Here is a 55286-nt window from a genome sequence, read left to right as displayed (position 1 = left end):
TGATGGCCGTGGTGATGGCGTCCTTGAGGCCCGCGATGTCGTGCGGGTTCACCAGCAGCGCCTGCTTGAGCTGGTCCGCGGCGCCGGCGAACTCGGAGAGCACGAGCGCCCCGGTCCCGTCGCGGCGGGCCGCGACGTACTCCTTGGCCACGAGGTTCATGCCGTCGCGCAGCGCGGTGACGAGCATGACGTCGGCGGCGAGGTAGAGGGCGACCATCTCCTCGACCGGGTAGGAGTGGTGCAGGTAGCGGACGGCCGTGTGCTGCATCGTGTCGAAGGTGCCGTTGATGCGGCCGACGGTGCCTTCGATCTCCTCGCGCAGGATCCTGTACTGCTCGACCCGCTCGCGGCTCGGGCTCGCGACCTGGATGAGGGCGACGTCTCCGACCCGGGCCCGGCCGTCCGTGAGGAGCTCCTCGAACGCCTTGAGGCGGTGGCGGATGCCCTTGGTGTAGTCGAGGCGGTCCACGCCCAGCATGATCGTGGTGGGGTCGCCGAGGTCGTGGCGGATCTGCCGAGCACGCTCGATGATCTCCGGACGCTCGGCGAGCTCGCTGATGCGCGCTGTGTCGATCGAGATGGGGAACGCTTCGGCCCGCACCGTGCGCTCCCGGGGCGACCACTCGCCGTCGTGCGCGGGATCCGTCACCGCGAGGCGGGAGCCCTTGCCTCCAGCGCGGGCGTAGCGGCGGGCGGCGCGCGCGAAGTTCGCGGCGTCGTTGGGCCGCTGGAAGCCGAGCAGGTCCGCGCCGAGGAGGCCCTCGAGGACCTGCCGCCGCCACGGCAGCTGGGCGAAGATCTCCTGCGGCGGGAACGGGATGTGGTTGAAGAAGCCGATCTTCAGGTCCGGGCGGAGCCGGCGCAGCATCGCCGGGACGAGCTGGAGCTGGTAGTCCTGCACCCACACGGTGGCGCCCTCGGCGGCGCGCTCGGCTGCGGCGTCCGCGAAGCGCTGGTTCACGCGCTGGTACGAGTCCCACCAGGCCCGGTGGAACTCCGGCGGCGCGATGACGTCGTGGTAGAGGGGCCACAGGGTCGCGTTGGAGAAGCCCTCGTAGTAGTTCTCGACCTCCTGGGCCGAGAGCGGCACGGGCAGGATGGTGATGCCCTCGTGCTCGAACGGCTCCAGCACCTCGTCGGGGGCGCCGTGCCAGCCCACCCACGCGCCGTCGGACTTCTCCATGACCGGCGCGAGCGCGGTCACGAGCCCTCCGGGGGAGCGCCGCCAGCCGGAGCCGTTCCCCTCCTCGACCCTGTCCACGGGAAGGCGGTTCGAGACCACCAGGAAGTCGTACAGCTCTCCCGGGGTCTCGCCGGCGGCTTCTCCTGCGGTCTTGGTGGCACTGCTCTGGCTCACGCTCAGCCCCCTCAACTATTCCTCATTGTCCTCCAGCGTACCGGTGAGCGGTGCGCAGCACGTCACAGCGGGGTCCGGAACTGCCCGGCGGCGCAGGTCGTTGCGCAGTACGGAAGACCTGCGCGGGCAGGGTGAGGCGCGGGCGCGGCCGGGAGGGCGCGGCGGCGCTGCACTACACTGAGCCCGTCGCCGCCATGCGCGCCGGAAGGTGCCGCGAACCGATCATGAGGAACGATGAGCCCCGCCAATCAGCCACGACAGACCAAGGCAGAGCGCACCGCCGCCGCCCGTGAGAAGGCCCGCCAGATCCGAGAGGCGCAGCAGAAGAGGGAGCGACGCAACAAGCTGCTCATCCGCTGGGGCGTCGTCGTGGCGCTCGTCGCCGTGATCGCCGTGGTCGCGCTCGTCGTCACGACGTCGATGCGGCAGAACGCACCGATCGGGGACACGGGGCCGCGCGCGGCGAACACCAACCAGTACGGCGGCGTGACGCTGGGCAAGGGCAGCGCGGTGACGCCCGTGCCGGCCTCGACCGTGAACGTCGCCGACGTCCCCTCCGCCACCTCCAAGCCCACCCAGGGGCAGCCGGCCAACGCCCCCGCGGTCGAGGCCTCCCCGAAGGGGCAGCCGGTGAAGGTGGTCATGTACATCGACTTCATCTGCCCGATCTGCAAGCAGTTCGAGGACACCTACGGCTCCAAGCTGACGCAGGAGCGCAACGACGGGAAGATCACCCTCGAGTACCGCCCGCTCGGCTTCCTCGACCAGCAGTCGACCACCAACTACTCCTCCCGCGCCGCGGCCGCGGCCGCGGCTGTGGCCAACTCGCACCCGGACAAGTACGCCGACTTCATCAACGCGCTCTATGCGCAGCAGCCCGGTGAAGGCAGCGCCGGGCTCACCGACCAGAAGCTCAAGGACATCGCGAAGGGCCTCGGGGCGGACATCGACCAGGCCGTGGACGACAAGACCTACCGCCCGCAGGTCAAGTACGACACCCAGCTCGCTGCCTCCTCGGGCGTGAGCGGGACGCCCACCGTGTTCGTCGACGGCAAGCAGTGGGGCGTGGGGGCCGCCGCCAACACCCCGTTCGACCAGTTCCTGGACGCGGCGGTCGCCGCGAAGGGCTGATCGCGCCTCGCACTTCTTGCTTCCGTCCCCTTGAGGCTGACGGACGACGGCGGCCCGGTCCCCTCGCGGGGGCCGGGCCGCCGGTGTTTCTGGCTCCCGGGCGGAGCCGGTAGGCTTGTGCGTGCGCGCCGCGTGGGCGCCGCGCCCCCTTAGCTCAGTTGGCCAGAGCATCTGTCTTGTAAACAGAGGGTCGCCGGTTCGAATCCGGCAGGGGGCTCCACGAACCCCTCTCTGACCTGCGGAAACGCAGACGAGAGAGGGGTTCTTTCCATGTGGCACGCGGCTCGCTCCCATGCCGGGGAAGTGGGGAGAAGTCCGTTGCCCACAGATGGTGCGCGGCGGGTCCGACAGCGCCGAGCACACCGCCTGAGCTAGATGCGGGCACGAATACCCTTCTCCGGGGCGCGCAGCCCCCGGTAGCGTCTGCGCACCGGGTCCGCGGACCGCCGGCCCCCGTCGAGAGGACACGCCATGCCCACTGTGATCGGCCACCACGATGTGAAGGACAAGGATCATTGGCTTGCCTCGCCGAAGCGCGAGGAGCTCTTCGGGCCATTGGGCATCACCAACATCCGCACGTTCGTCAACCCGCAGAACCCGACTCAGGTCGCGGTCCTGATGGACGTACCCGACATGGATGCCCTGGTGGCCGCGATGCAGTCCAAGGCGGCTGCCGAGGCTATGGACTACGACGGCGTGCTGCCTGAAACCTTGGTGATCCTCGTCGAGGCGTAGCTTCCTGCCGCGCGAGGGGAGGCCTGGCCGACAGACACCCGGACAGATCGCAGATGATGGGTCTGCGCACTTCCCGATCCGCACCGCGTCCGAGAGTCACGGCGGACCTTCGCCCACGCCCAGTTCCTCGAGCCCCTCGTTTGCCGGTGTCCGGGGGGTTGGGAGGCGAAGTGCGGAAGCTGCTCTCCGCTCCGCGGGCGGCCCTTGGGAAAGCACCTCTTTACCGTCCCCGGCCGGCCGGCCAAGTGCCGGGGACGAAGTCCTCTGGGCCGACGCGGCGCCCGGCCATACCTTGAAGGTGGCCGGCCTGCCGCCTTTCGGGATGGGAAGCCGGCACGCGGCGCCCCGTCTCGGATCCCCCCGGCCGGCGGGGCGACCGCTTGAGGCCTCCAATGTCAGTCGTTGTGCGGCTCACGGCAGCCGGCACAGGGTTCTCCTACCAGCGCGCCGGCCGCGGCATGGATCTCCAGCGGGAGCTCGCACACGGGGAGGGAGTGCTCCTCGTGCGCCATGCCGCGCCGGCGGGCAGCGTGCAGCATCTCAAGCATCGTCTCGTGCAGCGGCAGGGCCGGTTCCGGTGGAAACATGGAGAAGACATTGCCCGAACGGCCGGGAGGGGAAGCCGGGGGTACGGCAGAACCCGTGGGTCAGCCCTCGCAGTCGCGGCAGTACTCGACCCCGCCCAGAACCACCTTCTGCGTGCGGTGGCGGACCAGGAAGCAGGACTGGCACACGAACTCGTCGGCGCCCTGCGGGACCACCATGACGGTGAGCTCGTCGTTGACGATCTCGCCACCGGACAGGCCTTCCTCGGCGGAGTCGTCCCCATCGAGCTCGAGCACCACAGACCGCGGATCGGGCTTGTTGGCCGACTTCACGGCCTCCAGCGACTCATGCTGGGATTCCTTCACATCAGAGCGAAGTTCGTCGTAATCGGCTGCCACTTGGCGCGCTGTTCCTTCCAGAGAGCTGATGAGCGACGTAACTGTACCCCAGCTGGATGCGCCCGTCTTCATAACGTGTGCGGAATCACCGAGAGAGGACCTGCGCCCAGATCCCGCTACGGTGCAGGCCCCGCGAGGTGTTCCGCGGCCGTGCCCCGGGCTCTACTCTGGGCCGGGTGGTGAGCGCGACGGTGCTGCCGCTGCCGGAGATGAGCCGCCATCCATGCCGCCCTACCTCCCGGCCCTGCAACGGAGCGCACCCCTACGCCTGCTGACCAATCGGTCTGCCGTAGACCGTAGCGGCGCCAGCCTGCTCATTCCCATAGTTGCCGGCCGCTATCACCGAGTCGAATGCACATTGCGTACGTTGCTCAGGGCGATGCAATTGTCTGCAACCGGCCGTCGGCCATCCACTCGTCTTTGCACGCATACGGTCGTGCAAGCGTTACCAGGAAGGAGTGGTCGGACTGGTTATCCCCTCGCTCGTGCCAAAAGGGTGAGCGTTACTCACCGGTTACTCCTCATTGACGGGAAAAAACGGCGGGCCTACCTTGCAGCATGAACAAAGCCACATTGCGTGTAGTAACAGGCATCGCTGCGCTCGTCATGACGACGGGGCTTGCCGGGACGGCTCAAGCCGCTCCGCTGCCCGCAACGGTGCAGGCCGCATCCACCCGTTTCGACTACCCGCGTGACTTCGATGGCGACGGCAACCCGGACGTCCTCGCACGCGACAGCTCCGGCACCCTGTGGCTCTACCCCGGCAACGGCTATGGCGGCTTCCTGGCACGGAAGAGGATCAGTGGCGGGTGGAGCCACATGACCGCCATCATCACCGGATACTTCACCCGGAGCGGCCACAACGACATCGTCGCCCGGGGCTATGACGGCAACCTCTGGCTCTACGCGGGCAACGGCAACGGAACGTTCAAGCCCCGGGTGAAGATCGGCTCCGGCTGGAACACCTTCACCACGATCCAGAATTACATAGGGACGCCTACGAGCAGCGGCATCCTAGTCCGCGACAAGTGCGGCGTCCTGTGGAACTACCTGTTCAACACCGCCACCCGCCACTTCAGCCCCAGGAGAGTCGCCGGAGGCTTCGGCCAATACACGAAAGTGCTCTCGGTGGGCGACTGGAGCAATGACGGCAACTATGGGGACGTCGTCGCCATCGACAAGTCCGGCAAGTTCTGGCTCTACGCCCACGACCCCTACGGCACGTTCTACCCGCGCCGCCAGATCAGCCCCACCGGACCCTCGTACACCGCGGTCATCTCCCCTGTGGACTGGGACGGAAAGGACGGCGAACCCGACCTGATGGGCCGTGACAGCCGCGGTGTCCTCTATGTGTTCAGCCCAACAACGGCACCACACAGGGTCAGCCACGGGTGGAACGGCTTCACACTCTTCTGAATCCGGCCGTCGTACCGAACGAGCGACTGGCAGTGGGGCGTCGGAACACGCATCGGCTCGTCACCGAGCCGGCCCCCGGGGGGTCTTGGGGGGGCAACAGACTCCCTCGGCGTCATGATCGAGGACGACGGGGCATGCTCCGCATGGTGCAGGAGCGAGATCAATGGGACTGCCTGTCAGGGCCCCTCGTCAGAGGCCGGGCCTGATCGGGTCGGGCAGGGGGGCAGTGGGTCCTGCTGGGCCGTTGCCGAGGAGTGGGGCCGCGCGTACCTTGGCGGCATGACCGACCGAGACGCCTTCCTGGACTGGATCAGGAGCACGCTGCGCGATGCGGAGGTGGCCCTGCACAACGGGGACGCCGACCCGCGCCGGGCCATCTGGTCACGGGACGAGCCCGTCAGCATCCTGGGCGCATGGCGGAACGCGTACGGGCAGCAGCAGGTCGAGGAGGCGTTCCAATTCCTCGAGCAGAGCTTCTCCGACTGCACATGGTACGAGTTCGAGCTCCAAGCGTTCGATGTGATGGGCGACGCGGCCTACACTGCAGGACTCGAGCACGTCTCCGCCTCGATCGATGGGAAGCCGCGGACCTTCACGCTCCGTTCGACGCAGGTGTACCGGCGCGAGGGCGGGGAGTGGAAGGTCGCCCACCGCCACGCGGACACCGTGACGGAACAGGGCACGCCCGAGGGCCGCTGACGAGCCTCCGGATCAGGGGCCGGGCGCGATGGGGTCGTCCGGGCCGGGCAGGCGGACGGGTTCGCCGTGGACAGTGACGATGTTGCCGGTCTGCTCGGCGTGGAGCTCGAGGAGTTCGACCGGGGCGGTGGCCTGAGCGAGCGCGGCGGCGTGGGCGACGTCGGCCGGGATGTGCTCGGCAGCTACGACGACCCGGTGCGCGACGGGCAGGCGCGTGCGCTCGGCCTCCCAGAGTTCGAGGGCGCGGGCGAGCTGGTCGGTGTCGGCGTCCCCAGTCTGGACTTCGACGATGAAGCGGGTCCCGTCGGCCGGGTCGAAGATGAGCACGGCGAAGTGTTCCGGGTCGTGGCGGGGGACGGTGCGTTCGAACTTGGGCATGCCTTCGGTGATGTCGAGGAGGATGGGGCTCTCCTCGATGCGGGCGGCGAGCCAGGGGCCGTGGAGGCCGAGCGCGTGAAGGGTCCGGCGGTGGTGCGGGGTCGTGCTCACGCCGCCGATCCTATGTGCGGGCCGCGCCCGGGCCGGGGAGGTGCATGGGCGGGGCGCACCGGGCGGGTGGTTTCGCTGTCTGGGGTACCGGATAAGGCAGAGGTGAGCTTCCCTCTCCCAACAAGCTCGGCGGATTGGTAACCCGCACCGTGGAGGGGCCCCGGCAGCTGGGGGCCCCTCCACTTCTGTGTCCGAGTCAGTCGTCGCGTTCGGTGCACGGCGCCGTGGGCTTGGTCGCGGCCCTGGTGGCGTTCCCGGCCTCGGCGAGCTACATCGGCTGGGGCCGCAGGAGCGCGTTGGGGGTCAGGCGCTGTAGGCCGGGGCAGGAGCGGTGGGCCGGTCGAACCGCTGGCCGGCCGGGTTGGACCGCAGCAGGGTGAAGACGAGGACGATGATGTTGCCGACGAACGGGATGAGGCCGAGGAGGACCACCCAGCCGCTCATGTTCACGTCGTGGAGGCGGCGGACGGTCAGCGCCAGGGTCGGGACGGCGATGGCCAGCCCCCACAGGACCAGCAGGATGGAGCTGATGACCGTGAGCGGCCCAGGGGTGGGGGAGGTGTAGGTGTAGCCGTTGGCGGGGCTCGGTGCGCTGAGCGAACCGAGAGTCGTGATGATGTTCAGGACGGCCCAGACCACGACGCTGACCATCGCCCACCACCAGTATTCGGCGCGGCTCGCGCGGCCGGTGAAGGTGGCGTACTTCGTGAAGACGCGCCGGACGGCGGCCTTGAACGGGGCGTCGTACCAGGGGGCCCACAGTGGCGGCTCGCTCTGGTAGCCGGCCGGGTTCGGGTACTGCGGTGGCTGGTACTGCGGGTTCGGGTACGGCGGCTGGGGGGAGTACGGGCCGGTGTGCTGCTCGGACGAGTACGGGCTGGGGCGCTGAGGGTCCGAGGAGTACGGGTTAGGCTGCTGCGGGTTGGACATGGTTCCCCCTGGGTCGGTGACGAGCTGATCCTACGGCCCCTCGGACGGGCACGCCGATCGGACACGAGGACACGGCCGCCGCGGACCATGTGTGCGGAGCCCAGGCCAGGGTGAACGACATGCCGCGACTCGCGCGGCCGGCCCTGTCGCAGGGAGAGGCGCTTTGGTAGAAACGGTGGGAGCGTGCGGACGGGCCGGTGCGGACACCGGGCCCGGCGTGCGTGCGGGAGGCGTCTGGCTGGCGCCCGGTCCAGATCGAGGCCATTGGCCAGTCGGGCGCCTTCCCCGCGCCCTAGGACACTCATGCCCGGCGGCGGTGCAGACGTGGGCGGTGATCGGCGGGAGGGGCGACCCGAGCATCCTGGGCCCGTTTCGGGCAGGTCGAGTTCAGCGGTGGTGGTTGCTGCGGTCGCCAGAGGGAGCCCGCGGCGCAGAGGTGGGATGCAGGCCGCCGAGGATGCCCAGCACGGTCCTGCAGGGCCAAGGCTCCAGACAGGCCTCGCAGGGGTCTCCGGTCACATCGCCTGCTGGCGCATGGATTGCCAGCAGGAGCTGGCAGTCCTGCAGCGAGTGCCTGCTGTGCGACATCCCGCGTCTGCGGGCCTCACGGAGCACCTCGAGCATCGTCTCATGCAGCGGCGAGGCTGGTTCTGGGTGCGGCATGGCGGATGAATTACCCCAGGGGCAGGACCGAGAAACCATCCCTGCCGAATCGAAGGAGCGGCTGGGCCTCCGGAGACGAGCTACCCTGTCGGGGAAACGGAGAGCGTCAGGGGGGTTCTAGCGTGCTCAACGGTGGAAGCGCAGGGATCAGTGCCGGCGCCCTGGTGGCGGTGGCCGTCGCTATCTACGTCGTGCTGGTGGTGCGCCGCAGAAAGTGAGGGCCGCCGCCCCGAGGAAGTCTCAGCCTTCGCAGTCGCTGCAGTAGGCCACGCCGTCGATCTCGGTGGCCTTCTGGGAGCGGTGGCGGACGAGGAAGCAGGACTGGCAGACGAACTCGTCGGCGCCCTGCGGGATGACGTGGACGGTGAGCTCGTCATTGACGAACTCGCCCCCCGGGAGGCCGGTGTCCTCGCCGCTGTCGTCCCCGTCGAGCTCGCGCACCACGCTGCGCGGGTCGGGGGCGCTGGCTGACTTGAGCGCCTCGAGTGATTCGTTCTGGGATTCCTTGACGTCCGAGCGCAGTTCGTCGTAATCGGCGGCCACCGGCTTGATGTTCCTTTCAACGGGAGAATAGCGAAGCAACGGTACACCACCGCGCCGGGCCGGCGTGCACCGATGGCCTCCCGGGGGACCACGCTGTCTCCACGGACTTGACAATTCCTGCGCACCTGCCTGTCATGCTGCCCCGAGATCACGTCCCGCTGCGCTGGATCTGCCGCGCATTCGCGGCCGTCGGTGATGCGGGGACGGTGTGACAAGGCCGGAAGGGGCGGCCATGGACCCGTCCCAAGGGCCCTTGTCGGCATCACGGATGCGGCATTATCGTCGCGGTCACCGGGGACCAGTCGGCCCCCGCAGCGGGGCCCGCTTTCGCGCTCGCCTCACGCACATTCGGCTATTGGGGGTCGCATGAACAGGAACGTGCACACAGGGTTCGCGCGGGACTTCACCGGCCTGCCGGCACTGCGGCAGCAGGGAGACCAGGACTTCACCGTCAGAGCCAACGAGCTGTCGGCCTTCCTCCGTGAGCGCGGCCGAGCACCGGAGGCCGGTGCCGCGCACGACGCGACAGAGGCCACGCTGGGATCCTGGCTGGACGGGCAGCGGGCCGCCGACCGCCGCGGGAGGCTGAGCGCCCAGCGCGCCGGTGCCCTCCAAGGCGTTCTGGGCCCGGGCTGGTCCTCGCCCCGTGACATTGTGTGAAGGCGCGCGTCTCTGGGAAAGGAGCTACCCGACACAAGGGGTGGCATGATCGACAGGCATTCGGCGCACGTCCAGAGGGCACGGATAGAGCGCATGGTGCGCGAGCTCGGACCCGACGAGCCGCTCTGGTTCGAAGTCCGGAGCGCTCGGCACACCCCAGGGGCGCGCTGGAGGGCCGCGATCGGCAGGCCCGAGCAGATCGGCACGGCGTTCTCCGGGGACGGCCGCGGGTGCATCCTGTTCGAGATGGACTACCCGAGCCAGCTTCCCGAGTGGCTCGAAGCCATAGCTGTTCGGCCCCAGAGGCCGCTCCCACCGAACTGGCGCAACCTGGTCCTCTTCGGCTGCACCGTGGAATACGCCCGACCCGGAGGCCAGGCCGGGCCCTGCTGACCGCGCGGCCAGATGTCCTCGACCTGGCCGCGCTGTCAGGGGCCGACCGTCAGGGTCGGAAGAGCTCTTCCAGAGTGCCGGACGTGCTGGGCGAGCACGTGTTCGCCAGGCAGCCGAGGTGCCACAGGTGCTCGATGGTCGAGAGCAGCGTGTAGTGGTCGGAGAGCCTGTCCGTCGTCTTGTGCGGCCCCTGGGCCGAGTTGATCACGATGAACGGGGCGTCGCCGCCGCCGAGCACCTTTCCGTCGGCGCCCACGGGGCTCCCGGGACCGCCCGAGTAGCCGGAGTAGTCGTTCTCGTCCCACGCCAGCACGATGCTCGAGTTCGAGGTCTTCCACGTCTCGGAGTCCATGATCTGCGCGACCTGCTGCTTGAGGTAGTCGTCGCCGAGCTTGATCGCGCCGTGGTCGAGCCCGGAGTCCGGGTAGCCGCAGGACGGGATGCCGATCAGGTTTGCGCCCGAGGGGGAGGTGCCGTGCATGTCGTGGCACTGGTCCGGGCTGATCCACACGAAGTTGGGGACGTTCCCCGAGGAGAGGTCGCCGGCCAGGTTGTTCTCCAGCGGGACGATCTTCGAGGTTCGGGCGGGGTTGTCCGCGATGTCGGAGAAGTACATGAAGGGGTTGTGCTTCTCGGCGTAGAGCTTGACCGTCGTCGAGCCGATCGTCGGCGCATACTCGACGGTGGACCCGGCCGAGGGCATCGACTGCATGTACGCCTTCCAGGAGAGCCCCTTCGCCTCGAGCTGGTCGACGATGTTCTTTCCGGAGAACATGTGCGGCTTGGCGGAGGCACTTGCGATCTGCGCGGGGGTGAGCGAGGCAGTGTCGGTGGCGTCGCCCGAGCCGGGCACAAACTCCTCCGGGGCGCACGTGACGTCCGCGCCTGCCTTGCAGTCGTCCCAGATGCCCTGGAAGTCGCCGGAGACCGTGGCGAGGTAGTTCGTCAGGCTCGGGTGGGTCACCCCGTGGTAGTTGGTGGCGACGTTGTACTTCTGCGCGAGGGAGGTGATGTAGGGCGCGTCGGCGGTATTGCCGATGATCTGGTCGCGGCCGTGGTCCTCCATCATGATGACGAAGACGTGGTCGGGACCGCCGGCGCCGTGCGCAGCCGTCGCGGCGGGAGCGCCGGGAGCCGCCAGGGCTGCGGAGGGCGCGACCGCAGCGGCGCCGGTGAGCGCCACCGTGGCGGCCATCGCCGCGGCAGTGCCAGCGGCACGGCTCTTGAGCAGGTTGAGCATTCGATTCTCCTTTGTCGGGGCGCGTCGGCTCATCGGCCGAGCTGTGGGTCGCTCGTGAGGGAGGCTGTGTTTTCGAGCCGTCCGGCGACGACGCGGACGAGCGTGGGGTCTGCCGCGGACGTGACCGTGAGGTCGTACCAGCCGCCCGAGGTCGGCAGGACGACGGTCCTGGCCTGGCCTGGGTTCAGCGAGAGGGCCTGGGTTCCGGCGCCGTAGGCGTCCTTGAGCGTGAGGTCGGCCTTGGCGGATCCGCCGTTCTCGATCCGGAACCGGGCATGGCCGGCCGCCCCGTCGGCAGCCACGGCCACGCGGACATCCGCGGCGGCCGCAGTGCCGGCGACGCGGCGGTACCAGCCGGCAGGGCCATGCATCTGCACGTCATACGCGGTGCCGAGGGGCCACGCGGCGTCCAGCGACGCGCCGGCGCCGATGGTGTAGGAGTACGGGGCCGCCGGCAGGAGATTCGAGCGGACCTGCACGTGCGCGCCCAGCGTCCCGGAGTTCTTCCAGCGCGCGGTGAGCTTCCCGCCGTCGACCGTCGTCTCCACCTCGAGCGCGTAGCCGAGGCCGCGGGAGGGCCGCGTGCCCTTCTCCTGGCGGGGCATGGTGTTCGCCGCGGGCGGTGCAGGGACGTAGCTGGGGTACTTCTTGGCGGCAGCGATGTCCGCGTCGCTCGGCTTGTACGAGGCGGCGTCCGGCAGGGACGGGACCGTGCCCGCCGTGGCCGAGAAGTCGAAGGCACTGGTGAGGTCGCCGCAGACCGCCCGTCGCCACGGGGTGATGTTGGGCGACTTCACCCCGAACCGGGCCTCGAGGAAGCGCACGATCGACGTGTGGTCGAACGTCTCCGAGCAGACCCAGCCGCCCATGCTCCACGGCGAGACCACGATCATGGGCACGCGCACGCCCAGGCCGAAGTGGCCGGGGACGTCCGCCTTGCCGGAGTACGTCATGCGGCCGTCGTACCACTCGCCGTCGGTGGGGACCGTCGAGGCGCCGGGGATCTGCGGGGTGTTGGGGTGCGGCGGGACGATGTGATCGTAGAAGCCGTCGTTCTCGTCGTACATGAAGAACACCGCGGTCTTGCTCCACACATCCGGGTTCGAGGTGAGGATGTCCAGGATGTTGGCGGTGTACCAGGCGCCGTAGTCGGCCGGCCAGTTCGAGTGCTCGGTGTACGCCTCGGGGGCGACGATGTAGGAGACCTGGGGGAGCGTGCCCTTGGCGACGTCGTCACGGAAGATGCGGAACAGGTCGTCGTGGCCGCCGAGGACGTCGGTCCCGGTCCTGGCCTTGTCGTAGAGCGGCGTCCCGGGCTTCGCGTTCTGGTACTGCAGGAAGTACAGCAGCGAGTTGTCGCCGTAGTTGCCGACGTACGGGTTGCCGGTCCAGCCCTCGTAGTGCGCCGGGTCGAGGCCCTGCCCGATGTCCTGGTAGACCTTCCAGCTCACGCCCGCCTTCTCGAGCTCCTCGGGATAGGTGCTCCACGTGTAGCCCGTCTCGGCGTTCCACAGGTCGGGGCCGCCGCCCGTACCGGAGCCGTTGCCCTTCCCCGACGGGTCGTCGCCGCCAGCGAACATGAAGTAGCGGTTCGGGTCGGTGGGGCCCAGGACGGAGCAGTGGTACTGGTCGCAGACCGTGAACGCGTCGGCGAGGGCGAAGTGGAACGGGATGTCGCCCCGCTCGTAGAAGGCCATGGTCGCGTCGGACTTCGCGGGGAGCCACTGGTCGTACTTGCCCGCGTTGAACGCCTCGTGGGTCATCTTCCACGAGTGGTCGAGGTCTTCCACGAACTGGAGGCCGAGGTTGGGGGCGCTCGGGTGGAAGGGCGTGATCTCCCGCGTGGCGTTGGCCTGGTGGAAGGAGTCCTTCCCACTCGGGAGGATCGCCGGGTGGGGGTCCGAGAAACCGCGCACGCCCTTGAGTGTGCCGAAGTAGTGGTCGAACGCCCGGTTCTCCTGCATGAAGACGATGACGTGCTCGACGTCCTTGATGGAGCCGGTGGCCCGGTTCGCGGGGATGGTCGCGGCGCGGGCGATGCTCTGGCCGAGCATCTGGGACATGGCAGTCCCCGCGGCCGTCACGGCCGAGAGTTGGAGGAAACGACGACGGTTCATGCTTGTCATGGACTGCTCCTAGTGCACGATGGTGGCGTCCCCCGCGAGGCAGCCTCCCCCTTGAAAGTGACGGCTGGGTGGAGGCCCCGTGAACTTTGGGAGGTCCGGGAGCCGCCGTGGGAGAGGGACGCGTGAGCGCCGCTGCGGCCCGCACCCCTAGACTGGCCTCGTCCGACCGACGAAAGCGACGCCGCCAGTGAACTCCAAGCCCGCCCTCGCCGTGGCCCTCGCGGCGCTCACCCTCTGTGTGGCAGGCTGCTCCGCTGCAGCCCCGGACGCGCGGCCCACCGCCTCAGCAACGTCCGAGGCCGCTCCAGCCTCGGCCTCCGCCTCCGCGTCCGCGTCCGCGGCCGGCCCGGGCGAGGGAGAGGCCGGTGGCACCAGCTCCGGCTGGCAGCTGGTGCCCGCGAACGGTGCAGCAGGGATCAAGGCTGCGGGGCTCCAGGTCCTCTCCGAAGAGGGCAGCGCCGAGCACTACCACGCGCACCTCGACGTCATCGCGGACGGCAAGCGTATCCCCGTGCCGGCGGACATCGGCTTCAGCTTCGGGGCGGACGGGCAGCCCAACGGCATCTCCGCGCTGCACACCCACGATGAGTCCGGGATCATCCACATCGAGGCGCCCACAGCGGGCCTCACCTACACCCTCGGGCAGGTGCTCACCGAGTGGGGCGTCCTGGACGGCTCGAATAGTGCCCCGGGAAGCCCCCATTCGAGCGCGGCCGACTGGCAGGCCTACGTGAACGGCGCGAAGCAGCCCGGAAGCCCCCGGGACATCAAACTGAAGGCCCACGACGAGGTGCTGCTGGTGCACGGTGCGGCACCTGCCACCATTCCCAGCTCCTACAGCTTCCCCGACGGGTACTGAGTAGCGGCCCCGGCACTGCCGGGCCCCCGCACCCACCCCAACCCCAAGGGCCAGCCAGCTCTGGCCCAAGCGTCAGCCAACTATTGCCCAAAGGTCAGCCGAGGATTGCGCAGGGTCCGCGTTGGACAAGTCCAACGTCGCCTAGGATCGAATCCGCAGCAATCCCGCCTTTGGAGGCCCCCATGCGCCGACGCGCTCCCCACCACCGTTCCCAGTCCGTCAAGAAGCGCCGTCACCGACGAGCCGGCAGCCCGGCGCCCCGCGCCCTCGCCTCGGCTGCCCTTGCCCTGGCCGTCGCCACGGTCCCGATGGTCTCCGGGCAGGGCCTGGCGCCCGCCCAGGCCGCCCCGCTGCCCGCGCTGGCTCCGGCGGTCCTCCCACAGCGGACAGCGCAGCTCTCCGTCACTATCGTCACGCTGCAGACCAGCGACAAGACCGCTGCCGACGCCGCCGCGCTGGACGTCAATGCCTACAAGAGCGCCGTCTCCTCGGCGAGTGCGTACTGGTCCACGATGTCGGCCGGCCGCATCAGCATGCGCGTCGACAAGGTCATGGCGGGGTTCAAGACCGCCGCCTCCTCGGGCGACGACTTCACGGTCATCATGAACACGGTCGCCCAGGAGATCGGATGGACGCCGAGCGCGTCCAATGTCCTGCTCCTTGCCGTTCCCCGCACCGACGTGATCGTGTACGGAACCACCGGGAACCTCGGCGCCGGTGCTGAAACGGGCCAGACCAGCGGCCTCGTCCTCCTGCCGAGCCCGTCCAACTTCACCTCCCCCGTCACCGCCCACGAGTTCGGCCACGTCCTCGGGCTCGGTCACGCCAACGCACTGCAATGCACGGACGGGGCCGCCGACTCGACCCTTGCGGGCACCGACTTCACAGACCCGGCCTGCACCACCCGCTTCTACGGTGACCGCACCGACCTCATGGGCGTCTCCCAGTACAGCGAGCCGCAGCTGAACTCCTACCTGTACGAGTACGGCGGCTTCGGAACCGGCAACGAGATCCAGAACGTCGGCACCGCCGGCGCCCCGAGGACCCTCACCCTGACGCCCTGGGCCGGAAGCGGCGCGGCACGGGCAGCGAAGTTCCAGGACCCGCTGACGGGGGAGTGGTACTACCTGCAGTACAAGGCCCCTGTCGGGTACGACGCCCCCACTGCCGTGGGCGGCAACCAGGGCGTGGAGATCCTCAAGGGGGGACTGAACTCGAGCGAGTCGCTGCTCCTCGCGCCGAGCACCATGCCGTTCCTCGGGTACTACGCGTCCAACCTGGCCTGGCAGCCCGGCCAGACCTTCACGAGCGCCGGCGGCACGCGGGTCACGGTGAACTCCGTCTCGGCCGCCTCGGCCACGGTCACGGTCACCGGTGGGAACGTCCCCCCGCCCGGCGTCGCTGACCTCATGGACGCCAAGGCTGCCCAGTTCGGCCTCGGCACCGGGTTCGGCGGCTACGGAATCTCCCGGAACGGCGGCTGGTACCACATGTACCAGGGCGGCGCAGTCATCTGGACCCCGGCCAACGGTGCCATGGTCTCCCACGGGGCAATCCGCTCCGTCTGGCAGGCCCTCGGGTTCGAGAACGGCCGCATGGGCTACCCCACCACCGACGAGGTGGGCGGCCTCAAGAACGGTGGCGTCTACCAGATGTACGAGGGCGGGGCGATCGTCTGGTCCCCGGCCAGCGGTGCCCACGAGTCCACCGGGGCGATCCGGGGCCGCTACTCGCAGCTCGGGTTCGAGAACGGCGTCATGGGCTACCCCACCAGCGGGGAGACGCCGGGCCTGAAGAACGGCGGCGTCTACCAGATGTACCAGGGCGGCGCGATCGTCTGGTCCCCGGCTACCGGGGCATTCGAGTCCAAGGGCGCGATCCGGAGCGATTGGCAGTCACTGGCCTCCGAAAACGGGAAGATGGGCTACCCGACGAGCGGCGAGACGGCGGGCCTCAAGGGCGGCGGCGTCAGCCAGGCCTATCAGGGCGGGGCGATCGTCTGGTCCCCGGCCACTGGGGCCCACGAGTCCACCGGCGCGATCCGCGGGGCCTGGCAGTCCCTCGGGCTCGAGGGCGGCGCCATGGGCTACCCGACGACTGGCGAGGTGCCCGGGCTGAAGGACGGAGGCGTCTACCAGATGTACCAGGGCGGGGCGATCGTCTGGTCCCCGGCCACCGGGGCCCACGAGTCCACCGGTGCGATCCGTGCGCGGTACGGACAGCTCGGGTTCGAGAACGGGGCCATGGGCTACCCCACGGGCAACGAGGTGCCGGGCCTCACGGGCGGCGGTGTGGCCCAGGCATACCAAGGCGGGGCGATCGTCTGGTCCCCGGCCACCGGCGCCTTCGAGAGCAAGGGCGCGATCCGCTCCGCCTGGCTGTCGCTCGGATCCCAGGACGGCCAGCTCGGCTACCCCACCAGCGGTGAGTACGCCGTCGCAGGCGGAGTCGCCCAGGACTACCAGGGCGGCAGGATCGTGTGGAGCCCAACGTCCGGGATCACGGTGACCGCCAACGGGACTGCCGCCCCGACCCCGAGCGCGTCGGCCTCGAGCACCCCGACTCCGACAACGCCGGCCCCGACGACGACGGCCGCGACGCCCAGCCCGTCCGCCACGGCGACGGCGAGCCCGCGGTCCACTCCGGCCCCTAGCGCGTCGGCCACTGCGGGTCCGGCCGGGGCAACGGCCCCGAGCCCGTCAGCGACCCCGACGGGAACGGCTGCGCCGAGTCACTAGGGCGGAAGGCGGAAGACGCAGGGCCCCGGACTCCACAGGAGTCCGGGGCCCTGCTGCCTGCTCGCAGGTTCGTTGCGAGCAGGTCAGTTGCCGGCTCCGCAGACGGTCTGGAGGTGGTTGACGGCCCCGCTGACCTTGGAGGTGCTGAGCGCCGACTTGTCGCCGTTCGCGTAGCCCTCGAGGCCGTCGGCGAGCGCCGCAATGTCCTTCTTCACGTCGTCGGACGCCTTCTGGGCCAGGGTGCCCATCTCCCCGGCCACCCCGCTGACCTGACTCGGGCTGGGGGTGCCTCCGAGAGTCGACACGTTCTTCTCGATCGACAGGAACTGGGTGCAGGAATCCTTCGTGGACAGCTGGGCCGAGCAGCCGGACAGGCCGAGGGCGGCGGCGGTGAGCAGGGCTGGCACGAGGACGGCGGTCTTCTTCAATCTGGTCCCTACAGGTAGCTGGCCGGGCCCGATGCCCCGCCTCGAACAGCCACCCTACCTGCTTCCCCTGGCCCGTAGCCCGGGGGATGCCCCTGCTCAGCCCTCGCAGTCCCGGCAGTAGGCGTTCCCGTCCTTCTCCACGGCCTTCTGGGAGCGGTGCCGGACCAGGAAGCAGGACTGGCAGACGAACTCGTCCTCGCCCTGCGGGATGACCTGCACGGCCAGCTCACCCGTGAGGATCTCCCCGCCCGGAAGATCGCCGCTCTCGCCGCTGTCGTCGCCGTCGAGCTCGCGCACGACGCTCTGCGGGTCTGGCGCACTGGCCGACTTCACGGCCTCGAGCGAGTCGTTCTGGGATTCCTTGACGTCGGAGCGCAGTTCGTCGTAGTCGGCGGCCATGGGCCTGGCCTTCCTTTCGGCTGGGAGAGTGCGAGCAGCAACCGTACACCACGGCGTGCCCGCGGCGATCAGGAGCTCGCCCGGCGCTCGCTCAGGAGTTCCTTGCTGCGCAGCAGCCGCAGCGCGGTTACCAGCAGCAGTCCCCCGAGGACGTTGAACGCGGCGGTGTAGGCGAACCAGCCGAGCCACTGGCCATAGCCGAAGGGCGCGCCGGCATGGAGGGCGCCGAAGATCAGCAGGGAGTCGAGCACCGAGTGGAACAGGGGCAGTCCCGAGAGCAGGAACCCGCCCCCGACGGCTGCCGCAATCTTGCCGGGAACAGACTCCGTGCCCTGCTGCATGCGGGTCATCAGCGTGATGGTGCTGCCGCCCAGAGTGGCCAGGCAGAGGGATTGGAGGGACGGCGGCGCCTCCGCAAAATGCCGGGCGGAATCGACCACGGTGGGCGCCCATTCGGGAAAGGCCTTCATGACGAGCCACATGAAGCACCAGCCGCCCACGAGGTTCGCCACAAGCGTTCCTGTCCACAGCTTGATGAGCTGGGCGAGCCGCGCCTGTCGGGCGGCCACTGCCGCGATGGGCACGAGGAAGCCCTCGGTGAACAACTCGCTCTTGGCCAGCAGGAGGGCGATGAACCCGACGCCGAAGGCAAGCCCGGCCAGCAGCTTGCTCCCGGTGGAGTGCTCGACCGCGAGGTAGGCCATGACGCCGAGCCCGACGTCGACGCCCCCGAAGAATCCGGTGATCAGGACCGAGCGCCACGTGCGGTGCAGGCGCTGCGCCCCTTCGGCCACGATGCGGTCGAAGGACTCCTCGATCTCCTCCTCGACTGGGGCATCGTTGTTGCCGAGTTCTCGCCGGCGGTCCTCGTCGCTCATGCAGGGCCTCTTCTCGCAGGGCGGTCCTTGGTGTCTGTCCAGCGCGGCGCTGTGGCCCGGGCGCGCCTGCGTGGCGCCCCGGCCCCCAATCTAGACCCGCGGCCAGTGGGCCGCCATGCCTGCCCGCCCAGCGGAGCCCCCGGGAATCCGCGGAGCCTGGGAATACTGGGCGTCCCCCGTGGTTGCATCCCACATGACAACGATCGGCTTCATCGGCAGTGGACACATCGGCTCCCAGCTCGCACGCCTGGCCGTGCGTTCCGGCTACGACGTGGTGGTGAGCAACTCGCGCGGCCCCGAGACCCTCTCGGGGCTCGTCGGCGAGCTCGGCCCGCACGCGCGCGCCGCGACCGCCCGCGAGGCTGCTGCCGCCGCGGACCTCGCCGTCGTCACCATCCCGCTCAAGAACATCGACCAGGTTCCGGTCGAGGAACTGTCCGGGAAGACGGTCGTCGACACCAACAACTACTACCCGCAGCGGGACGGCTCGATCCGTGCGCTCGACACCGAGGAGACGACGACCGCCGAGATGCTCCAGGCCCACCTGCCGTCCTCGCACGTCGTGAAGGCGTTCAACCACATCTATGCCCGGGACCTCACCTCCGACCCGCTGCCGGCCGGCGCGCCGGACCGCCGCGCCCTGGTGATCGCCGGAGACGATGAGAACGCCAAGGCGCAGGTGAGCCGTCTGATCGACGAGTTCGGTTTCGACGTCGTCGACGCCGGGCCGCTCGCGGAGGGCTGGCGTATCCAGCGGGACACCCCCGGATACGGCCCCCGGCTCGACAGGGCCGGGCTCACGAAGGCCCTCGCCGAGGCGAAGCGCTACCGGGACATGTAGCCCCCCATCCGGCCGTCAGCGGATGTGGCCCCGCCGGCGTTGGTCGGCCAGCCAGCCCGGGTACTCGTCGAGGAGCATCGCGTAGAGGTCCTGGGGGCTCGTGCGGTCCACGTCTCCGACCGGCTTGTAGTCGGCGTTGTCCACGTACCGGCCGTCGAGGTCATCGAGCTTCTGCAGGAAGGCGATGTTCTCCTTGCCGATGGAGAGGAACTGCCAGAACACCGGCGCGTAGGAGGCCCGGATGATCTCCTGGACTGCCTCGGTCCTGCTGTCAGGGGAGCCGTCGGTGAGGAACACCGCCAGGACGGGCTGGCCGTCCCTGGCGTCCACTGGTGCCGGGCCGGCGCTCCTGCGGAAGAACCCGCCTGCCTTCGGGGCGAGCTTGAAATGGTCCAGCACCGTGCGGAAGGCGGCGGCATAGTTCGTGGTGCCCATATGGCGTTTCGCGACGATCTTGGCGATGACGTCGCGGAAGTTCTCGAGGGTCACGGTGCCCTCGTGCCGGGCCCCGCTGTCGAAGGTGAACAGGTCGATCTCGCCGTCGTCGTCGAGATGGACGCCCAGCGCGAGGACGGTCTGGGTCAGGCGCTGCATGGCCCCGGACTTGTATTCCTTGCGCATGGAGCCGGAGTAGTCGAGCACGAGCGCGACTTTGGCCCTCTGCCCGGCCAGACGGGCTGTGTCGATCGCGTCGGCCGCTGTCTTGGCGAGGGTGAGCAGCTCGGGCGCCTTCTGCTCCACCTTGTCCAGGGAGATGCCCATTCGGGTCCTTCCAGTGGGCCCCGTGCCGGCTTCCCGCCCGGGGTCAGGGTGCTTGCAGTGCCGAGGCTACCCGCGTCGCCGCGCAGGGCGAGGGATGGCGCCCGTGTGGCGCGAGCAACTGCGCCCGACCCTGTCTGATTGGGCGGCACGGCGTGCGGGTAAGCATCACCGGACCCCATAACTCCATCGAAGGGACGTCTCGTGTCCGGCGCGGCAGTAGTGCTCAGAGCAAGCGGAAAGCGGAGCGAGGCGTTCCTCACGACAGTGGAGGGCCTGCTCGAGCGACTGTGGCACGACGACCCCTGGGCCGGCCTTGCCGACAGGACCGCGTTCGAGATTGCCGTCATCGAGGCCGTCTCCAATTCGATCCGCCACGCCATCGCCCGGGCGGGGACGCCGATGGTCCTGGAGATCGAGCTCCGGCCCACCTACCGGCGGCTCGAGGCAGAGCTGCGCGAGGTCGGCGCCCAGCCCACGCCGTCGTTGCGCCATGAACCGGGTGCTGCACCCGCGGCCGGCCGCGGACTGGCCATGCTCAAGCAGCTGATGACCGAGGTCCGGTACGAGCGCGCCGGGGACGTCAATGTGTGGACTCTGGGCCGGGACAGGACAGACATCTGAGCGGGTCCTAGGCCTGCCTCACGAGGCGGCGGCCCTGCGGTACATATGCTTCTCCTGTGGAGAAGGGGGCTCCGACGGCGCCTGAACCACGCCCCGGAGTACCTTCCCACCGCTGGAGAACCCATGAAGCCTGTCCTCAGGGCATCGCTGAGCCTGCTCGGCGCCGCGGCGCTCGCCGCAGCTTCCCTCGTCGGGCCCGCTCCCGACGCCGAGGCCTCGCCCCAGGTGTACAACCCGTGCACGCGGCTCAGCGCGGGCCAGGTGCGGTTCTCGGCCTACGGCGCCCACCGCGTCACGTTCGCCACGGCGGCCAGCCGGAGCTCGGACACCGTCACCATCACGGGGTGCGTGCGCTCCGGCGCCGGCTACGCCCAGGAGTGGCAGGACTGGGGCTATGTCGGCCAGAAGGGGTTCGCTGCGGGCAGCACGTGGGAGGACACGTGGAAGTCCCCGAGCGGCTCGTTCAGCATCACCGAGGCGCTGGGCCGCCGCAACCCCGGGACGGCGCTCCAGTACCACACCGTGAACCCGAGGTCCCGCTGGGGCGGCGAGCGGGGTGCCACCTACAACCAGTACTTCGAGGGTGCGGGCGGGGAGTCCGACGAGAACCTCTGGTACTACATGAATCAGGGCTACTACGAGCAGGCTGCGGTCATCAATTACAACCGCCGCCCTGACATGCCCACCGTCCAGGGCGCGTCTTTCGCGATCTTCTTCCATGCGGGGCGCGTCCCCTCCGCGGGCTGCGTCTCCACCTCCCTGCCGAGGGTGACGCGCCTGCTGCAGACCAACCGGCCGGGAGACAGGATCATCATGGGCGCGGTCGACGACGTGTTCACCCCCTACTCGTCCAACCCGTTCGGCGCCATCAGCGCCAAGTACGGCAGCGCCGGGGGCACCTTCGGGCCGCTCGGCGCGCCGGCCTCGGACGAGGTCGGCGCGCGCCGCGACGGCGGCGCCTACCAGATCTTCCGGAACGGCGCCATCAACTGGTCGCCGAGGACCGGGGCCCACATATCCCAGGGGGCGATCCGCTCAGCGTGGGCGCGCAACGGCTTCGAGGACGGCCCGCTCGGCTACCCGACCTCCGAGGAGGTCGGGGGACTGCGGCGTGGAGGCGTCTACCAGACCTACCAAGGTGGGGCGATCGTCTGGGCGCCCGGAGTGGGCGCCTACGCCACCCGGGGCGCGATCCGTTCGGCCTACGCCGCTGCCGGCTTCGAAGGCGGCCCGCTCGGCTACGCGGTCAGCGACGAGACTGGCGGCCTCCGGGACGGCGGCGCCTTCCAGCTGTTCCAGGGCGGCGCCGTCTACTGGTCACCGGCGGCCGGCGCCCACCCGTCCCTCGGCGCGATCCGCACCGCCTGGGCCCGCACGGGCTACGAGGCCGGGCCACTCGGCTATCCGACCAGCGATGAGCTGCGTGTGGGAACCGGCGTCTACCAGCGCTACCAGGGTGGGGCGCTCTACTGGTCGCCGGCCACCGGTGCCCATGCGGTCGTGGGGGACTTCGCGGCCGCCATGACCACCGGGGGAGCGTTCGCGGCTGTCGGATTCCCGGTCGGGGACCAGGTCGCCGGGCTCGTCCGGGGAGGCGCCTACCAGAGCTTCCAGAACGGGCTCCTCATTGCTTCCCCTTCCACGGGCGTCCACGTGAGCGCGGGCCCGCTCCGCACGGCCTGGGGCAGGACGGACTTCGAGCGCGGCCCGCTGGGCTACCCGACGAGCGACCCCTACTCAGGACCAGGCGGAGCCTTGGTGCAGGACTACGAGCACGGGAGGATCGCCATCGCGGCGGGCGGGGCAGTGACGATCACCGGGTCCCAGCCCGGAGCGGGTGCCTGAGCTGTCAGTGCCCCTGGAAGTGCAGCTGGACCATCGCCACGGCCGCGGCCAGCAGCAGCCCGAGCAGGACGAGGCCAGTGATGCCGGCAAGGGCCAGCGCCAGGCGGCCCACGGCCACGAAGGGGCCCTTGGGGATCAGCCAAGCCCTCTGCCGCACCGCAGCCAGGTCCGGGGTGCCGGCCAGGAGAGGCGCGTCGGCGGCATACGGTCGTTCGGCACGCCGGACGGGCCGGCGGGCCGCCTCGCGGTTCAGGGCCGCGCGCAGGCGGGCAGACTCGATGCTCCCGCGCCGCTCGGTGTAGGCGCCGCTCCCTGACGAGTCCATCTGGTCCCCCTGATCACGATGTCCGCGGGACCCCAGCTCCCGCAGATGGACATGTACAACATATCCCATCGGAGGGCGCCCGGCTTCCCGCCTCCGGGCGCCCCGACCAACATTGCGGCCCCGGATCGGGTTCAACGGGCCCGCGAGTGGGCAACCTCACAGCGTCCGGAACTCGTCACCGCCCCACCAGGAGGATGCTGTCATGCTCGAGAAGCTGCACGAAATGGGAGTCAGAAGCGAATACGCCTACATGGCCGGCTTCGGATCCATCGGATTCTCCTTCGTCTCCTGGCTCGTGAGCAGGATGAATCCGCGCCACGACCGCGCCCAGTCCGACCGCTGGGGGATCTTCGTGGGCCACTGGGCCCCGACGTTCTTCACGATCGGGATCGCGCTCAAGCTCGAGGAGAAGGGCCGCTGACGCTCCGTCGCTGACCCGCCATGGACGAGGCGCGGGTGACGCCTAGCGGCGCCCGCGCCTCTGTGGTGACCGCGCGCCGTCGGCCGCCGCACGCGCGACGGCGTCGATCGCCGCGTCGACACCGTCCCGCCACGGTGTCCCGTGCCCCGGCAGCACCCACCGCGCTCCGGTGGGGCGCAGCCGCTCGAGGGAGCCCAGGGCCTGCGCGGGGTTGTCGGTGAACGGGGCGGGCTGCGGCCCCTCCTGTCCCGTGAGGACGTGGCGCGTGGTCAGCGCGTCGCCGACGAACACGGCGTCGACGGCGGGAACATGGACCGCGACGCTGCCGGGGGAGTGGCCGGGCAGGGCGACGATCCGCGGTGAGCCGGGGAGGTCGAGCACGTCGCCGTCGGCGAACTCGCGCACCTGCTCCACATGGACCGGCCGCAGCGCGCCCTTGCCCACCGCGTAGGCCAGGAATCGGACGAGGGGCCCGAGGCGCACCCGCCCCCAGGCCGGGCTCGTGGACCCTTGGCCGCGGGCCCTCGCACTGTCCGCCGGGTGCACGTAGACGGGGATCCCGTGGTCGCGGCGCAGCCGTTCCGCGAAGCCGAGGTGGTCAGGATCGCCGTGGGTCAGGAGCACCGCCCGGATGTCTGCGACGGAGCGGCCGAGGGCCGCGAGCTCCCGCTCGAGGTCCCGCCAGTGACCCGGGAGGCCCGCGTCGACGACGGTGATGCCCGAGTCGTCGACCACGAGGTAGGCCGCGACGATGTCATTGCCGATCCGGTGCAGCCCGGGGCGCAGTTCCATGGCGCCATCGTAGCGGGCACCCTGTCGCTCCATGCAGGGGCGCCGCAGGGGTTGATGTCTCGATAGGCGAGAAATATGATGATCGAGACAAGATCGGCTCGGCTCCCCGGAGGCTCAGTCATGGCATCCCATCCCCGCCCCTCGGCCTCGCCCTCCAGCGCTGACGCCCGCACCGGGGAGGACGGCGCCCCCAGCGGACGACGGCGTTGGGTCGGGCTCGTGGTCATCAGCCTCGCGGTCTCGCTCATCATCGTGGACTCGACGATCGTCAACGTCGCCGTCCCGTCGATCGTGAAGGACCTCGGCGTCGACTCCACCGGGGTGCAGTGGGTGCAGGAGTCCTACACCCTCGTGTTCGCGGCCCTGCTGCTGGTCTTCGGCACTCTCGGCGACCGCATCGGGCGCCGACGCCTGCTGCTGCTCGGCGTGGTGGTGTTCGCGCTCTCCTCAGTGGCCGCGGCCCTCGCTCCCAGCGGGGCCGTCCTCATCGGCTCCCGCCTCGTCCAGGGCGTGGGCGGGGCAATGGTCCTGCCCTCCACGCTCTCGCTCATCAACGCCGGCTTCAGAGGGTCGGAGCGGGCCATAGCGTTCGCCGTCTGGGGCTCCACGATCGGCGGCATGTCCGCGGTCGGCCCCCTCCTTGGCGGATGGCTGACCACCTCGTTCTCGTGGCGCTGGGCCTTCGGCATCAACATCCCGGTCGCAGCGGTGATCGTGGTCGGCGCCTTCGCCGCGGTCGCGGAGTCGAAGGACGGCGCCCGCCGGCCCCTCGACCCGGTCGGCGCCACCCTGTCCGTCGTCGCCTCCGCCTCCCTCGTCTTCGCCCTCATCGAGGGCCGCACCTATGGCTGGTGGGCCGTGGACCACCGCCCGAGGATCGGGTCCTGGGACTGGCCGGGGCAGGTCTCGCCCATCCCGTTCGTGTTCGGGCTCGCGCTCGCGGGCATGGCCGCCTGCGCGCTCTGGGCAGTCCGCCGCGAGCGCCGCGGAATGGCCAGCATGTTCTCCGTCGAGCTCCTGCGCATCCCCTCGTTCCGCAACGGCAACCTGGCCGCGCTCATCGTCTCGCTCGGCGAGTTCGGGATCATCCTCGCGCTGCCGATCTGGCTCCAGAACGTCCTCGGCTTCAGCGCCCTGGACACCGGCCTGATCCTGCTGGCCCTCGCCCTCGGCTCGTTCGCGGCGAGCGGCCTCGCCGGGGCGCTCAGCCACCGCGCCTCGCCCGTCATGATCGTCCGGGTCGGCCTCGTGGCCGAGATCGTGGGCGTGGCCGGGCTCGGGGCGGTCATCGGGCCCGACACGCCATGGGGCCTGCTGGTCCCGTTCCTGTTCGTCTACGGCTTCGGGGTGGGGCTCGCCACGGCGCAGCTGACCGGAGTGGTCCTCAAGGACGTCCCCGTCGCCCTGAGCGGGCAGGCCTCCGGCACCCAGAGCACCGCGCGGCAGATCGGCTCGGCGCTGGGCATCGCCGTGCTCGGCACGGTCCTGTTCTCCTCGGCCGGGGGGCTTCTGGGCGGCTCGCTGGAGAGCCGCGGCGTGCCGGCCGAGCAGCGCGGCTCCATCGTCTCCGCGGTGGTCGACAGCTCGGGGGCGGCGATCGCCGGACTCGCGGGCTCGCCGGCCACCGCGCCGGTGGCCGAGGACGCGAAGACGGCGTTCTCCGAAGGCACCCGGTACGCCGCCTTCTCGGCCGCGAGCTTCCTTGCCGTGGGGCTCCTCGCAACCCTCTCCCTCGGCTCGGGGCGCGGCCGGCGCCGCGCCGCCGGCGAGCCGTCGTCAGCGGACCGGGAGGCCCAACGGGCCTGAGGGCGCGCCCAGCGGCCGCCGCTATCCTGTGCCCATGTCTACCGAGCTGATCGAGATTCCCGCCCCCGACGGCCCCGCCGAGGCGGTCGTCGCCCGGCCCCCTGCCGGCGAGGGCCCCTTTCCCGGAGTCATCCTCTACATGGACGCGTTCGGCATCCGCCCCCGTATCGAGGAGATGGCGCAGCGCATCGCGGACTGGGGGTATGTGGTCCTGGCCCCGAACGTGTTCTACCGCGAGGGCAGCGTGGCCGAGCTCGCCCCGAGCCTCGACATGACCACCGCCGAGGGCCGCGAGGAGGCCGGCAAGGCGGCGTTCCCGCGGGTCGGCCGGCTCACCGCCGAGAAGGCCCTGCCGGACATCGACGCCTGGACCGCGGCCCTGCGCGGACTCGAGGGGGTGACGCCGGGCCCCATCGGCGTCACCGGCTACTGCATGGGCGCGCGCCTCGCCGTGCGGACCGCGAACGCCCACCCCGAGGTCGCGGCGTGCGGCGGCTTCCACGGGGGCGGCCTCGCCACGGACGACGCCGACAGCCCGCACCTCGGCCTCCCCGGCGCCCGGGCCCGGTTCGTGTTCGGCCACGCGGACCACGACAGGAGCATGGGACCCGAGGCCGTGGCCCGCCTCGGTGACGCGCTCGCAGCGGCCGGCCTCGAGGCTTCCAACGTCATCTACCCCGGCGCCTCGCACGGCTACTCGATGGCGGACACCTCCGCCTACGACGAGGAAGCCACCGAGCGCCACTTCCGCGAGCTCCGCGACCTCTTCGACGCGACCCTGGCCGCCTGAGGCCGGCCCCGGCGCGCGGCGGGCGGACGACGGCGGGAGGCGCCCGCCGTCGTCTGCGCGCCTCATGCGGGGGACCCGGCGCTACTTCTTCTTGTCCTGGTGCTTGTCGTCGTGCTTGTCGCCGCTGATGAGGCTCGGCGGGGGTGCATCGAAGGCGCCGTGGCTGTACAGGCCGGCGACCTTCTGCATGTAGTACGCCCACTGCGGGCCGGCGATGTAGGCGCCGTCGATCACGGGCCAGAACCGGCCGTTGACGTAGACGTTGCGGCCGAGGTGGTCCTCCGGATTGTGGAGAGCCTCGCCGAAGTAGGAGGCGGTGGAGAGCCCGCGGGTGTAGCCGACGAGCCACGTCTCGCTGTTGTACTGGTTGGTGCCGGTCTTGGCGGCGTCCGGCAGCCCGAGCTTGATGGTCTTGCCGGCGTTGTCCTTGATGTTGTAGCCCGAGCCCTTGGTCAGCACGTCCTGGAGGACGTTCGTGACGGCCTTGGCGACGTCCGGCTTGACCGCGCCCTCGTGGCAGTCCTTCGACTGGCCGCCGATCTTGTTGCCCTGGGCGTCCTTGACCGAGGTGATGGACCTCGGGGTGCAGTAGGTGCCGTTGGCGGCGAAGGTCGCGTAGGCGGAGGCCATGGTCATCGGGGAGACGTTCATGCCGCCCAGGAGGTTGCCGAGGGTGGACATGTCCAGTTTCCTGCCGCCGCCCTCGCCGTCGTGCATGCCGAGCGCGTCCGTTGCGCGCTGGATGTCGCAGAAGTCGCTCAGGCCCGCGGCGGAGGCGAAGGTGGCCGTGTTGATCGACTGGTAGATGCCCTCGCGCACCGACATGGGGCGGTACCAGTTGGGCTCGTCGTTCTGCAGGTCCGGGGCGGTGTTCCAGGGCGGGCGCGCGGTGGTGTCGTCATAGGCACCGGTGACCTTGGCGCACGTGTCATGCCACGGGTGGTTCAGGGGGTAGCGGCGCTGCGCGGCGTTGACCTTCTCGTCCGTCGTCTTTCCCTCGTTCAGCCACGCCGTCAACGTCAGCGGCTTCGCGGACGAGCCCGGCTGGAACCCTCCGGCCCCGCCGAGGTCGTTGCCGTGCGCATCCGTCCGGTCCACGTTGAAGTTGTAGGTGGTGACGAAGCCGAGGCCCTGGGCCGGGAGCATCCGGGTGTTCTGCGCCATGGCGAGGACCTTGCCCGTGCCGGGCTGGACGGTCACGAGCGACGTGCCCCACTTGTCCGGGTTGGCGCCGGCGGTCGCGTCGACCTGGGCCTGGGCCGGCCCCTGCAGGCGGGGGTCGAGGGTCGTGGTGATGGTCAGGCCGCCGCGGGTGACGGTCGCGTAGCGGTCGTCCGGGGTCTTCCCGTAGGCCGGGTCGTTCAGGATCTGGTGCAGCACGTAGTCGCAGAAGTACTGGGCCTGGGCGGCGTAGGCGCAGCCCTGATGGGGCGGGCTCACCTTGAGCTTGAGCGGGGCCGCGGCGGCATCGTCGTGCTGCTTCTGCGTCACGTAGCCGTGCTTGAGCATGGCGTCGAGCACGAGGTTGCGGCGCTGGACCGAGGCGTCGGGGTGGGCTGTGGGGTCGTAGACCGAGGGGCCGTTGACGACCCCGGCGAGGAGGGCGGCCTGGGGGAGCGTGAGGTCCTTGGCATCCACCGAGAAGAAGTACCGGCTCGCGGCCTGGATCCCGTAGGCGTTGGGGTTGAAGAAGACCAGGTTCAGGTAGCCCGCGAGGATCTCGTCCTTGGAGTACTTCTTCTCCAGCGCGATCGCGAGCTTCATCTCGCGCAGCTTGTCCCCGAGGTCCTTCTGGCCGTTGAGCACCACGGTGGGATCCTGCCCCTGGGCGATCAGGTTCTCCTTGAGGACGTTCGCCACGTACTGCTGGGTCAGGGTCGAGGCGCCCTGCCGGTCGCCGCGCAGGTTCGCGATGACGGCCCGGAGGATGCCGGTCGTGTCCACGCCGCCGTGCTCGTAGAAGCGGTAGTCCTCGATGGCCACGATCGCGTTCCTGATGTCGGGCGACATGGCATCGAGCCCCACCGGCGTGCGGTTCTCGCTGTAGAGCGACGCGATCGGGGAGCCGTCGGCAGCGACGATGCTCGTCACGCGTGCGGGGGGCGTGACCGTCAGCTCCGAGGGGAGGTCGTCGAAGAACTGCACCGTGCCGTTCGTGGCGCCCCAGGCCGCCGCGGCGACCGGCATGAAGATGCCGGCGACGAGCGCGCCGCACACCGCGCTCACCACGACGAAGGCGACGAGCCGCCCGAGGACTGCGGCTGCTTTCAGGACTCGGGCCATGTTCAGCAGCTTAGGGGGTCGGGTAGGTGCGGGCGAGCCATCATCGGCCGTCCTCGCGGAGCCGGCTCAGGTACGTCTCGAGGTCGTACGGGTTCCCGCGGGGCGGACCGCTGGCCGCCGTCGGCGGGACGGGCGGGCGCGCGCGCTCCGGTCCCCGGTACCCGGCCCGGCGGCGCCCCCGCACGGCCGCGGACCACGCCCAGACGAGCACGATGAGCACGATCGGCACGCCGGCGGCCCGGGCGACGTCGAGCACCGCCAGGCACAGGACCGCGATGAGGAGCCACCGGAGCACGAGGGCGGCGAGGGGGAGCGGCCGCACCCTCTTCAGGGCCGCCCACTCGAGGACGGCCTGCGGCTCCTGCCGGGGGGTGCGGGGCCGCAGCGTATCCGCAGCGCGCCGGTGCTGTTCGATGGGCCGGCGCTGTTCGAGGGGCCGGCGTTGTTCGAGGCGCCGGCGCCCGTCGGCGCGCCGCCGGTGCCGGACCCTGTAGTGCCTGCGTCCCACGGGAGCCTCCTGCTGGCCTCCCTCCATTGTAGGAGCGCCTACCCTTGAGGCAGGCGGGTGCCCGCGCCCGCGCCGCATCCCACGACGTCCCCAGAAGAAGGTGCCCGATGTCCACGCTCAAGGAGCGGCTCCAGGCCGACCTCGTCACCCACATGAAGTCCGGCGACCGGACCGCGCTCACCGCGGTCCGCAACGTCCTGGGCGAGATCGAGACGCGGGAGAAGTCCGGCAAGACCCCCGTGACGCTCGACGACGCGCAGGTCACCTCGCTGCTGCAGAAGGAGGCCTCCAAGCGGCGCGAGACGGCCGAGATCTACGCCGGGGCAGGGGAGGACGCCCGCGCCGCGGCGGAGGTCGCCGAGGCCGAGGTCATCGAGGCGTACCTGCCGCAGCCGCTCACCCGCGAGGAGGTCGAGGGCATCGTCGACGATGCCATCGCCGCGCTCAGGGCGCACGGCGCCGAGCTGTCCGTGCGGCAGATGGGCCAGGTCATGAAGCCGGTGACCGCCGCCGTGGCAGGCCGGTTCGACGGCAAGGCCGTCAGCGAGATCGTGCGGGCGCGGCTGGCCTAGGACTCCTCGAACCGGCTCGGGTCCCCGGCCCCGTAGCGGGCGATCTCCGCGGTACCGGAGGTGAAGTCGACCACCGTGGTCGGTTCGGAGCCGCATTCGCCGGCGTCGATGACGGCGTCCACCGCATTGTCGAGCCGTTCCTTGATCTCCCAGCCGTCGGTGAGCGGAGCCTCCTCTCCGGGCAGGAGGAGGGTCGAGGACAGCAGCGGCTCGCCGAGTTCCCGCAGCAGGGCGCGCACCACGGCGTTGTCCGGGATGCGCACGCCCACCGACTTCTTCTTCGGGTGGAGCATCCGCTTCGGCACCTCCCGGGTGGCCGGCAGGATGAAGGTGTAGGGCCCGGGGGTGACGGCCTTGATGGCCCGGAAGACGTCGTTGGGCATCTCGACGAGCTGCCCGAGCTGGGCGAACTCGGCACACACGAGCGTGAAGTGGTGCTTCTCGTCGAGGTGCCGGATCTGCCGGATCCGTTCCAGCGCCTCGCGGTTGCCCATCATCGCGCCGAGCGCGTAGCAGGAATCCGTGGGGTACGCGATGAGTCCGCCCTCGCGCAGGATCTGCACGGCCTGGCTGATCGCCCGAGGCTGCGGGTCGACGGGGTGGACATCGAAGAATCTCGCCATGCCCGCCAGCCTACGCCTGCCGAATCCGCAACTCTCCGAGGCCGTGTTCGAGAAATGTCGGACCCCCTGCCTAGCCTCGAATCATGAGCACTGCAACGGTCCTGACGCCGGTCTCCGTCCCTCACGGAACCGGCCCCCATCCCCTCGCCCCCGCCCGTCCTGCCCGGGCACGCGAGGACGACTGCGCCGAGTGCGGCAGGGGCCTGGCGGAGTCCGAGGAGCACCGCTGCGCGGACTGCCTGGACCTGACGGCCCACGCGTGGTGCCGTGACTGCGGCGCGGTGCTCACCGACGCGGACCTCGACTCCGGCGCCTGCGCCTCCTGCGAGGCCTGAGCCGTCCCGTGAGCACCACCGTTCCACCGTCCCGTCTCCGACGGGAGGGTCCCGCAGCATGATGGGGCCCCACCACGCGGCCTGTGGCGCAGCAGCCTGGGTCGCGCTGACCACCCGTGTCCACTTCGACCTCTCCGCGGCCACCGCGCCGCTCGGCCTCGGGCACGTCGCCTTCGACCTCGGCTGGCCGCTGTTCGAGGCCTCGCCGGTCGGCGTCGTCGTCGGCGCGCTCGTCACGGCGGGAGCGGCGCTCCTGCCCGACGCCGACCACCGCAGCGCGACGATCGCCCAGTCCCTTCCGCCCGTCTCGAACGCGGTGTGCGCGGGCATCGGGGCGATCGCCGGCGGCCACCGCAACGGCACCCATTCGCTCGTGGGCATCGCCGGCTTCGTCACCCTGGCGTGGTTCGCAGGGCACTGGACCCTCGACACCCCGCTGTGGGGGACCGTGTACCTGGGGGCCGGACTCGTGTCGCTGCTCCTGGTCTCCTTCGCCGCCAAGGTGCTCGGCATCCTGCCGGACGGCGTCCAGAAGCTGCCCTGGATCCTGGCCGTGCCGCTGGCCGTCTTCGTGGCCCTCTGCGCCCCCGACGAGCAGGACTGGTTCCCGCTGGCCGTAGCCATCGGGACAGCGGTTCACATCGCGGGGGACCTCCTCACGACTGGCGGCTGCAACCTGATCTGGCCCTTCCGCTTCCGCCGGCCGAAGTTCATGCACAAGACCCCGATCATCCGCTGGGTCTGGCGCCGCGGCGGCCACCTGAGCATCCCCGTCCTCGGCGACGCGGGCTCATGGAGGGAGTGGCTCATGCTGGTCCCGGTGAGCCTCTACGCCATCGTCGGGGTCGGGACCTCGATCGTGGACCTCGGCCGTCCCGGAGTCCTGTGGGCCATCGCCACGTGGGGCGTGGGAGGCCGATGACCACCGCTGTCGGAGGGATAGGGCACAGTAGAACCGTGAGCACCGAGACCTCCCTGCCCCAGCCGTCCCCTGCCGTGCCCTCCCCTCCGGGGGAGGCGGAGACCGCCGAGGCGATCGCCCGGACCATCGCCGCCGAGCTCGGCGTGGCCCCCTGGCAGGTGAAGGCCGCGGTCGGCCTGATCGACGGCGGCGCGACCGTGCCCTTCATCGCGCGGTACCGCAAGGAGGCCACAGGAACCCTCGACGACGCCCAGCTGCGCGACCTCGAGGAGCGCCTGCGCTATCTTCGCGAGCTCGAGGACCGCCGCCGTGCCATCCTCGCCGCCGTCGCCGAGCAGGGTGCGCTCACCGAGGAGCTCCGGGCCGCGCTGCTCGCGGCCACGACGAAGTCGGAGCTCGAGGACCTCTACCTGCCCTACAAGTCGAAGCGGCGCACCCGCGCCCAGGTCGCCCGCGAGGCCGGCCTCGAGCCCCTCGCGGACTCGATCCTCGCCGACCCCTCCCAGGACCTCGACGCCCTCGCCGAGTCCTACCTCAACGAGGAGAAGGGCATCACCGGAGCCGCCGAGGCGCTCGCGGGCGCCCGCGCGATCCTCACCGAGCGCGCCGGGCAGGACGCCGCCCTCGTGGCGGACCTCCGCGAACGGCTCTTCCGCGGCGGCCGGCTGCGCTCCGCCGCCAAGGCCGGCGGAGCCGGTGCGGGTACCGCCGCCACCGCTGCAGAGGGCAAGTACGCCGACTTCGAGGACTACGTCCAGCCCGTGGACGCGCTGCCCGGCCACCGCGTCCTGGCCCTCCTGCGTGGCGAGCGAGAGGGAGCCCTGTCGCTCGAGATCGCGGAGGCCGATCCGCGCGACGAGGCCGCCCGGACCGAGGCGCGGGCGGCCTACGAGGCCGCCGTGGCGCGGGCACTGGGAGTGCACGGCGGCGCCGGCACCCCCGCCGGGAAGTGGCTCGCGCAGACGGTCAAGGTCGCCTGGCAGGGCCGCCTCCTGGCCAAGCTCGAATCCGATCTCAGGGCGCGGCTGTTCGACGCCGCCGAGGAGGAGTCGGTGAAGGTCTTCGCCGCCAACCTCCGCGACGTGCTCCTCGCAGCGCCGGCAGGGAACCGTGCTGTGCTGGGCCTCGACCCCGGGCTGCGCACGGGCGTGAAGGTCGCGGTGGTCGACGGCACGGGCAAGGTCCTGGACACCGCCACCGTGTACCCGCACGCTCCGGCGAAGAAGTGGGACGAGTCCCTGGCCGTCCTGGAGAAGCTCGCGCGGCGGCACAACGTCGAACTCGTCGCCGTGGGCAACGGGACGGCGAGCCGCGAGACGGACCGGCTCGCGGGAGACCTCCTGGCCCGAATCGGGCTGCCCCGCGGGTCCAAGGTGATCGTCTCGGAGGCCGGAGCGTCGGTCTACTCGGCGTCCGCCCTGGCCTCCGCCGAGCTGCCGGACCTCGACGTCTCGCTGCGCGGCGCGGTCTCGATCGCCCGCCGGCTCCAGGACCCCCTCGCGGAGCTCGTGAAGATCGACCCGAAGTCGATCGGGGTGGGCCAGTACCAGCACGACGTCACCCAGTCCAAGCTCGAGCGCACCCTCGACGCGGTGGTCGAGGACTGCGTCAACGCCGTCGGCGTGGACGTCAACACTGCCTCGCCCGCGCTGCTCGCACGGGTCGCGGGCCTCGGCCCGACTCTGAGCCGCAACATCGTCGAGTACCGTGACGCCCACGGCGCCTTCGCCTCCCGGGCTGAGCTGAAGGAGGTCCCGCGCCTCGGCGCGAAGGCGTTCGAGCAGTGCGCGGGCTTCCTGCGCATCACGGGCGGCTCCGAGCCCCTGGACGCCTCCGCCGTCCACCCCGAGGCCTATGGGCTGGCCGGCCGCATCCTCACGGCTGCCGGAGGGTCGAAGGAGCGCGTGGCGACCCTGGACCCCACTCAGTTCGCCGACGAGCGGTTCGGGCTGCCCACGGTCCGCGACGTCATGACCGAGCTGGTCCGCCCGGGCCGCGACCCGCGGCCCGAGTTCGTCACCGCGTCCCTCACGGAGGGCGTCGAGACGATCAACGACCTCCGTCCCGGCATGATCCTCGAGGGCACGGTCTCCAACGTCGCCGCCTTCGGCGCGTTCGTGGACCTCGGGGTCCACCAGGACGGCCTCGTCCACGTCTCCGCCATGAGCACGAAGTTCATCTCCGACCCCCGCGAGGTGGTCCAGTCCGGGCAGGTGGTCAAGGTCAAGGTCCTCGACGTCGACGTTCCCCGCAAGCGCATCTCGCTGACGCTGCGGCTGGACGACGAGCCGGGCGGCGAGCGGGGCGAGCGGAAGCCGGCCCGCGGCGGCGAGGACCGGCGTCGTGCGCCCGGCGGCGGGAACCAGCGCAGCGGGAACCAGAACGGCGGGAACCAGCGCAGCGGCGGCGCTCCAACGGGCCGCGGCCAACGCGACAGCGGTGGCCAGCCCGGGGCGGCCCAGCGGGGCGGGAAGGCCCAGCCGGCCGCCGACACCGCACTCGCGGACGCCCTCAGGAGGGCCGGGCTGGCCCGCTGATGCCGCGCTGGCCAGTGGCTGACGCCCCAGCCAGGGCCTGTAGGGTAGTCCGGATGAATTTCCCCGTGACCCTGACAGGTTCCCGCATCACCTTGCGGGACTGGACGCCGGACGACGTCGAGGGCCTGCGACGCTGGATCGTTCCGCCTCCCGCCGGGGTCCACGAATGGCAGCTCTACGACGGCCCGTTCTACGGCCGCTGGAGCGCGGAGGGCGCCAACGGCTGGTGCGACGGCCTTCTGGCGCTGGCAGCCGACGGCGGGTGGCCGCCCGTGCGCGAGCACCTCGCGATCGTGGACGCCGCCTCGGGAGAGTTCGTGGGGCAGGTGTCCTGGTACTGGGAGGAGAAGCCCGGCCCCGAGTCCGAGGACGGGACGGCCCTGCTCCCGTGGCGCCGGCTCGGGCTGGCGGTCTACGACCCGGCCCGCTGGTCCGGCGGCTACGGCACCGAGGCGCTCGACCTGTGGACCGGCTACCTCTTCGCCGCTACGGACAGCGGCCGCCTGGACTTCGCGACCTGGAGCGGGAACCCCGGCATGTGCCGGGTGGGGGAGAAGCTCGGGTTCACCCTGGAAGCCAGGTACCGGAACGCGCGCAAGGTCCGCGGCGAGCTGTACGACGCGGTCGTGTACGGGATCCTGCGCGAGGAGTGGGAGGGCGCCGATCGTGGAGCGTGACGACCTGCTGAGCGGAGGGGAGCCTGACGCCGGCGGGGCACCATCCGGGACTGCCCGTGGGAGGGGCACCGTTCCCCGGCGCCCTCGACCCCGGCCCGGGAGGCTCCGGCGCACCCCGTGGGCGGTGGTGGCCGGGGGCGCGGCCCTCGTCTGCCTCGGCGTGGCCACGGTCCCTGCGCTCGTGCTCGCCGTGGCGGCCGCCGTGCTCGGCGCGGCCCTGCTCTGGAAGTCCAGGGCGCCGCGCTCCGCGGGGACGGCTGTGGTCCCCGCGGCGGCCGTCTGGGGCGCGGGAGCTGCCTCGCTGCTCTCCCTCGCCGCCCTCTCGCTCCACGTCATCGTGGGGCAGGGCCCTCAGGCCACGGCGCATGCGCCGCGGCAGGACAGCGCGCCGCCCGCCGCCGCATCAAGCGCCGTCCCGGCCGTGCGGGCGTCGTCGACCACGCCCGTGCCCTCGGCCTCCACCGCTGCCCCGAGCGCCGCGCCGGGAGCGGCCCCCTCGCGCGACTCCGCGGGGATGCCCCAGCCGACCCAGCCGGCCGCCCCCGCCCCGCCACCCCACACGAGCCCCGAGCAGCAGGCCCCGGTCCCCGCCCAACCGGCGCCGGCACCGTCGTCCGCCTCCACACAGCCCGGCCCCGCCCCGGCTCCGCCGAGCCAGCATCCGGCACCGTCGGCGCCGGCACCACCGCCGACGTCCGGCGGCTCCCAGACCCGGCCCGCGCCGGCCCCGTCCACGTGCGGCCCGGACCAGACGAGCGGCCTGCCCACGGTCCAGATCGGCGTCCTGGGAATCGGCGCCACAGTCTCCGGAACCGGCGACGGCAGCTCCTGCAACTAGGCATCTGGGGGAGTCCTCGGCGCGGCCGGACCCCGGTGTGGGCGAATTCACATCGTCCCGCCCCCGATCCGCGCCATGGCGCGGATCGGGCGCCGCCACAATAGGTGGTGGGCCCCCACGGGAGGGGCGCAGATCGAGTGGAGCGATGTTCGAGTTCAACCTTCAGACTGCCGTGTTCTTCGGCACCGTGGCGCTGGGAGCGCTGCTGTTCACCCTGGCCGTCGTGGCGCTGTTCGGGGCGACCCTCATGCTCGGTGCCTTCCGCGGCATCAGGCACACCACGGAGGCGGCGCAGGAGCGGCTGCACCGCGATCATTCCCGCCTGGCCGGCTGACCGGCGGCAATGACGGCAGGCCCCCGATCCACCGCGGATCGGGGGCCTGCCGCATTCCGGGAGGGGCGCATGCGACGAGCAGCAGGACGCGCCTCCCAGAAGGGCACTCGCGGGAGGTGGCTCCCAGATGAAGGAAGGCGCGTCCATGTGGCCGGAGGCATTTGCCCCTGTGACCTCGGGCATAGCACAATGGTCAACGCAGCCTTGGATCCGCGTGTCCGCACGCGCCCGGGCGGCGACAACTGAACACACAGCCTCTGATCTGCGGCGGGAGAGTCCTGCGAGCAAGAGCAAGCAGGCGCCGTAGGAGCAACACCTCCCCAGGAATCTCTCAGGCACCTGTACCGCTGCGGCAAGGCAACTCTGGAAAGCAGCGCCTCCTGTGGGCGCTCACCGACGGTGCAAGCCGGATACCATCCGGCGGAATCTCTCAGGTCCCATACAGAGCGGGGAGGAACTGGAGTCAAAAGCCAGCCCGGCCGGGCCGGCCTGATTGATGGAGTTCCCCGTGACGGACCTTTCCCCCGCAGCCTTCGTCGACCGGCACATCGGTGCCCGCCGCGAGGCAGACATCAAGCACATGCTCAACGCCGTGGGCCTCGACAGCGTCGACGCCCTCGCCGCCGCGGCGGTCCCGGACAGCATCAAGCAGGACGCGCCGCTCCGGCTCGGACGGGCGCTCAGCGAGCCCGAGGCCCTCGCGGCGCTGCGGGCGCTCGCCGGCAAGAACACCCCGCGCGTCCAGATGATCGGCCAGGGCTACTACGACACGGTCACGCCGCCGGTCATCCGCCGCAACATCGTGGAGGACCCCGCCTGGTACACGGCCTACACCCCGTACCAGCCCGAGATCTCGCAGGGCCGGCTCGAGGCGCTCCTGAACTTCCAGACCGCGGTCGAGGACCTCACCGGGCTCGAGATCGCCAACGCCTCCCTCCTCGACGAGGCCACCGCCGTGGTCGAGGCCGTGCTGCTCATGCGCCGCGCGAACAAGAACAAGGCCGCCGCCGGCGGGAAGACCGTCCTCGACGCAGACCTGTTCCCGCAGTCGATCGCAATCGTCAAGGGCCGGGCCGAGGCGCTCGGCTTCGAGGTCGAGGTCGCCGACCTGTCCGCGGGCCTGCCCGAGGGCCCGATCAACGGCATCGTCCTCCAGCAGCCCGGTGCGTCCGGCCTCGTGGCCGACGCGACGGACCTCATCGCCGAGGCCAAGGATCGCGGCGCGATGGTCACCGTCGCCGCGGACCTCCTCGCGCTCACGCTCATCAAGTCCCCGGGGGAGCAGGGCGCGGACATCGCCGTCGGCAGCGCCCAGCGCTTCGGCGTCCCGCTGTTCTACGGCGGCCCGCACGCGGCGTTCATGTCCGTGCACAAGGGCCTCGAGCGGCAGCTGCCCGGCCGCCTCGTGGGCGTCTCGAAGGACGACGCCGGCGTCCCCGCCTACCGCCTCGCGCTCCAGACCCGCGAGCAGCACATCCGCCGCGAGAAGGCCACCTCCAACATCTGCACCGCGCAGGCCCTCCTCGCCATCGTCGCCTCGATGTACGCCGTCTACCACGGCCCCGAGGGGCTCAAGGCGATCGCCGAGCGCACCCACGGGCACGCCCGCTCCCTCGCCGCCGCCCTCGAGGGTGCCGGCGTGGAGGTGGCCCACCGCAGCTTCTTCGACACCGTGACCGCCCGCGTGCCCGGCCGCGCCGCCGCGATCGTGGACAAGGCCGAGAAGCAGGGCGTGAACCTCCGCCTCGTCGACGCCGACACCGTGGGCATCTCCTGCGACGAGACCACGACGGCGGACCACGTCGCCACGGTCGCGGGCGTCTTCGGTGCCGGTGCGGCCGGCGACGGCCTGGACGGCACTGGTGCGGGCGGGTTCGCGATCGCGGCCTCGTCGGTGCGCACGAGCCCCTTCCTCACGCACCCCGTCTTCCACGCCTACCGCTCCGAGACGCAGATGCTGCGCTACCTGCGCAGGCTCTCCGACCGGGACCTCGCGCTCGACCGCACCATGATCCCGCTCGGGTCGTGCACCATGAAGCTCAACGCCACGGTCGAGATGGAGGCCATCACCTGGCCCGAGTTCGCCGGCATCCATCCCTTCGCGCCGGACGCGCAGACCGTGGGGTGGCGCGAGCTCATCGCCGACCTCGAGGCCGACCTCGCCGAGATCACCGGCTACGACCAGGTCTCGATCCAGCCGAACGCGGGCTCCCAGGGCGAGCTTGCCGGCCTGCTCGCGATCCGCGGCTACCACCACTCGCGCGGGGAGGCGCAGCGCGACGTCTGCCTCATCCCGGCCTCGGCCCACGGGACCAACGCGGCCTCCGCCGTCCTGGCGGGCATGAAGGTCGTCGTCGTGGCCACCGCGGCAGACGGCACGATCGACCACGCCGACCTCGAGGCCAAGATCGAGGCGAACCGGGACACCCTCGCGGCGATCATGATCACCTACCCGTCCACGCACGGGGTCTACGACGCCGACGTGCGCGAGGTGTGCGAGAAGGTCCACGACGTCGGCGGCCAGGTCTACATCGACGGCGCCAACATGAACGCGCTCGTCGGCCTCGCACAGCCGGGCAGGTTCGGCGGCGACGTCTCGCACCTGAACCTGCACAAGACCTTCTGCATCCCGCACGGCGGCGGCGGCCCGGGCGTCGGCCCGGTCGCGGCACGCGCCCACCTCGCCCCGTTCATGCCCGGCGATGCCGCGGCCTGGCAGGGCGGCCCCGGCGAGCACGGTGTGCCCGTCTCGGCCTCGCGCTTCGGCTCGGCCGGCGTGCTGCCGATCTCCTGGGCCTACGTGAAGCTCATGGGCGGCGACGGCCTCACCGAGGCCACCAAGTCGGCGCTGCTCGCGGCGAACTACATCGCCAAGCGCCTCGACTCCTCCTTCCCCGTCCTCTACACGGGCGAGGGCGGCCTCGTGGCCCACGAGTGCATCCTCGACCTCCGCGAGCTCACCGCCAGGACGGGCGTGACGGCGGAGGACGTCGCCAAGCGCCTCATCGACTACGGCTTCCACGCCCCGACGCTCGCGTTCCCGGTGGCCGGCACCCTCATGGTCGAGCCGACCGAGTCCGAGGACCTCGGCGAGATCGACCGCTTCATCGACGCGATGATCGCCATCCGCGCCGAGATCGACCAGGTGGCCGCGGGCGACTTCGCCGTGGCCGAGTCGCCGCTGCGCCGCGCCCCGCACACGGCCGCCGCCGTGGTCTCGACCGACTGGGACCGTCCCTACACCCGCGAGCAGGCGGCGTTCCCCGGCAAGGTCCGCAGCCAGGACAAGTACTTCGCCCCCGTCGGCCGGATCGACGGGGCAGCGGGCGACCGCAACCTCGTGTGCGCGTGCCCTCCCCTCGACGCGTTCGAGGACTGAGAGAGCACGCCGGAGAACCGCTAGGAGACTTCCATGACTGAGACCACCACCGAGAAGCACACTGCCCTCTACGCCGAGCACGCGGCGCTCGGCGCCTCGTTCACCGACTTCGGCGGCTGGCAGATGCCCCTGAAGTACGGCTCCGAGCTCGCCGAGCACCGCGCCGTCCGCGACGCGGCGGGCCTGTTCGACCTCTCCCACATGGGCGAGGTCTGGGCCACCGGCCCCGGCGCCGCCGCGTTCCTCGACTATGCCCTCGTGGGCAGGCTCTCGGCGATCGCGGTGGGCAAGGCCAAGTACTCGCTCATCTGCGCCGAGGACGGCGGCATCATCGACGACCTCATCGTCTACCGTGTCGCCGAGGAGGACTTCCTCATCGTGCCCAACGCGGGCAACGCGGCGACCGTGGCCGCCGAGCTGGAGGCACGCCGTCGTGCCTTCGCCGAGGGCTCCGCAGCCGACGCGGTCGCCCTCCGCGACGCCTCCGCCGAGACCTCCCTCATCGCGGTCCAGGGACCCAACGCCGAGGCGATCCTGCTCTCCGTGGCCGGATCCGAGGACCACGAGGACATCCGCCAGCTCAAGTACTACGCCGGCATCGAGGCGGACATCGCGGGCGTCCCCGTGTTCCTGGCCCGGACCGGCTACACGGGCGAGGACGGCTTCGAGCTGTTCGTCGGCAACGAGCTGGCCGCCCAGCTGTGGAAGGCGCTCGCCGAAGCGGGGCAGGGCCACGGGCTCATCCCATGCGGCCTCGCCGCCCGCGACTCGCTGCGCCTCGAGGCCGGCATGCCGCTCTACGGCAACGAACTCTCCCGCGAGCGGTCCCCCTTCGCGGCGGGCCTGGGCGGCGTCGTCGCCCTCAAGTCCAAGGAGGGCGACTTCGTCGGCCGGGCTGCGCTCGAGGCGAAGAAGGCCGCCGGCGAGGGCGCCACGAGCGGCCGCCGCCTCGTGGGCCTCAAGGGCCTGGGACGCCGTGCGGCCCGCGCGCACTACCCGATCCTCAAGGACGGCGCGGTGGTCGGCGAGGTCACCTCCGGCCAGCCGAGCCCGACCCTCGGCTACCCCGTGGCCCTCGCCTACGTAGACGTCGAGCACGCGGCAGTCGGCACCGCCCTCGACGCGGACCTGCGCGGCAAGGCCGAGCCGTTCGAGGTCGTCGCGCTGCCGTTCTACAAGCGCCAGAAGTAGGCCCGGCGCCCACCGCGCCCCACCGATTCCCTTCAGAGAAGAACAGGAACACCGCCCATGAGCAAGGTCCAGACCGGTCTCCGGTACTCCGAAGAGCACGAGTGGCTCGACACCGAGGCCGCCCCGGCCAAGATCGGCGTCTCCCAGGTCGCTGCCGACGCGCTCGGCGACGTCGTCTACCTCGACCTGCCGGAGGCCGGCAGCGCTGTCAGCGCGGGCCAGACCTGCGGCGAGATCGAGTCGACCAAGAGCGTCTCCGACCTCTACTCGCCCGTGTCGGGCACCGTGGTCGAGGTCAACCAGGAGGCCATCGACAACCCTGCCCTCGTCAACGAGGACCCGTACGGCGCCGGCTGGCTCTTCACGGTCGAGGTCTCCGAGGAAGGCCCGCTCATGACCGCCGAGGAGTACGCGGGCAAGAACGGCGGCGAGCTGTGAGCGCCGCGCCGACGCAGGGGACTGCCGCCTTCGAGCAGGTCCGCTCGGCCTCGCTCGACGCCGACCTCGCCGCCCTCGACCCCGAGATCGCGGCGAGCATCGACGCCGAGGCGGGCCGCCAGCGCGGCGGCCTCGAGATGATCGCCTCCGAGAACCACACCGCGGTCGCCGTCATGCAGGCGCAGGGCTCGGTGCTGACGAACAAGTACGCCGAGGGCTACCCGGGCAAGCGCTACTACGGCGGCTGTGAGCACGTGGACGTCATCGAGCAGCTCGCGATCGACCGCGTCAAGGCGCTCTTCGGCGCCGAGTTCGCCAACGTCCAGCCGCATTCGGGCGCCCAGGCGAACGCGTCGGTCATGCACGCCCTCATCAAGCCGGGCGACACGATCATGGGCCTGAACCTGGCCCACGGCGGGCACCTGACGCACGGCATGAAGATCAACTTCTCCGGCAAGCTCTACAACGTCATCCCGTACCAGGTCCGCGAGGACGACCACCGGATCGACATGGCCGAGGTCGCCCGCCTCGCCGAGGAGCACCGGCCGCAGCTGATCGTGGCCGGCTGGTCCGCCTACGCCCGCCAGCTGGACTTCGCCGAGTTCCGCCGCATCGCCGACTCCGTCGGGGCGTACCTCATGGTGGACATGGCGCACTTCGCCGGCCTCGTGGCCGCGGGCCTGCACCCCTCGCCCGTCCCGCACGCCCACGTGGTGACGTCGACGACGCACAAGACCCTCGCGGGCCCGCGGGGCGGCATCATCCTCACGAACGACGCGGCGATCGCCAAGAAGGTCAACTCGGCGGTGTTCCCGGGCCAGCAGGGCGGGCCGCTCGAGCACGTGATCGCAGGCAAGGCAGTGGCCTTCAAGATCGCCGGCTCTCCCGAGTTCAGGGAGCGGATGGAGCGCGTGCTGGCCGGCGCGAGGATCCTCGCTGAGCGGCTCACCGCCGAGGACGTCAGGGCGGCCGGGATCGGTGTGGTGTCCGGCGGGACCGACGTGCACCTGGTCCTCGTGGACCTGCGCGACGCGGCCCTCGACGGCCAGCAGGCCGAGGACCGGCTCGCGGCCATCGACATCACCGTCAACCGCAACGCCGTCCCGTTCGACCCGCGCCCGCCGATGGTCACCTCCGGCCTGCGGATCGGTACCCCCGCCCTCGCGACCCGCGGCTTCGGCGAGGCCGCCTTCCGCGAGGTCGCCGACATCATCGCCGAGGCCCTCATCGCGGGCCCCGACGAGGACCTGTCCGGCCTGAAGGCACGGGTGGATGCCCTCGCGGCCGCCCACCCGCTCTACCCGGGGGTCGCCGACCTGGCATGACCCCGCGCGCGGGCCCGGCACACCCGGGCCCGCGCGGTCACCTTATTTCCGAGGAAGGAGACACCGACAATGGCAGTCGGCGTTTTCGAACTGTTCTCTGTGGGCATCGGCCCGTCCAGCTCCCACACGGTGGGACCCATGCGCGCCGGCGCGGTGTTCGCGCGCGAGCTGCGCGAGCGGGGCTTCCTCGAACATGTCGCCTCCCTCCGGGTGGACCTCTACGGCTCCCTCGCGGCGACAGGCCACGGCCATGGGACCTTCACGGCGGTGCTCCTGGGCCTCGAGGGCTTCGAACCCGAGGAGATCCTGCCCGAGCAGGTCGAGGAACGGCTCGCCTCGATCGCCGAGACCGGCAAGCTCTCCCTCGCCGGCAAGGTCGAGCTGCCGTACTCGGTCGAGGAGATGGTCCTCCATCCGCTCACGGTGCTGCCGCGGCACACCAACGGGATGAAGTTCCAGGTCTTCGGGGCCCCGGGCCCCGACGGATCAGCCGCTGTGCTGCACGAGGCGACGTTCTTCTCCGTGGGCGGGGGCTTCATTGTCCGCGAGGGCGAGGAGGACACCGCCCAGAAGGAGCTCGACGAGTCCAAGAAGGAGCTGCCGTTCCCGTTCCGGACGGCGGCCGAACTGCTCGGGCGCTGCTCCTCGAAGGGCCTGTCGATCAGCGACATCATGCTCGTGAACGAGAAGGCCTCCCGCTCCGAGGAGGAGATCCGCGAGGGCCTGCTGCACATCTGGGCGGTCATGGAGGCCTGCGTAGAGTCCAGCCTCAAGCGCGAGGGCCTGCTCCCCGGCGGACTGAAGGTGCGCCGCCGCGCACCGGACTGGCACGAGCGGCTCCTGAAGGAGGACAAGGACCGCGACGCCAAGTACTGGCAGGAGTGGGTCAACCTCATCGCCCTGGCCGTCAACGAGGAGAACGCCTCCGGCGGGCGGGTCGTGACAGCCCCCACGAACGGCGCGGCGGGCATCATCCCCGCGGTCCTGTATTACGCGCTCAACTACGCCCCCGGCATGGACAAGGCCACGCAGGAGGACAAGGACGAGGTCGTGGTGAAGTTCCTGCTCGCCGCGGGCGCGGTCGGCGTCCTCTACAAGGAGCAGGCCTCGATCTCCGGCGCCGAGGTGGGCTGCCAGGGCGAGGTGGGCTCAGCGTCGTCGATGGCGGCCGCCGGCCTCGCCGAGGTCATGGGCGGCACCCCGGGCCAGGTCGAGAACGCGGCCGAGATCGCGATGGAGCACAACCTCGGCCTCACCTGCGACCCGATCGGCGGCCTCGTGCAGGTGCCGTGCATCGAGCGGAACGCGATCGCCGCGGCGAAGGCCATCAACGCCGCGAAGATGGCGCTTTGGGGCGACGGCACCCACCGCGTCTCCCTCGACGAGGTGATCGTGACCATGCGCGAGACCGGCAAGGACATGAGCCACAAGTACAAGGAGACCGCGATGGGCGGTCTCGCCGTCAACGTCGTGGAGTGCTGACGGCCGCGCCAGGCGGAGACGCGGCACGCAGGAAAGGGGCGCCCCCGCTCAGACAGCGGCGGCGCCCCTTTCCTGCGATGCGGGGGACTCAGACCTCGTCGTGGCGGCCCTCGGAGACCTCCTCGAGCATCTTCGCGCAGAAGGCCTCGAGGTCCCCGGGGTTGCGCGAGGTGGTGAGCCCGCGGTCGGTCACGACCTGCTCGTCGACCCAGTCTGCGCCCGCGTTCTTCAGGTCGCTCTCCAGGGAGGCGTAGGAGGTCATGCGGCGGCCCTGGACGAGGCCGGCCTCGATGAGGATCCACGGCGCGTGACAGATCGCCGAGATCGGCTTGCCGGCCTCGGCGAACCCGCGCACGAGCTGCACGGCGTCCTTCTCGAGCCGCATCGTGTCCGCGTTGACGGTGCCGCCCGGCAGCACGAGCGCGTCGAAGTCCTCGACGCGGGCCTGCGCGAGCGGGACGTCCACGGGGAACGAGTCAGCGTGGTCCCAGTCGCCCTTCATGGCGGTGATCGAGCCGGACTGGGGGGAGACCAGGACGGGCCGGCCCCCGGCCTGCTCCACCGCCTTCCACGGCTCGGTGAGCTCTGCCTGCTCCACACCGTTGGTGAGGAGGAACGCGACCTTCTTGCCTGTGATGTTGTGTGCCATGCCCAGCAGTTTCCCCGCGGTGCCCGGGCGCAAACGCCGCGCCGGCCAGCCGGCTGCCACGGGGCCCCGTGGCGTGGGCCCGTCCGCCCACTGGCTAGACTGGCAGGGCCCGCTTCTGCGATCGAAGGGACCCCTCCTACAGTGACCACCCTCTCCGCCCGCACCGCCGCTCGCTTCGCCGCACGGTTCGCCCACGAGGAGGAGATCGCCCGCTGGGACGAGCACGTCACCGCGAACCCCAACGGCGGGAACCTGCTGCAGTCCGAGGCGTTCGCCGCGGTCAAGCGGAACTTCGGCTGGGACGTGCGCCACCTCGTCCTCGAACCCGTGGACGCGGCCGAAGCAGCACACCCCAGCTACAACCTCGTCCTCGAGAAGTCGATCCCGCTCCTGGGCCGGTTCTGGTACCTCATCAAGGGCCCGGACGTCGCCGGCATCGACGACGTCCCCGCGGCACTCGCCGCGATCAGGGAGTTCGTGGCGCGCGAGAAGCTCGGCGTGTTCGCCGTGAAGATCGAGCCGGACATCCCCGACTCCGAGGCCGCACGCTCCGTCCTCGCCGGTGCCGGGCTCGTCAAGGTGCCCAACCTCCAGCCCAACGACTCGACGGCGATCCTGGACATCAGCCCCGAGCCCCGGCTCGTGCTCAAGAGCCTGCACTCCCGCGGCCGCAACGCCGTCCGCCGCGCCGAGAGGGAGGGCGTCGAGGTCATCGAGGCCGAGCCGACCCTCGAGAACTACCGCACGATGCACGCGCTCATGACCGGGACGCTGAACGCGAAGTCGAACACGGGCGCACGCGTGCGCAGCTTCGAGTACTACCGCCAGTTCTGGACCGAGTTCACCCGGCGCGGGCAGGGCCGGCTCTACTTCGTCTACGAGAACGGCCGCCCGTCCGTGGGGGCCTTCGTGATCAACTACGGCCGCAAGGGGACCTACAAGGACGGCGGCTCCCTGCAGCAGCGCACCCAGTACGGCGACTCGCACCTCGTGCAGTGGACGGCGATCCTGAAGGCCAAGGAGCTCGGCTGCGTCGAGTACGACTTCTGCGGCACCCCTCCCGCGGACCGCCTCAAGGACGCCTCGCACCCGTTCCACGGCCTCGGCCTGTTCAAGACCTCCTTCACCAAGACGGTGACCGACTTCGTGGGCTGCTGGGACTTCGTGATCGACCCGCTCCGGTACAGGGCCTGGGCCACCGCGGGCGAGCGCGTCGCGCGGCAGCTGTACACGCGCCGTACCGGCCAGCAGTTCTACTGATCCGACTGACGTGATGGCTGAGGCGGAGCACGGAGCGCACGGCGCCACCACCGACCCGGAGGAGGAGCGGTACGACCCCCACGGGGACATCCCTGCGGGCACCATCCCCCAGATCACGCCGGTGGCGTTCACCACCGCGCCCACCGGCGGCGCCACCGAGGCGCCCACCGCGCCCCCCGCCGGCCCCACGCCCGCGGCGGGACCCACGCCCGCGGCGGGACCCACCCCCACGGTGGGTCCCGGCCCCGCCCCGGCCACCCCCACCCCCGGCGAGCGCACGACGCCGGCCGGCCCGCCGCCGTCGTCCGTCCCACCCCCCGCCGTGGCGCCGCCGGTCCAGCAGGTCGCCCCGACCGTTCCCGAGCCGGTCGAGCCGACCCCGGGCGCGGTGCCGCCGGCGACCCAGCAGATCAGCGCCTCGCAGGTCCGGGCCAACGCCGCGGCCAAGCGCGTGCTCGCGCGGCTCATGCGCGGCGAGAACCCGCCCACGGCGCCCATGAGCCTCGTGGAGCGCCTCGCCGGCAGCCCCTACGCGAATCCGGCCATTCCGGCGGCGCCCCACGAGTCCGAGCGGCGCACGCTCGACTTCGCCCTCGAGCTCGCCGAGACCATGTTCCGGTACGGCGCCGGGGCGCTCGAGGTGGAGACGTCCATGATCGCCGTCACCACGGCCCTCGGGCTGCGGCACGTCGAGGTGGACATCACCAACCAATCCGTCGCGATCAACCACGCCCCCAAGGACGGCACCCCGAGCACCCTGCTGCGCGTGGTGCGCTCCTGGACGAGCAACTATGCCGGCCTCGTGCTCGTGCACCAGCTCGTGACCGAGATCGCGGCCGGGGGCGTGGCGCTGAACGAGGCATCGCGCAGGCTCCAGGGGATCGCGCGGCGGGCCAAGCCCTTCCCCAAGTGGTCGGTCACGGTCGCGTTCGGCATGTTCGCGGCGCTCTTCGTCGGCGTGCTCGGCGGCGGCCAGCTGGCCTCGCTCATCGCGTTCGGCTCCAACCTGCTCGTCTCGCTCGTGTGGCGGGTCCTCGGCCGGTGGCGCGTCCCGGACTTCTTCGTCACGATGGCCAGCTCGTTCCTCGTGACGATCATCGCCCTGATGCTCTTCGCCGTGCACCTGCCCATTGCGCCGGCGATCGTGGTGGTGGGCGGCATCCTCCTGCTCCTGCCGACGGCGCGGCTCGTCTCGGCGACGCAGGACGCGATCAACGGCTTCCCCGTGACCGCCGCGGGCCGGTACCTCTCGGCGTTCCTCACGTTCGCCGCCCTCGTGGCCGGCATCGCCGTGGCCTCCGCGGTGGGGGAGATGCTCGGCATCGCGCGCATCAATGTCACGGAGACCTTCCCGCCGGCGTACCCCTATCCGGTGGAGGTGCTCATGATCGGCGCGGCGGTGGCGGCGATCGCGGTCACCGAGCAGACGTCCCGGCGCCTCGTGCTGCCCACCGCGGCGGTGGGCATCGTCGGCTACCTCGCGCTGACGGGCGTCGGGCTCCTAGGGGTCGGGGACCGGCTGGCCCCGGCAGCCTCCGCCGTGGTCATGGGCTTCCTCGCGCGGATCGTGGCACTGCGGCTCGGCGCGCCGCAGCTCGTCGTCGCCGTGCCGGCCGCGCTCATCCTCCTGCCCGGCCTGACGATCTTCCGGTCGATGTACGTGGCGACGGTCGACGCCACGCAGATCACCACGGGCGCCGGCGGGATGCTGACGGCCATGGCGATCATCCTCGCGGCCGCGGCCGGCGTGGTGCTCGGGGACAACCTGGCCCGCCCGTTCACCCGCAGCGCCACCTCGCTCGAGCGCCGGCGCCGCTCCCGGCGGCGGTAGGCGCTAGACCTTGCCGACGGGCAGCTTCTTCTCGGCCTGGAACTGGTCCTCGGCGCGGCCGTGCGCCCAGTAGCCGGACAGGGAGAGCTTCTCGCGCGGCACCCCGCGGCCCTTGAAGACGGCGCGCAGCTCCTTCATCGCACCGCGCTCGCCGTGGGCGAACACGCTCGGCGTCCCGTCCGGCCAGTCCGCGTCGGCGACGGCCTCAGCGAGCACGAGCGTCTCGCCCGCCGGGCGGCCGTCGCGGGAGAGCCAGTGGACCTCCACGCCCTCCGGCGCGCCCAGGTCCACCGTCTCCTCCGCCGAGGCCACCTCGAGGAACGCGAGGCCCCGCGCCGCGGCGGGCAGCGCCTCGAGGGCGGCGGCGATGGCGGGGAGGGCGGACTCGTCCCCTGCGAACAGGTGCCACTCGGCCTCGGGGTCGGGGGAGTAGGCGCCGCCGGGGCCCGAGCAGACGAGCCGGTCGCCGGGGCGCGCCGCGGCGGCCCACGGGCCCGCGAGGCCCTCGTCGCCGTGCACCACGAAGTCGATCGCCAGCTCGCCGGCTGCGGCATCGAACCACCGCACCGTGTACGTGCGCGTCACGGGCCAGGAGGTCCGCGGCAGCGAGGCCTTCAGCACCGCGAGGTCCACCGGGCCCTCGGGCCACGCCCCGCCGGGCAGGGCGTCCGGGAACGCGATCTTGACGTACTTGTCCGTGAACCCGTTGTCCGCGAAGGCGCCGAACCCCGGGCCGCCGGCGACCACGCGGACCAGGTGCGGGCTCAGCTGCTCGGTGCGGACCACCACGAGGTCGAGGGTCGGGCGGGTGCGCGGGGCGGGCGCGGCCGCGGGGGCCGCTGCCTGGGTGCCCGGCTGGGCTGCCCCCTCTGCTGGGGAAGTCATGCCGCCCACCCTACCGGCCGCGCGATCACCTCCCGTGGTGCATGACGCCCCTCACACCCAGCGCACGGGATCGGCGCCCTGGGCGGCGAGCAGCTCGTTGGCCCGGCTGAACGGCCTCGAGCCGAAGAATCCGCGGGAGGCGCTCAGCGGCGAGGGGTGCGCGGAGGCGATCACCGGCGTCGCGCCCAGCAGCGGGGCGACGGCCTGGGCGTCCCTGCCCCAGAGGATGGCCACGAGGGGCGCGCCGCGCTCGGCGACGGCGCGGACGGCGGCGTCCGTGACGTGCTCCCATCCGAGCCTCCGGTGGGACCCGGCGGCGCCCGCGCGCACCGAGAGGACCCTGTTGAGCAGGAGGACTCCCTCGTCGGCCCAGCGGGAGAGGTCGCCCGTGGCGGGTGCCGGGGCGCCGAGGTCGGAGGAGAGCTCGCGGAAGATGTTCGCGAGGCTCCGCGGGAGCGGGCTCACCGCGGCATCGCACGCGAAGGAGAGCCCGATCGCGTGCCCGGGAGTGGGGTAGGGGTCCTGGCCGAGCACGAGGACCTTGACCGCGCCGAGGGGCCGGGCGAACGCGCGCAGCAGGCGCGACGGGGCCGGGAGGATGCGTGCGCCGCCGTGGGCCTCGGCGGCGAGGGCGCGCAGCGCCGAGCGCAGCGTCGGCTCGCAGGCCGAGAGCGCGGGCACCCACTCGGGGTGGACGAGGTCCGCCAGGGGCGCGGCGGACATCGCCTCGAGCTCACGGGCGTCCTCGGCGCACGACGCCGGCACCTCGCCTCTCGCCGCCGTCCCGCCGGGCGCGTCGGGCAGGTCGAAGAGCGGTTCGGCGTCCATCACGCGAGCCAGTGTGCCAGAGAAGACCGTGCGGCGCGCCCCGGCGGGAAATGACAGAGCTGTAGTTCCCTCTTAAACTGGAGGCCATGTCGTCAGCAGCAGCCCACCACGCCCATGCCTTCGACGACGCCGCCGAGCACCCCGGGGACGGGCCCTCGCCCGCCGGGCGGGAAGCCGAGCCGGAGGCCGGGCACGACGGCCCCGAGGCGGGCCGCCCGACCGGCGGACTGACCGAGCGCGAGATCCAGATGCTCGCCCTCGAGCGCGGCTGGTGGAAGTACGCCGGCGCCAAGGAGCAGGCCATCCGCGAGCTGTTCGACCTGTCCGCGACCCACTACTACCAGCTGCTCAACGCCCTCATCGACACCGAGGACGCGCTGGCCCACGATCCGATGCTGGTCAAGCGGTTGCGTAGACTGAGGATGTCGCGGCAGCGTGCGCGCACCGCCCGCCGGCTCGGCGGCGGCGCCTGACGCTGCGCGCCGTCCCCAGCCGGCCACCGACAAGGACCTGACGCACGCATGAACACCTATCCCCGCGACGAATTCGACGCAGTCCCCGAGGCGCCGCGCCGGCAGGGCGTGCACCGGACCCGCGGCGAGAGCAGCGCGGACAGCGGCCGGACCCCGTCCGGGCGCGGCCTGCGGTGGATCCTCGCCGCAGGCATCCTCGCCCTCGTCATCGGCGCCGTCTCCTTCTTCGTGCTGCCCCGGCTGGGCCTGCCCGGCGAGCCCGCGGCCGCGTCCGCCGCCACGTCTCCGGCGCCGTCCTCCGCCCGGAGCACCCCCGCGCCGAGCACCTCCGCCCCGGGCAAGCAGTCCGCGTCCCCGAGCCAGGCGCCGTCGTCCGCCGCGGCCGGCTCCACCCCCACGGCGTCCGCGCCCGCGGGAGCCGACCAGTCCCTCGAGGTGGGCGTCTACAACGCGACCTCGACCGCGGGCCTGGGCAACCGCGTCGCGGCCACCGCGCGCTCGGCCGGGTGGACCGTCTCCACCGTCGGCAACTGGAGCGGCTCGCCGGTCGATGGCCCGGTGGTCTACTACCGCTCGGCCGAGGACGCTGCCTCGGCGAAGGCCCTCGCCGCCGAGGTCGGGGTCCCCACGGTCCTCGAGGCCCCCGCACTCGGGCTGCCGCTCGCCGTCGTGATCGGACCCGGGTACACCGGGTGAGCATGCGGGCACCGAAGGCCAGGGCCGCGGCGGTCGCCGGGATCCTGGCCCTCGGCCTGTCCGCCTCCGGCTGCGGCGCCACCGGCGAGGCCCGCACCGACCACCCCGTGCCGTCCGGGGACGGCGTGCTGCGCCTGGGTCTCCTGCTCGACTCGACGGGCGACTCGGCGTACCTGGGCGACGCCCAGCGGGCCGCCGTGGTGCTCGCCGTGCAGCAGGCCAACGCCGCCGGCGGCTACGCCGGCAAGCCGGTGGAACTGCTCCCGGTCCAGCCCGGGCAGGACACCGGCGCCGAGTCCCGCCGCCTCGCCCAGGCCGGTGCCGACGCCGTGATCGGCCCCACGGACTCAAGCCGCGCCCCCGCCGCGATCGACGTGCTCTCGAAGGCCAAGGTCCCCCTCATCTCGCCCGCCAACACGGCCGCCGGGCTGACTTCCTACCGCAGCGGCGGGTTCTACTTCCGCACCGCGGCGCCGGAGGGCGCCGAGGGCGCCGCCCTCGTGGAGCTCGCCAGGCGCTCGGGCGCCAAGCGCATCGCGATCCTCCACCAGGCCGGCGACCACGGGAAGGCCGAGGCGGACGGCGCCTCGGCGGCCGCCCGCGCCGCCGGGCTGGCCGAGTCCGGCAGCGCCGAGTTCACCGGGCACTCCGCCGGGGCCGCAGCAGCCGGGGCCAAAGGCGCCGACGCGGTCCTCGTCATCGGCCAGGGCGACGGCCAGGCCATCCTCGCGAGCGTCGCCGACGCCGGGGTCCCGGGCTCGAAGCTGCTGGCCTCGAGCGGGATCTACGGCCGCTACGGCTCCGCACTCGCCAACGGTGCACTCGACGGCGCCCGCGCACTCGTCCCCGGCGTGTACCCGACCCCGGAGTTTCAGGCCGACCTCCTCGAGCACGCCCCGGGCCTGAACGACCTGACCTTCGCCGGCGAGGCCTACGACGCGGCCTCGCTCGCGATCCTCGCCGCGGGTGCCGCTAAGGACGACGGCGGGGCCTCCATCGCCTCGAAGCTCATCGACGTCTCGGGCGGAGACGTGCCGGGAGCCAGCAGTGGCGCGCGCGAGAAGTGCACGGGGCTGCCCGCATGCCTCGCGGCGCAGGCCAAGGGGGCCGCCGTCGACTACGAGGGCCAGTCCGGGCCGGTCGCCTTCGACGAGCACGGCGACGTCACCACCGCCCGCTTCATGGCCTTCACCTACGGCGCCGACAACCTGCCCGTCCGGGACGGCGACGTCACGGTCGCGCGATAGGGTTCCGCCGCGGGCGTACGGCGTCGCCTGCGCTTGCACTCGGGGTGGGTGAGTGCTAATTATGGACCTAGCACTCCGGCGGCCAGACTGCTAAAGCGGTGTGGTCGCGGGGGCAGGATCACCTCGCTGGGGTGAGGCGTTGGCCGCCGCGGAAGCGGGGGCCGCCGCCGGCCGTCGCGGGCGCTGCAGCAGGTGGCCTACCGACACACACGTCCCGAAAGGACCTCAAGCCGTCATGGCCAAGATCATTGCATTCGACGAGGAGGCCCGTCGCGGCCTCGAGCGCGGCCTGAACCAGCTGGCCGACGCTGTCAAGGTCACCCTCGGTCCGCGCGGCCGCAACGTCGTCCTCGAGAAGAAGTGGGGCGCCCCCACGATCACCAACGATGGCGTGTCCATCGCCAAGGAGATCGAGCTCGACGACCCGTACGAGAAGATCGGGGCGGAGCTCGTCAAGGAGGTCGCCAAGAAGACCGACGACGTCGCTGGCGACGGCACCACGACCGCCACCGTCCTCGCCCAGGCCCTCGTCAAGGAAGGCCTCCGCAACGTCGCCGCCGGCGCCGACCCGCTCTCGCTCAAGCGCGGCATCGAGAAGGCCGTCGACGCCGTCACCGCCGAGCTGCTCGAGTCCGCCAAGGAGATCGAGACCAAGGAGCAGATCGCGGCCACCGCGTCCATCTCCGCCGGCGACACCCAGATCGGCGAGCTCATCTCCGAGGCCCTCGACAAGGTGGGCAAGGAGGGTGTCATCACCGTCGAGGAGTCCAACACCTTCGGCCTCGAGCTCGAGCTCACCGAGGGCATGCGCTTCGACAAGGGCTACCTGTCCGCGTACTTCGTCACCGACGCCGAGCGCCAGGAGACGGTCCTCGAGGATCCCTACATCCTCATCGTCAACTCCAAGATCTCCTCGGTGAAGGACCTCGTCGCGGTCCTCGAGCGCGTCATGCAGGCCAACAAGCCGCTGCTCATCATCGCCGAGGACGTCGAGGGCGAGGCCCTGGCCACGCTCATCGTCAACAAGCTCAAGGGCACCTTCAAGTCCGTCGCCGTCAAGGCCCCGGGCTTCGGCGACCGCCGCAAGGCCATGCTCACTGACATCGCGATCCTCACCGGTGGCCAGGTCATCGCCGAGGAGGTCGGCCTCAAGCTCGAGAACGCCACGCTCGACCTGCTCGGCAAGGCCCGCAAGGTCGTCGTGACCAAGGACGAGACCACGATCGTCGAGGGTGCCGGCGACGCCGAGCAGATCGCCGGCCGCGTGTCCCAGATCCGCGCCGAGATCGAGAACTCCGACTCGGACTACGACCGCGAGAAGCTCCAGGAGCGCCTCGCCAAGCTCGCCGGCGGCGTGGCCGTCATCAAGGCGGGCGCGGCCACCGAGGTCGAGCTCAAGGAGCGCAAGCACCGCATCGAGGACGCCGTCCGCAACGCCAAGGCTGCCGTCGAGGAGGGCATCGTCGCCGGCGGTGGCGTGGCCCTCATCCAGGCCGGCGCCAAGGCGTTCGCCAACCTCGCCCTCGAGGGTGACGAGGCCACCGGCGCCAACATCGTCAAGGTCGCCATCGAGGCCCCGCTGAAGCAGATCGCCTTCAACGCGGGCCTCGAGCCGGGCGTCGTCGCGGACAAGGTCCGCGGCCTGCCCGCCGGCCACGGCCTCAACGCCGCCACCGGCGTGTACGAGGACCTCCTGGCCGCCGGCGTCAACGACCCGGTCAAGGTGACCCGCTCGGCGCTGCAGAACGCCGCGTCGATCGCCGGCCTGTTCCTCACCACCGAGGCCGTCGTGGCCGACAAGCCGGAGAAGGCCGGTCCGGCCATGCCCGGCGGCGACGACATGGGCGGCATGGGCGGCTTCTGATCCGCTAGCCTCCCCACCCGTTTCGGGTACAGATCTCGTCGCGGTCCAGCCCTTCCGGGTACGCGACGGCTCTGAATGGACGACGGCGGGGTTCCCACTTCGGTGGGAGCCCCGCCGTCGGCGTTCCCGGAGTGCAGGAAGGGGCGGCCGCGGAGCAGCCGGTGTTTCAGCCCTCGGACGTGCCCTGATGGAAGCGGAGGCGCCAGCGGCCCTCGGTCCGCTGCCAGAGCGATGAGCGCAGCGCCGAGCCGGTGCCGTTGACCGTCCGGTACACGACCTGGACGAGGTCGCTGGCGAGGGGGACGGCGTCCACGAGCTCGAAGCGCGCCTGCGATCCCGGGGCTGCCACGAGCTCCTCGATGAGCTCCTCCCGCCCCCAGAGGCGGCCGGAGGCGCCGATCTCGCGGTACTCGGGGTGGAGGAGGAAGGCCAGCTGGCCGTAGTCGCCCCGCACGCCCGGGTCCAGGAGCTCCTGCTCGAGCTCGACGACCGCCTCGACGTCCCGGGCCCGCTCCGCCTGCTCGGGCTCCGGGGCGATCTCGTCGAAGAGGCCCGCCTGCTCGGGCACCGCGCCGAGGGCGCCGGCGCCCGCGCCCTCGGCCGCTCCCAGCGAGGCGCCCCGGTCCGCCGGCCGCTGGGGGGCCGCCGCGGACGAGGGCGCGGGGGAGGGCGCCGCTCCCCCGTTCCCGCCGAATCCAGGACCCTCGACGGGCGCCCGTCCCGACTGGTAGGCCAGCGCCACCGCGCGGGCCTTCGTGTCCGCGGCCTCGTTGAGCGGGTGCCCGGCATGGCCCTTGACCCACTCGAAGGTGTAGTTCCGGCCCGCGAGCTCCGCGTCAATCTGCGAGAGCAGGTCGACGTTGAGGACCGGCTTGCCGTCGGCCTTCTTCCAGCCCCGGCGCTTCCACCCGGGCATCCACTTTGTCACGCAATTGATCACATACTGGCTGTCACACAGGATGCGGAGGGGCTCCTGGCCGAGGGCAGCGGTGGAGCGGAAGAGGTCGAGCACGGCCATGAGCTCGCCCTGGTTGTTGGTCCCGTGCGGCCACCCGCCGGCGTGCCACGTCTCCTCGTCGATGTACCAGGCCCAGCCGGCCGGTCCAGGGTTGCCGAGGGCAGAGCCGTCCGCGGCGGCAGTGATCGTCATGGAACCATCCTGCCAGAGAGCGCGCCCCGCCCCGGCGGGGCCCCCCGCCCCCCCCCCCGGGGGGGGGGGGCCCCCCGGGGGGGGGGGCCCCCCCCCCGCGGGGGGGGGGGGGGGGGGGGGGTTGGGCG

53 protein-coding genes, 1 tRNA gene and 2 riboswitches (1 of these 56 running past the window's edge) are annotated in these 55286 nt (G+C 71.5%); of the genes, 33 read left to right on the top strand and 21 right to left on the bottom strand.

Annotated features, from left to right (window positions below):
* Positions 1 to 1297 carry the 5' portion of an alpha,alpha-trehalose-phosphate synthase (UDP-forming) gene (locus tag J2W21_RS19450; RefSeq protein ID WP_307116171.1) on the bottom strand. 119 nt of this gene lie to the left of the window's left edge, so the window shows 1297 of its 1416 coding nt (coding positions 1-1297); its start codon is at positions 1295 to 1297; its stop codon lies beyond the left edge, outside the window.
* Between the two features lie 294 nt (positions 1298 to 1591).
* On the opposite strand from J2W21_RS19450, the gene J2W21_RS19445 reads away from it, so the two are divergent.
* From J2W21_RS19445 to J2W21_RS19435, 3 genes are all read left to right on the top strand, one after another.
* On the top strand, positions 1592 to 2488 hold the full coding sequence (locus J2W21_RS19445) for a DsbA family protein (protein WP_307116164.1): 897 nt from the start codon (positions 1592 to 1594) through the stop codon (positions 2486 to 2488).
* Between the two features lie 143 nt (positions 2489 to 2631).
* A tRNA-Thr gene (locus tag J2W21_RS19440) sits at positions 2632 to 2708 on the top strand.
* Positions 2709 to 2959: 251 nt separating this feature from the next.
* Positions 2960 to 3223: a hypothetical protein gene (locus J2W21_RS19435; protein WP_307116163.1), complete on the top strand. Its 264-nt coding sequence runs from the start codon at positions 2960 to 2962 to the stop codon at positions 3221 to 3223.
* Positions 3224 to 3618: 395 nt separating this feature from the next.
* Here J2W21_RS19435 and J2W21_RS19430 read toward each other — a convergent pair whose 3' ends face one another.
* Together J2W21_RS19430 and J2W21_RS19425 are read right to left on the bottom strand one after the other, a co-directional pair.
* Positions 3619 to 3810, bottom strand: a complete 192-nt coding sequence (locus tag J2W21_RS19430; RefSeq protein ID WP_307116162.1) for a hypothetical protein — start codon at positions 3808 to 3810, stop codon at positions 3619 to 3621.
* Positions 3811 to 3870: 60 nt separating this feature from the next.
* Entirely contained in the window at positions 3871 to 4167 is a 297-nt protein-coding gene (locus J2W21_RS19425) for a DUF4193 family protein (protein ID WP_307116161.1), read from the bottom strand.
* Positions 4168 to 4725: 558 nt separating this feature from the next.
* On the opposite strand from J2W21_RS19425, the gene J2W21_RS19420 reads away from it, so the two are divergent.
* Positions 4726 to 5583, top strand: coding sequence for an FG-GAP repeat domain-containing protein (locus tag J2W21_RS19420; protein WP_307116160.1), 858 nt, complete (start codon positions 4726 to 4728; stop codon positions 5581 to 5583).
* A 279-nt stretch (positions 5584 to 5862) separates the two neighbouring features.
* On the top strand, positions 5863 to 6282 hold the full coding sequence (locus tag J2W21_RS19415) for a YybH family protein (protein WP_307116159.1): 420 nt from the start codon (positions 5863 to 5865) through the stop codon (positions 6280 to 6282).
* A gap of 12 nt (positions 6283 to 6294) precedes the next feature.
* Here the strand turns inward: J2W21_RS19415 and J2W21_RS19410 are convergent, their stop codons facing one another.
* From J2W21_RS19410 to J2W21_RS19400, 3 genes are all read right to left on the bottom strand, one after another.
* Positions 6295 to 6771 carry a hypothetical protein gene (locus J2W21_RS19410; protein ID WP_307116158.1) on the bottom strand — a complete coding sequence of 159 codons (477 nt, stop codon included), beginning with the start codon at positions 6769 to 6771 and terminating at the stop codon, positions 6295 to 6297.
* 303 nt (positions 6772 to 7074) lie between these two features.
* Positions 7075 to 7701, bottom strand: coding sequence for a DUF805 domain-containing protein (locus J2W21_RS19405; RefSeq protein ID WP_307116157.1), 627 nt, complete (start codon positions 7699 to 7701; stop codon positions 7075 to 7077).
* 903 nt (positions 7702 to 8604) lie between these two features.
* On the bottom strand, positions 8605 to 8907 hold the full coding sequence (locus tag J2W21_RS19400) for a DUF4193 family protein (RefSeq protein WP_307116156.1): 303 nt from the start codon (positions 8905 to 8907) through the stop codon (positions 8605 to 8607).
* A 366-nt stretch (positions 8908 to 9273) separates the two neighbouring features.
* Between J2W21_RS19400 and J2W21_RS19395 the strand changes: the two genes are divergently transcribed.
* Together J2W21_RS19395 and J2W21_RS19390 are read left to right on the top strand one after the other, a co-directional pair.
* Entirely contained in the window at positions 9274 to 9567 is a 294-nt protein-coding gene (locus J2W21_RS19395; protein ID WP_307116155.1) for a helicase associated domain-containing protein, read from the top strand.
* A gap of 45 nt (positions 9568 to 9612) precedes the next feature.
* Positions 9613 to 9960, top strand: coding sequence for a hypothetical protein (locus J2W21_RS19390; RefSeq protein ID WP_307116154.1), 348 nt, complete (start codon positions 9613 to 9615; stop codon positions 9958 to 9960).
* A gap of 49 nt (positions 9961 to 10009) precedes the next feature.
* Here the strand turns inward: J2W21_RS19390 and J2W21_RS19385 are convergent, their stop codons facing one another.
* Positions 10010 to 11200: an alkaline phosphatase family protein gene (locus tag J2W21_RS19385; protein WP_307116153.1), complete on the bottom strand. Its 1191-nt coding sequence runs from the start codon at positions 11198 to 11200 to the stop codon at positions 10010 to 10012.
* Positions 11201 to 11229: 29 nt separating this feature from the next.
* Positions 11230 to 13326, bottom strand: a complete 2097-nt coding sequence (locus tag J2W21_RS19380; protein WP_307116152.1) for a phosphocholine-specific phospholipase C — start codon at positions 13324 to 13326, stop codon at positions 11230 to 11232.
* A gap of 187 nt (positions 13327 to 13513) precedes the next feature.
* Here J2W21_RS19380 and J2W21_RS19375 point away from each other — a divergent pair, with 187 nt between their 5' ends.
* Both J2W21_RS19375 and J2W21_RS19370 read left to right on the top strand, forming a co-directional pair.
* Positions 13514 to 14185, top strand: coding sequence for a hypothetical protein (locus J2W21_RS19375; protein WP_307116151.1), 672 nt, complete (start codon positions 13514 to 13516; stop codon positions 14183 to 14185).
* 182 nt (positions 14186 to 14367) lie between these two features.
* Positions 14368 to 16923 carry a hypothetical protein gene (locus tag J2W21_RS19370; protein WP_307116150.1) on the top strand — a complete coding sequence of 852 codons (2556 nt, stop codon included), beginning with the start codon at positions 14368 to 14370 and terminating at the stop codon, positions 16921 to 16923.
* Positions 16924 to 17006: 83 nt separating this feature from the next.
* Here the strand turns inward: J2W21_RS19370 and J2W21_RS19365 are convergent, their stop codons facing one another.
* The 3 genes from J2W21_RS19365 to J2W21_RS19355 form a co-directional block, all read right to left on the bottom strand.
* Positions 17007 to 17351: a hypothetical protein gene (locus J2W21_RS19365; protein WP_307116149.1), complete on the bottom strand. Its 345-nt coding sequence runs from the start codon at positions 17349 to 17351 to the stop codon at positions 17007 to 17009.
* A gap of 96 nt (positions 17352 to 17447) precedes the next feature.
* On the bottom strand, positions 17448 to 17750 hold the full coding sequence (locus J2W21_RS19360) for a DUF4193 domain-containing protein (RefSeq protein ID WP_307116148.1): 303 nt from the start codon (positions 17748 to 17750) through the stop codon (positions 17448 to 17450).
* 68 nt (positions 17751 to 17818) lie between these two features.
* Entirely contained in the window at positions 17819 to 18628 is an 810-nt protein-coding gene (locus J2W21_RS19355) for a formate/nitrite transporter family protein (protein WP_307116147.1), read from the bottom strand.
* A gap of 193 nt (positions 18629 to 18821) precedes the next feature.
* Between J2W21_RS19355 and J2W21_RS19350 the strand changes: the two genes are divergently transcribed.
* Entirely contained in the window at positions 18822 to 19469 is a 648-nt protein-coding gene (locus tag J2W21_RS19350; RefSeq protein WP_307116146.1) for an NADPH-dependent F420 reductase, read from the top strand.
* A 15-nt stretch (positions 19470 to 19484) separates the two neighbouring features.
* Here the strand turns inward: J2W21_RS19350 and J2W21_RS19345 are convergent, their stop codons facing one another.
* The gene (locus J2W21_RS19345; protein WP_307116145.1) at positions 19485 to 20231 is read right to left on the bottom strand and encodes a VWA domain-containing protein; all 747 of its coding nucleotides are present in this window, start codon (positions 20229 to 20231) and stop codon (positions 19485 to 19487) included.
* 201 nt (positions 20232 to 20432) lie between these two features.
* Between J2W21_RS19345 and J2W21_RS19340 the strand changes: the two genes are divergently transcribed.
* Together J2W21_RS19340 and J2W21_RS19335 are read left to right on the top strand one after the other, a co-directional pair.
* The gene (locus J2W21_RS19340) at positions 20433 to 20852 is read left to right on the top strand and encodes an ATP-binding protein (protein ID WP_307116144.1); all 420 of its coding nucleotides are present in this window, start codon (positions 20433 to 20435) and stop codon (positions 20850 to 20852) included.
* 123 nt (positions 20853 to 20975) lie between these two features.
* The gene (locus J2W21_RS19335; RefSeq protein WP_307116143.1) at positions 20976 to 22697 is read left to right on the top strand and encodes a hypothetical protein; all 1722 of its coding nucleotides are present in this window, start codon (positions 20976 to 20978) and stop codon (positions 22695 to 22697) included.
* A 4-nt stretch (positions 22698 to 22701) separates the two neighbouring features.
* Here the strand turns inward: J2W21_RS19335 and J2W21_RS19330 are convergent, their stop codons facing one another.
* A complete protein-coding gene (locus J2W21_RS19330) occupies positions 22702 to 23022 on the bottom strand; it encodes a hypothetical protein (RefSeq protein ID WP_307116142.1) in 321 nt (106 codons plus the stop codon).
* Between the two features lie 202 nt (positions 23023 to 23224).
* Here J2W21_RS19330 and J2W21_RS19325 point away from each other — a divergent pair, with 202 nt between their 5' ends.
* A complete protein-coding gene (locus tag J2W21_RS19325) occupies positions 23225 to 23443 on the top strand; it encodes a hypothetical protein (RefSeq protein ID WP_307007854.1) in 219 nt (72 codons plus the stop codon).
* A 42-nt stretch (positions 23444 to 23485) separates the two neighbouring features.
* Here J2W21_RS19325 and J2W21_RS19320 read toward each other — a convergent pair whose 3' ends face one another.
* On the bottom strand, positions 23486 to 24235 hold the full coding sequence (locus J2W21_RS19320) for an MBL fold metallo-hydrolase (protein ID WP_307116141.1): 750 nt from the start codon (positions 24233 to 24235) through the stop codon (positions 23486 to 23488).
* 120 nt (positions 24236 to 24355) lie between these two features.
* Here J2W21_RS19320 and J2W21_RS19315 point away from each other — a divergent pair, with 120 nt between their 5' ends.
* A complete protein-coding gene (locus J2W21_RS19315; protein WP_307116140.1) occupies positions 24356 to 26041 on the top strand; it encodes a DHA2 family efflux MFS transporter permease subunit in 1686 nt (561 codons plus the stop codon).
* 34 nt (positions 26042 to 26075) lie between these two features.
* Positions 26076 to 26831, top strand: a complete 756-nt coding sequence (locus tag J2W21_RS19310) for a dienelactone hydrolase family protein (protein WP_307116139.1) — start codon at positions 26076 to 26078, stop codon at positions 26829 to 26831.
* A gap of 81 nt (positions 26832 to 26912) precedes the next feature.
* Here the strand turns inward: J2W21_RS19310 and J2W21_RS19305 are convergent, their stop codons facing one another.
* Both J2W21_RS19305 and J2W21_RS19300 read right to left on the bottom strand, forming a co-directional pair.
* Positions 26913 to 29114, bottom strand: a complete 2202-nt coding sequence (locus tag J2W21_RS19305) for a transglycosylase domain-containing protein (RefSeq protein WP_307116138.1) — start codon at positions 29112 to 29114, stop codon at positions 26913 to 26915.
* Between the two features lie 40 nt (positions 29115 to 29154).
* Entirely contained in the window at positions 29155 to 29622 is a 468-nt protein-coding gene (locus J2W21_RS19300; protein ID WP_307116137.1) for a hypothetical protein, read from the bottom strand.
* 107 nt (positions 29623 to 29729) lie between these two features.
* Here J2W21_RS19300 and J2W21_RS19295 point away from each other — a divergent pair, with 107 nt between their 5' ends.
* Positions 29730 to 30194 (top strand): GatB/YqeY domain-containing protein, encoded by a 465-nt coding sequence (locus J2W21_RS19295; protein ID WP_307116136.1) that lies wholly within the window; start codon positions 29730 to 29732, stop codon positions 30192 to 30194.
* Here the strand turns inward: J2W21_RS19295 and J2W21_RS19290 are convergent.
* Entirely contained in the window at positions 30191 to 30817 is a 627-nt protein-coding gene (locus J2W21_RS19290; protein ID WP_307116135.1) for an L-threonylcarbamoyladenylate synthase, read from the bottom strand. The two genes, J2W21_RS19295 and J2W21_RS19290, sit on opposite strands and share 4 nt — an antisense overlap.
* Before the next feature lie 83 nt (positions 30818 to 30900).
* On the opposite strand from J2W21_RS19290, the gene J2W21_RS19285 reads away from it, so the two are divergent.
* The 11 genes from J2W21_RS19285 to J2W21_RS19235 all read left to right on the top strand — a co-directional run bounded on the left by J2W21_RS19285 (position 30901) and on the right by J2W21_RS19235 (position 44275).
* On the top strand, positions 30901 to 31152 hold the full coding sequence (locus tag J2W21_RS19285; protein WP_307116134.1) for a hypothetical protein: 252 nt from the start codon (positions 30901 to 30903) through the stop codon (positions 31150 to 31152).
* Positions 31153 to 31210: 58 nt separating this feature from the next.
* Positions 31211 to 32074: a metal-dependent hydrolase gene (locus J2W21_RS19280; protein ID WP_307116133.1), complete on the top strand. Its 864-nt coding sequence runs from the start codon at positions 31211 to 31213 to the stop codon at positions 32072 to 32074.
* Positions 32071 to 34611, top strand: a complete 2541-nt coding sequence (locus tag J2W21_RS19275) for a Tex family protein (RefSeq protein ID WP_307116132.1) — start codon at positions 32071 to 32073, stop codon at positions 34609 to 34611. Before J2W21_RS19280 ends, J2W21_RS19275 begins: the two co-directional genes overlap by 4 nt.
* A 65-nt stretch (positions 34612 to 34676) precedes the next feature.
* Positions 34677 to 35288: a GNAT family N-acetyltransferase gene (locus tag J2W21_RS19270; protein WP_307116131.1), complete on the top strand. Its 612-nt coding sequence runs from the start codon at positions 34677 to 34679 to the stop codon at positions 35286 to 35288.
* Between the two features lie 160 nt (positions 35289 to 35448).
* Positions 35449 to 36126, top strand: coding sequence for a hypothetical protein (locus J2W21_RS19265; protein ID WP_307116130.1), 678 nt, complete (start codon positions 35449 to 35451; stop codon positions 36124 to 36126).
* Between the two features lie 145 nt (positions 36127 to 36271).
* Positions 36272 to 36460: a hypothetical protein gene (locus tag J2W21_RS19260; RefSeq protein WP_066496145.1), complete on the top strand. Its 189-nt coding sequence runs from the start codon at positions 36272 to 36274 to the stop codon at positions 36458 to 36460.
* A gap of 258 nt (positions 36461 to 36718) precedes the next feature.
* Positions 36719 to 36817: riboswitch (glycine riboswitch) on the top strand.
* A gap of 1 nt (position 36818) precedes the next feature.
* Positions 36819 to 36915: riboswitch (glycine riboswitch) on the top strand.
* Between the two features lie 41 nt (positions 36916 to 36956).
* Positions 36957 to 39839 carry an aminomethyl-transferring glycine dehydrogenase gene (gcvP, locus tag J2W21_RS19255; RefSeq protein WP_307116129.1) on the top strand — a complete coding sequence of 961 codons (2883 nt, stop codon included), beginning with the start codon at positions 36957 to 36959 and terminating at the stop codon, positions 39837 to 39839.
* A 33-nt stretch (positions 39840 to 39872) separates the two neighbouring features.
* Positions 39873 to 41030: a glycine cleavage system aminomethyltransferase GcvT gene (gene gcvT / locus J2W21_RS19250; RefSeq protein WP_307116128.1), complete on the top strand. Its 1158-nt coding sequence runs from the start codon at positions 39873 to 39875 to the stop codon at positions 41028 to 41030.
* Positions 41031 to 41087: 57 nt separating this feature from the next.
* Complete coding sequence (gene gcvH, locus J2W21_RS19245) at positions 41088 to 41468, top strand: glycine cleavage system protein GcvH (protein ID WP_307116127.1); 381 nt, start codon at positions 41088 to 41090, stop codon at positions 41466 to 41468.
* Positions 41465 to 42793 (top strand): serine hydroxymethyltransferase, encoded by a 1329-nt coding sequence (gene glyA, locus J2W21_RS19240; protein WP_307116126.1) that lies wholly within the window; start codon positions 41465 to 41467, stop codon positions 42791 to 42793. Before gcvH ends, glyA begins: the two co-directional genes overlap by 4 nt.
* Before the next feature lie 69 nt (positions 42794 to 42862).
* A complete protein-coding gene (locus J2W21_RS19235; protein WP_307116125.1) occupies positions 42863 to 44275 on the top strand; it encodes an L-serine ammonia-lyase in 1413 nt (470 codons plus the stop codon).
* Positions 44276 to 44363: 88 nt separating this feature from the next.
* Here J2W21_RS19235 and J2W21_RS19230 read toward each other — a convergent pair whose 3' ends face one another.
* Complete coding sequence (locus J2W21_RS19230; RefSeq protein ID WP_307116124.1) at positions 44364 to 44924, bottom strand: type 1 glutamine amidotransferase domain-containing protein; 561 nt, start codon at positions 44922 to 44924, stop codon at positions 44364 to 44366.
* Between the two features lie 141 nt (positions 44925 to 45065).
* Here J2W21_RS19230 and J2W21_RS19225 point away from each other — a divergent pair, with 141 nt between their 5' ends.
* Entirely contained in the window at positions 45066 to 46184 is a 1119-nt protein-coding gene (locus J2W21_RS19225; RefSeq protein WP_307116123.1) for a lipid II:glycine glycyltransferase FemX, read from the top strand.
* A gap of 13 nt (positions 46185 to 46197) precedes the next feature.
* Entirely contained in the window at positions 46198 to 48015 is a 1818-nt protein-coding gene (locus tag J2W21_RS19220; protein ID WP_307116122.1) for a threonine/serine exporter family protein, read from the top strand.
* A 3-nt stretch (positions 48016 to 48018) separates the two neighbouring features.
* On the opposite strand, the gene J2W21_RS19215 is transcribed toward J2W21_RS19220, so the two are convergent.
* Both J2W21_RS19215 and J2W21_RS19210 read right to left on the bottom strand, forming a co-directional pair.
* Positions 48019 to 48900, bottom strand: a complete 882-nt coding sequence (locus J2W21_RS19215) for a siderophore-interacting protein (RefSeq protein WP_307116121.1) — start codon at positions 48898 to 48900, stop codon at positions 48019 to 48021.
* 51 nt (positions 48901 to 48951) lie between these two features.
* A complete protein-coding gene (locus J2W21_RS19210; RefSeq protein WP_373423131.1) occupies positions 48952 to 49731 on the bottom strand; it encodes a uracil-DNA glycosylase in 780 nt (259 codons plus the stop codon).
* 83 nt (positions 49732 to 49814) lie between these two features.
* Between J2W21_RS19210 and J2W21_RS19205 the strand changes: the two genes are divergently transcribed.
* The 4 genes from J2W21_RS19205 (at position 49815) to groL (ending at position 54008) form a co-directional block, all read left to right on the top strand.
* The gene (locus J2W21_RS19205) at positions 49815 to 50201 is read left to right on the top strand and encodes a DUF3263 domain-containing protein (RefSeq protein ID WP_307116120.1); all 387 of its coding nucleotides are present in this window, start codon (positions 49815 to 49817) and stop codon (positions 50199 to 50201) included.
* 48 nt (positions 50202 to 50249) lie between these two features.
* The gene (locus tag J2W21_RS19200) at positions 50250 to 50897 is read left to right on the top strand and encodes a LytR C-terminal domain-containing protein (protein WP_307116119.1); all 648 of its coding nucleotides are present in this window, start codon (positions 50250 to 50252) and stop codon (positions 50895 to 50897) included.
* Positions 50898 to 50899: 2 nt separating this feature from the next.
* The gene (locus J2W21_RS19195) at positions 50900 to 52144 is read left to right on the top strand and encodes an ABC transporter substrate-binding protein (RefSeq protein WP_307116118.1); all 1245 of its coding nucleotides are present in this window, start codon (positions 50900 to 50902) and stop codon (positions 52142 to 52144) included.
* Positions 52145 to 52379: 235 nt separating this feature from the next.
* The gene (gene groL / locus J2W21_RS19190) at positions 52380 to 54008 is read left to right on the top strand and encodes a chaperonin GroEL (RefSeq protein WP_307116117.1); all 1629 of its coding nucleotides are present in this window, start codon (positions 52380 to 52382) and stop codon (positions 54006 to 54008) included.
* Positions 54009 to 54174: 166 nt separating this feature from the next.
* Here the strand turns inward: groL and J2W21_RS19185 are convergent, their stop codons facing one another.
* Positions 54175 to 55158 (bottom strand): ribonuclease HI family protein, encoded by a 984-nt coding sequence (locus J2W21_RS19185; RefSeq protein ID WP_307116116.1) that lies wholly within the window; start codon positions 55156 to 55158, stop codon positions 54175 to 54177.
* Positions 55159 to 55286 lie beyond the last annotated feature (128 nt).

It is taken from the genome of Sinomonas atrocyanea (assembly GCF_030811715.1).
Lineage (GTDB): Bacteria > Actinomycetota > Actinomycetes > Actinomycetales > Micrococcaceae > Sinomonas > Sinomonas atrocyanea_A.
This window is presented reverse-complemented; position numbering and strand designations above follow the sequence as displayed.

Bases quoted from the DNA above. Each gene is read 5' to 3' on its own strand.
- J2W21_RS19445 (WP_307116164.1), top strand. From the start codon at position 1,592: ATGAGCCCCGCCAATCAGCCACGACAGACCAAGGCAGAGCGCACCGCC.
- J2W21_RS19435 (WP_307116163.1), top strand. From the start codon at position 2,960: ATGCCCACTGTGATCGGCCACCACGATGTGAAGGACAAGGATCATTGG.
- J2W21_RS19430 (WP_307116162.1), bottom strand. From the start codon at position 3,810: ATGTTTCCACCGGAACCGGCCCTGCCGCTGCACGAGACGATGCTTGAG.
- J2W21_RS19420 (WP_307116160.1), top strand. From the start codon at position 4,726: ATGAACAAAGCCACATTGCGTGTAGTAACAGGCATCGCTGCGCTCGTC.
- J2W21_RS19415 (WP_307116159.1), top strand. From the start codon at position 5,863: ATGACCGACCGAGACGCCTTCCTGGACTGGATCAGGAGCACGCTGCGC.
- J2W21_RS19405 (WP_307116157.1), bottom strand. From the start codon at position 7,701: ATGTCCAACCCGCAGCAGCCTAACCCGTACTCCTCGGACCCTCAGCGC.
- J2W21_RS19395 (WP_307116155.1), top strand. From the start codon at position 9,274: ATGAACAGGAACGTGCACACAGGGTTCGCGCGGGACTTCACCGGCCTG.
- J2W21_RS19390 (WP_307116154.1), top strand. From the start codon at position 9,613: ATGATCGACAGGCATTCGGCGCACGTCCAGAGGGCACGGATAGAGCGC.
- J2W21_RS19385 (WP_307116153.1), bottom strand. From the start codon at position 11,200: ATGCTCAACCTGCTCAAGAGCCGTGCCGCTGGCACTGCCGCGGCGATG.
- J2W21_RS19380 (WP_307116152.1), bottom strand. From the start codon at position 13,326: ATGACAAGCATGAACCGTCGTCGTTTCCTCCAACTCTCGGCCGTGACG.
- J2W21_RS19370 (WP_307116150.1), top strand. From the start codon at position 14,368: ATGCGCCGACGCGCTCCCCACCACCGTTCCCAGTCCGTCAAGAAGCGC.
- J2W21_RS19360 (WP_307116148.1), bottom strand. From the start codon at position 17,750: ATGGCCGCCGACTACGACGAACTGCGCTCCGACGTCAAGGAATCCCAG.
- J2W21_RS19355 (WP_307116147.1), bottom strand. From the start codon at position 18,628: ATGAGCGACGAGGACCGCCGGCGAGAACTCGGCAACAACGATGCCCCA.
- J2W21_RS19350 (WP_307116146.1), top strand. From the start codon at position 18,822: ATGACAACGATCGGCTTCATCGGCAGTGGACACATCGGCTCCCAGCTC.
- J2W21_RS19345 (WP_307116145.1), bottom strand. From the start codon at position 20,231: ATGGGCATCTCCCTGGACAAGGTGGAGCAGAAGGCGCCCGAGCTGCTC.
- J2W21_RS19335 (WP_307116143.1), top strand. From the start codon at position 20,976: ATGAAGCCTGTCCTCAGGGCATCGCTGAGCCTGCTCGGCGCCGCGGCG.
- J2W21_RS19330 (WP_307116142.1), bottom strand. From the start codon at position 23,022: ATGGACTCGTCAGGGAGCGGCGCCTACACCGAGCGGCGCGGGAGCATC.
- J2W21_RS19325 (WP_307007854.1), top strand. From the start codon at position 23,225: ATGCTCGAGAAGCTGCACGAAATGGGAGTCAGAAGCGAATACGCCTAC.
- J2W21_RS19320 (WP_307116141.1), bottom strand. From the start codon at position 24,235: ATGGAACTGCGCCCCGGGCTGCACCGGATCGGCAATGACATCGTCGCG.
- J2W21_RS19315 (WP_307116140.1), top strand. From the start codon at position 24,356: ATGGCATCCCATCCCCGCCCCTCGGCCTCGCCCTCCAGCGCTGACGCC.
- J2W21_RS19310 (WP_307116139.1), top strand. From the start codon at position 26,076: ATGTCTACCGAGCTGATCGAGATTCCCGCCCCCGACGGCCCCGCCGAG.
- J2W21_RS19305 (WP_307116138.1), bottom strand. From the start codon at position 29,114: ATGGCCCGAGTCCTGAAAGCAGCCGCAGTCCTCGGGCGGCTCGTCGCC.
- J2W21_RS19295 (WP_307116136.1), top strand. From the start codon at position 29,730: ATGTCCACGCTCAAGGAGCGGCTCCAGGCCGACCTCGTCACCCACATG.
- J2W21_RS19290 (WP_307116135.1), bottom strand. From the start codon at position 30,817: ATGGCGAGATTCTTCGATGTCCACCCCGTCGACCCGCAGCCTCGGGCG.
- J2W21_RS19285 (WP_307116134.1), top strand. From the start codon at position 30,901: ATGAGCACTGCAACGGTCCTGACGCCGGTCTCCGTCCCTCACGGAACC.
- J2W21_RS19280 (WP_307116133.1), top strand. From the start codon at position 31,211: ATGATGGGGCCCCACCACGCGGCCTGTGGCGCAGCAGCCTGGGTCGCG.
- J2W21_RS19275 (WP_307116132.1), top strand. From the start codon at position 32,071: ATGACCACCGCTGTCGGAGGGATAGGGCACAGTAGAACCGTGAGCACC.
- J2W21_RS19260 (WP_066496145.1), top strand. From the start codon at position 36,272: ATGTTCGAGTTCAACCTTCAGACTGCCGTGTTCTTCGGCACCGTGGCG.
- gcvP (WP_307116129.1), top strand. From the start codon at position 36,957: ATGGAGTTCCCCGTGACGGACCTTTCCCCCGCAGCCTTCGTCGACCGG.
- gcvT (WP_307116128.1), top strand. From the start codon at position 39,873: ATGACTGAGACCACCACCGAGAAGCACACTGCCCTCTACGCCGAGCAC.
- gcvH (WP_307116127.1), top strand. From the start codon at position 41,088: ATGAGCAAGGTCCAGACCGGTCTCCGGTACTCCGAAGAGCACGAGTGG.
- J2W21_RS19235 (WP_307116125.1), top strand. From the start codon at position 42,863: ATGGCAGTCGGCGTTTTCGAACTGTTCTCTGTGGGCATCGGCCCGTCC.
- J2W21_RS19230 (WP_307116124.1), bottom strand. From the start codon at position 44,924: ATGGCACACAACATCACAGGCAAGAAGGTCGCGTTCCTCCTCACCAAC.
- J2W21_RS19220 (WP_307116122.1), top strand. From the start codon at position 46,198: ATGGCTGAGGCGGAGCACGGAGCGCACGGCGCCACCACCGACCCGGAG.
- J2W21_RS19215 (WP_307116121.1), bottom strand. From the start codon at position 48,900: ATGACTTCCCCAGCAGAGGGGGCAGCCCAGCCGGGCACCCAGGCAGCG.
- J2W21_RS19205 (WP_307116120.1), top strand. From the start codon at position 49,815: ATGTCGTCAGCAGCAGCCCACCACGCCCATGCCTTCGACGACGCCGCC.
- J2W21_RS19200 (WP_307116119.1), top strand. From the start codon at position 50,250: ATGAACACCTATCCCCGCGACGAATTCGACGCAGTCCCCGAGGCGCCG.
- J2W21_RS19195 (WP_307116118.1), top strand. From the start codon at position 50,900: ATGCGGGCACCGAAGGCCAGGGCCGCGGCGGTCGCCGGGATCCTGGCC.
- groL (WP_307116117.1), top strand. From the start codon at position 52,380: ATGGCCAAGATCATTGCATTCGACGAGGAGGCCCGTCGCGGCCTCGAG.
- J2W21_RS19185 (WP_307116116.1), bottom strand. From the start codon at position 55,158: ATGACGATCACTGCCGCCGCGGACGGCTCTGCCCTCGGCAACCCTGGA.